The sequence below is a fragment of the Sporosarcina siberiensis genome, assembly GCF_042681925.1.
In the GTDB taxonomy this organism is placed as follows: Bacteria; Bacillota; Bacilli; order Bacillales_A; family Planococcaceae; genus Sporosarcina; species Sporosarcina siberiensis.
The window spans coordinates 1-50,106 of sequence record NZ_JBHUGI010000003.1 but is presented as its reverse complement, the minus strand read 5'-3'; the positions used below and the strand labels follow the sequence as shown (position 1 = coordinate 50,106).

Below are 50,106 nucleotides of genomic sequence, written 5' to 3'. Positions count from 1 at the left end.
GTTGATAGGTCCGGGGTGTAAGCGCGGCGACGTGTGTAGCTGACGGATACTAATTGATCGAGGACTTAACCAATAAAGAAGAATGTACTTTATTCTTCGCTAATAAAGAGGTATGATTGACCTCGATTCGTCGGAAGGATCTAACGATTCTTCCAAAAAAATGTCCGTTTTATCCAGTTTTGAACGAACAAGCAACGTTCATAAAAATAATGCTTGTAATTTTAGAATCACTTGATATAATGAGTAATGTGCTTGAAAAAGAACATTCAAGTCTGGTGGCAATAGCGAAGAGGTCACACCCGTTCCCATCTCGAACACGGTAGTTAAGCTCTTCAGCGCCGATGGTAGTTGGGGGTTCCCCCCTGCAAGAGTAGGACGTTGCCAGGCACTAAAGAAGTTATTACCTTTAATGGTAGTAGCTTTTTTTTTATACATATATATATACTGCTTTAAATACAATTTTAATGACCATAGATGTAAAGAGGAAGTGAAATGAACATTGAGCTATGCGAATCGACCACTTGTTCAGCAGCTTGTTAAGTTTCTGGAAAATAATCCAGCATCACTCCATGTACCAGGACATAAGAATGGAGCTCTATCCGGATTGCCATTGGATTTACGTCTAGCGCTTCGTTATGATTTGACAGAGCTTGAAGGTCTTGACGATCTTCATGAACCCGAAGGGGTTTTAAAGGATGCAATGGAAAGGTTGACCGGGTTTTATGGGTCTAATCGGAGTTTCTTCCTTGTTAATGGTTCAACTGTTGGTAATTTGGCGATGATCTATGCTACGTGTAGCAAGGATGATGTAGTCATTGTGCAGCGAAATGCACATAAGTCGATTTTCCATGCAATTGAATTGACTGGTGCAACAGCTATACTAATCTCACCTCCTTGGGATAGTGAGTCAAGAACAATTGGAACTGTAAGTGCTTCTCAAATTCGTAAGGCAGTTAAAGAGTATCCTGAGACGAAAGCGGTTATTCTTACATATCCTACGTATTATGGTGTAACTGGAAAAGAGTTAGAAGAGGTAATAGTATACTGTCATGGACAGGATATACCCGTGCTTGTAGACGAAGCTCATGGCGCTCATTTTGTTGTAGGGGAACCGTTCCCACAATCGGCACTTGAACTTGGAGCTGACGTTGTCGTGCATTCCGCACACAAAACGCTTCCTGCAATGACAATGGCTTCTTTTCTTCACGTGAAATCCAAATTGGTTAGTTCAGAGCGAGTAGCGCATTATTTAGGTATGTTGCAATCGAGTAGTCCATCCTATCTGTTAATGGCTTCTTTAGATGATGCACGTGCATATGCTGAGTCATTTAATGAAGAAGATAAACTAAACTTTATTAAACAAAGGAAAACATTTATTTTAAATCTAAAAAGTATTCCATATTTAAATGTAATTGAAGTGGATGATCCACTCAAATTACTTATACGTGCAAAGGAGTATTCAGGTTTTGACCTGCAAAAGCTTTTTAATGAAGAAGGGCTTTATTCAGAGCTGGCAGATATGGAACAGGTTCTGTTTATTTTACCGCTTCTTAAAGTCGATATTGAATTTCCTTTTGAGGGAATTTGTACTAAAGTTCGAAGGGCATTTTCTAAGCTTGATAAGTCAATGAAAGTAGATGTATTACAGCAATCAGTTACCATTGATAAAGAGATATCAAAGTTGGATGGTTCATTTAATAAACATAGAAACAATGAATTTACATGGATCGATTTTGAGGATGCAATTGGTGAAATGTTGGCCTATTCAATTATTCCATATCCACCAGGAATCCCACTTATACTTGGTGGGGAAAGGGTAACAAAAAGCCAATTGAATACTCTTGTTGCACTTCATAAAAATGGTGCAAAGTTTCAAGGTGCTATCCGTTGGAATGAAAAACAAATTTTAGTAGTAAATAGAGAGGCGGGGGAATAACATGACAGATAAGGGGTTATTCATTACCTTTGAAGGTCCAGAAGGTGCTGGAAAGACAACTGTAATAAAAGAGTTGTATGACCGACTTAAAAGCGATGGAAGGAAAGTCATCTTAACTCGCGAACCGGGTGGAGTCCCAATAGCGGAAAAAATTCGACATATTATACTTGATAATACACATCAGGAAATGGATGCAAAGACGGAAGCTTTACTTTATGCTGCTGCACGCCGACAACATCTAGTAGAAATAGTGATTCCAGCATTGAATGAAGATACAATCGTTTTATGTGACCGGTTTATTGATAGTTCCTTAGCGTATCAAGGATATGCTAGAGGGCTTGGTATTGAAGAAGTCCTTTCGATCAATCAATTTGCAATTGGTGATACAATGCCTGATTTGACACTGTTTTTTGATATAAAGCCAGAAGATGGTCTTGCAAGAATATCTAATAATAGTGGACGTGAACAAAACAGACTGGACAACGAAAGCATAAACTTCCACAAAAAAGTGTATGAAGGTTATCAATTACTGATTGAACGCTTTCCAAATCGTATTCATACAACGGATGCGAGTCAATCTAAAGATATTGTAAAGGAAAATGTATGGGAAATCATGTCTAAATTCATTTAATATCCAGATACGTGGTATAATAAAGAAAAGTAACCTAAAGGGAGAGATAATCGTGAAATTGATTGTAGCTGTTGTACAAGACCAAGATAGTAACCGGTTGTCCGCTGCGTTAACAAAAAATGATTTTAGAGCAACAAAGTTGGCGAGTACAGGTGGTTTTCTTAGATCCGGGAACACGACCTTTCTAGTAGGTACTGATGAAAGTCTTGTACCAAAAGCGCTTGAATTGATACGTGAAAATTGTCGTTCAAGAGATCAGATGGTTGCCCCTGTATCTCCAATGGGTGGAAATGCGGATTCATATATTCCATACCCAGTTGAAGTTGAAGTCGGAGGAGCAACGGTATTCGTTCTTCCAATTGAACATTTTCATCATTTTTAATGATTGGAATGAAGTCTAATGAAAGTCAATAGTGACTACCGAACTGGTCTTGATAAAATTAGGAATGAGCATCTACAAAATTCACGTAGTGGAGACCAGTTTGGGAAAATGGTTGAAAAACAGGCTCAAAAGCTCCATGGTGAGCAAGTTCCCCGACTATTAGGCGATATATCTACTGCCTCAGATCGCATTGCAAGATCTAGAAACCTTCGTGATATGGCTAAATTTAAAATGCTCGTTCGCCGCTTTATGAAAGAAGCCGTTGAATCAGGTATGGGGTTAAAACAATCACATACATGGAATCAGTTTGGTGAAGGACGACGACTGAAGATTGTAGAAACAGTCGATGTTTTGTTAATTGAATTGGCTGAGGATTTATTGAATGAAGAAAAGACCTCAATCGATTTATTAGATAAAATCGGAGAAATTAAAGGGCTTCTTATTAACTTATATATGTAAACCCGTGTTTTCTGTCACTTAGAAACACGGGCTTTTTTGAAATAGGAGGGACAGTATAATGGCACCGGAAGAGCAAGATATACTTATTAAAAATCAGAAGGTTGTTATTACACGACTCTCATCTAGTTTTAAAAATAACCGGATAGGACATGCATACTTGTTTGACGGTAAAAATGGAACAGGAAAAGAAGCTACGGCGCTGTTTTTTGCAAAGCTTCTCCTTTGTAAAAGTCCTGTCGAATATGTTCCATGTGAAACATGTAGTTCTTGTCGAAGGGTGTCTACTGGGAATCACCCCAATATAACTTTGATACATCCCGATGGCCAAAACATAAAGAAAGAACAAATATCCGAACTTATTTTCAGTATGACTAGAAAAGGGTACGAATCCGGGAGGAAGATTTATATAATTAAATCTGCGGATCGGATGAATAACGCAGCTGCAAATACTTTGCTTAAGTTTCTGGAGGAACCGGAGGGCGATGTAACAGCAATTCTACTTACGGATTCTTATCAATCACTTCTTCCAACAATTCAGTCGCGTTGTCAACGCATATCATTCCTTCCTCCATCCCGTGATGTAATGATAAATGAACTTATAGAAACAGGACTTACAATGTCAATGGCAGCAACAGTTACAATGATAACGTCCAATAATAATGAAGCTTTATTGCTTGCCAACGATGAACAATTTGCACAGGTACGAAAAACAGTGTTAAAATTAGTAGAAGCATCAGAAACAAATGTCCATGAAGCACTTTTGTTTATTCAAACAAACTGGTTGCAAGTTATTAAAGAAAAGGAAGACGTTGATCTTGGACTTGATTTGCTTTTATACGTTTACCGAGACATTGTAACGTTGAAAGCTGGATTGGATTCGACATTAACTTTCCCAGACCAAAAAGATTCTTTCAAAGGTCTTGCAATGAGGATGACGTATGGCCGACTCTCTGCGATAATGGAAGCGGTGCTACAATCTAAACGGCATCTGAACAGTAATATGAATCGCACGCTTCTAATGGAACAATTGGTGCTCAACATGCAGGAGGGGTTACTTGTTGTATAAAGTAGTAGGAGTCCGCTTTAAAAAGGCGGGTAAAATATATTATTTCGATCCACGTGATTATGAACTTGAAGAAGGCAATTATGTAATTGTTGAAACAGCTAGAGGAGTCGAGTATGGAAAAGTTGTTATTCGTGCCAGAGATGTTGATGAAAACGATATAGTGTTACCTTTGAAAAAAGTAGTTCGTCCTGCCACACCGGCTGATTTAGAAAGAGTCGAAGAGAACAACAGCGAAGCCATGCGGGCTTTTGAAACAGGCGTTGAGAAAATCGAAGAACATAAACTCGAAATGAAACTCGTTGATGTAGAGTATACATTCGATAGGAATAAGATTGTCTTTTATTTCACGGCCGAGGGAAGAGTAGATTTCCGAAACCTTGTTAAGGATCTTGCTTCGATTTTTAGAACGCGTATTGAATTACGTCAAATAGGAGTTCGAGATGAAGCAAAAATGCTTGGTGGTATTGGCCCTTGCGGTAGAATGCTTTGTTGCTCTACATTTTTGGGTGATTTCGAACCCGTTTCGATTAAGATGGCAAAAGATCAGAATCTATCTCTAAATCCATCTAAAATATCTGGCCTATGTGGCCGTTTAATGTGTTGTTTAAAGTATGAAAACGACGATTATGAGCAAGCAAAAGCACTTATGCCAGATGTTGGTACTAAGATTGATACACCTGAGGGAGTTGGAAGAGTTGTTGGTTTAAACCTTCTAGAACGACTGCTTCAAGTTAGTTTGGTTGACCAAGATCTTGTCCTTGAATATACCTTAGAGGAAATAATGAATCCAGAAAATAATATGGCTCATTTGATAAAATGATGGGGTGAGAAAGTTGAAAGAAAGGAATTTTTTAGACAGAGTGATGAAGTTTGAACAAGAGCTTGAAGCCATGCATAAGCAATTCCGTGAATTGATAGGATTCGTCGCAGGAATGACGGAGGAAAACTATTCGCTTCAACTCGAAAATCATCATCTGCGTAAAAGGCTAGAAGAAATCGATTTAGAATTGCAACAACCGGCGAAGAAACAACAACTTGAAAGAAAGGGACAGACAATTGATGTTGGTGAGGGTGTCGACAATTTGGCGCGCCTCTATAATGAAGGGTTTCATGTTTGTAATGTTCATTATGGTAGTGCTCGTAAAGGTGAAGACTGTCTATTTTGTCTGTCTTTCTTAAATAAACAAAATGTGTAATTAAAGCCGACCCTATTGTGATGTAGGCATCGGCTTTTTTTCTTTTGATAGGAGTGATTGTATGAAAGAATTATTGATTGATGATGAACGATTGGATTATTTGTTGGCTGAAAACTTAAGAATTATTCAAAGTCCCTCTGTGTTCTCCTTTTCTCTAGATGCGGTACTATTAGCTAAGTTCGCCTATTTACCACTTCGAGCAGGGAAAGTTGTAGATCTTTGTGCAGGTAATGGAGCAATTCCACTTTTTTTAAGTGCTAGAACAAAAGCAGAGATTACTGCAGTTGAATTACAGGAACGATTAGCCGACATGGCGGATAGAAGCATCCGTTACAATAACTTAGAACATCAAATTCGAATACTAAATGACGATGTTATTGGCATTGCTGCAAAAATCGGTTATGAATCCTATGATACAGTGACTTGTAATCCCCCCTATTTTTTAGCTCATGAAGCAAGTGAAAAAAATTTAAAAGAACATGTAGCCATTGCGAGACATGAAATTCATCTAACACTTGAACAAGCAATTCAATCCGCAAGTGAGTTGTTGAAACAAGGTGGGAAAGCAGCATTTGTACATCGCCCTGGCCGACTATTGGATATTGTTACCGCAATGAGAGCAAATCGAATCGAGCCAAAACGAATTCAGTTTGTTTATCCAAAAGAAGGGAAGGATGCAAACACACTACTTATAGAAGGTACGAAAGACGGTAAGCCTGACTTGAAGATATTGCCACCACTATACGTATACGGTCCTAACGGTGAATATACGGAAGAAGTGAGGCTGTTACTTTATGGACACAATAACTAATCATCTGTTTTATGTACTTGAATGCAATGATGGATCTTACTATGCAGGGTATACAAATAATTTAGAACGAAGAGTTCGTGTACATAATGAAGGTAAGGGTGCAAAATATACTCGTGCTAAACTCCCCGTGCACTGCATCTATCACGAAAAACATGAGACACAACGTCAAGCCATGCAAGCCGAATATAGGTTTAAACAATTAAAACGAAGTGAGAAGGAAATTTATATCGCGAAGGGGCCTGGTAAGGATGAAGTCGCAAAAGAGTGCTGAAGTTAATGGCGGAAAGTTGTTTCTTGTTGGGACACCAATCGGGAATCTAGAAGATATGACGTATCGAGCCATTCGGATAATGAAAGAAGTAGATGTGATAGCGGCTGAAGACACCAGAAATACAATTAAACTATGCAATCATTTTGAAATAAAAACTCCGCTAACTAGTTATCATGAACATAATATACTGATAGGTGGAGACAAAATACTAGCACTACTTAATGAAGGGAAAAGCGTCGCACTTGTTAGTGATGCTGGAATGCCTTGTATATCAGATCCGGGCGCAGATATTGTTTCAAAAGCGATTATTGCCGGGTATGATGTTGTCCCAGTTCCGGGTGCAAATGCTGCGATCAGTGCACTTGTTGCCTCAGGGCTTATACCACAACCATTTCTTTTTTATGGATTTTTATCTCGCAATAAAAAAGAAAGAAGTACTCAGTTGGACATGTTGAAAATGAGGGAAGAAACAATTATCTTTTATGAAGCACCACATAGATTAAAGGAAACGATACGAGCGCTGAATGAAATACTTGGAAGTTCCAGACGTGTTGTTCTCGCTAGGGAGCTAACGAAACGTTTTGAAGAGTTTTTACGTGGAACGCTTGAAGAAGCCTTAGTTTGGGTAGAATCTAACGAACTAAGAGGAGAGTTTTGCATTGTTCTTGAAGGGGACGATGGATTGGAAATAGAAGAGAAAGTAGCTTGGTGGCAAGATCTTTCCCTTAGAGATCATGTAATTGAATTGATGGATAGAAAAGGAATACGATCAAAAGAGGCAATTCGTGAGGTTTCACTTGAACGCGGTTTGAGTCGTCGTGATGTTTATAAAGAGTATCATGTCGAATCGGATTAAAAAATGAAACAAAAAAATCCAGAACGTATTTCAGCTCCGGATTACTCTTTAGTTTTTTAATCTTTCTTGAATTTCTTGAATTAATTGTTCAGCACCTTCTGGACTCAAAATTAACTTACCGTCGATTAAACGTAAATTATCATCTGAGACATCTCCAGTAATTGAACATGTCATATTGGGCATATATTTTTTCAAAATAATTTTATCTTCATCTACGTAAATTTCTAATGCATCTTTTTGAGCAATTCCAAGTGTACGGCGTAATTCGATCGGAATAACAACGCGTCCAAGTTCGTCTACTTTTCTTACAATACCAGTTGATTTCATGATACCGATCTCCTTTCAATTATAGTTTTCAAAAGAATGTGACATGTTGCATTCGTCTCATTTATCATACCAAGTCTTCCAATTAACGTCAATAAAATAATCTTGAAATTATGATGATAATAATGATTTTAGTAGAGTTAATTTGTATGTGTTCGATTAAAATTGCGAATACTTCTAGTGTCAACTGAGGTATTTCATTGTATCGTTCTTGTATTTTCGATAGAATAGAAACTATATATACTTATATTGGAGGAGTTTTTGTGGCTGAACCGAAGAAAACATATTATATTACGACACCAATTTATTACCCAAGTGGAAAATTCCATATTGGGACTGCTTATACTACAGTAGCTTCCGACGCAATGGCCCGTTACAAACGGCTACGTGGATATGATGTACGTTTTCTTACTGGAATGGATGAACACGGACAGAAGATACAAGAAAAAGCAGATGAAGCAGGTTTACCACCACAGGAATACGTAGATGGAATTGCAGATGTAGCGAAAAAAGTGTGGAAGCTTATGGATATTTCCTATGATGATTTTATTCGAACAACGGAAGAGCGTCACAAGGTCGGTGTTGAGAAAATTTTTCAGAAATTTCTCGATAATGGTGATATTTATAAAGGCGAATATGAAGGTTGGCATTGTACACCTTGTGAGTCTTATTTTAGCGAACTTCAGCTTGATGATGGGAATTGTCCGGACTGTGGTCGCCCCGTTCAAAGAATTAAAGAAGAGTCGTATTTCTTTAATATGAAAAAATATGCGGATCGATTGTTGAAATATTATGAGGACAATCCTACGTTCATTGAACCTGAGTCACGTAAAAATGAAATGATTAATAACTTTATTAAACCAGGTCTTGAAGACTTATCTGTTTCTCGGATGTCGTTTGACTGGGGAATTAAAGTGCCGGGAAATGCAAAACACGTAATATATGTTTGGGTTGACGCATTGACAAACTATATAAATGCACTCGGATATGAGTCTTCGGATGATTCATTATTCAATAAGTATTGGCCTGCAGATGTTCATGTTGTCGGAAAAGATATTGTTCGTTTCCATACGATATATTGGCCAATATTCCTAATGGCGCTTGACTTGCCTTTGCCGAAAAAAGTGTTTGCACATGGTTTTATTATGATGAAAGATGGTAAAATGTCGAAATCTAAAGGCAATGTTGTTTATCCTGAAATGCTTGTCGAACGTTTTGGACTTGATGCGACACGTTACTTTTTACTACGCGAGTTACCATTCGGTCAGGACGGAGTTTTCTCTCCGGAAACATTTGTTGAGAGAACAAATTACGATCTTGCAAATGACTTAGGAAATTTATTGAACAGAACCATATCGATGATCAATAAATACTTTGATGGTAATATTCCATCTGAAGGACTTGTCCCAACCGAATATGATGAAAGTTTGCGGAACTTTATTACTGAAACTGTGGAAAAGTATGAGTCTTCTATGGAGGAGATGCAGTTTAGCACAGTTCTAGGTGAACTTTGGGCATTGATATCGAGAACAAACAAATATATTGATGAAACATCACCTTGGGTACTCGCAAGAGAAGAAGCAGATAAAGGAAAGCTTGCTTCAGTTATGGTACATCTTGCAAATTCATTACGTCATATTGCAGTATTATTACAGCCGTTCATGACAAAATCTCCAATCCAAATCGTTTCACAATTAGGACTTGATGAAAGCTTACTTGGTTGGGATACACTTTGCGATTTCAATGCAATTCCAGAAGGTACAAAAGTAATTGAAAAGGGAGTACCCATCTTCCCGCGACTAGACCCTGAAGTTGAAATCGTTTATATACGAGACCAAATGGCGATATCAGCACCGGATGAGGTAGAACCAGTTGAAGTTCCTGAACCAACAATGGATGAAATTGCAATAGAGGACTTCATGAAGGTAGATCTACGTGTTGCAACAGTTCTTGCATGTGAGAAAATACCAAAGGCAGATAAACTACTAAAACTGCAATTGGATTTGGGTTATGAAAAGCGTCAAGTAGTATCAGGAATTGCAGAATATTATGAGCCTGAAGCCCTTATTGGCCAGAAAGTAATCGTTGTTGCAAACTTAAAACCTGTTAAATTACGCGGAGAGCTATCACAAGGAATGATTCTAGCCGGAAAATCAGACGGCATTTTAAAAATCACCTCCGTAGACCAAGCCCTAAAAAACGGATCACAAGTGAAATAAAAAAGCGGAAGGAGCCGTTCAGATGCGACAGGCATAAGGCAGTTTACGATGAGGCGTACTCCAGCCTCCTCGTAAATAGACTTATGACCCCGAGCGTCTGGCTCCTGGAGACTAGACAAATAGAAAAGCGGAAGGAGCCGTTCAGATGCGACAGGCATAAGGCAGTTTACGATGAGGCGTACTCCAGCCTCCTCGTAAATAGACTTATGACCCGAGCGTCTGGCTCCGTTACAAGAGGTTAAAGCAGCGTCCCTCATGGAAACGTTGCTTTTTCTGTTTAAAGTAATAAGTGAATAAGGAACAATGGAATAAGGGATACTGATTTGAATATTCCAACAAGACTTTGAAATGTAATCAAACCGTAATACAACTGTAAGGAAAGTAACAAAGAATTAAAATACAATGAAGTAGCTGTGAGGAGTGGGAGTTTGTATATTGATACTCATGTTCATTTAAACGCGGACCAATATGAAGCGGATCTTGATGAAGTAATTGCACGTGCTTTGAAAGCAGGTGTAACTAAAATGATCGTCGTTGGTTTTGACCGAAAAACAATAAATAAAGCAATGGAACTTATAGAAGAATATCCATTCATATATGCAGTAATTGGGTGGCACCCAGTAGACGCAATCGATTGTACAGAAGAGGATTTAACATGGATTGAATCTCTTACTGTTCATCCTAAAGTGGTAGGCATTGGTGAGACAGGGCTTGATTATCATTGGGAAAAGTCGCCAAAAGCTGTTCAGCAAGAATTGTTTAGAAAACAAATTAAATTAGCTCAAAAAGTGAATTTGCCGATAATCATTCATAATCGCGATGCAACAGCTGATGTTGTTCGCATTTTGAAGGAAGAAAATGCCGAGAAAACGGGTGGAATAATGCACTGTTTTGGCGGTAGTGTAGAAACGGCAAAAGAATGCATTAACATGAATTTTTTTATTTCTCTTGGAGGTCCTGTAACATTTAAAAATGCGAAGACACCGAAGGAAGTCGCGACAAAAATTCCACTAAAACACTTATTAATTGAAACAGATGCCCCATACTTAGCACCACATCCTTATCGTGGAAAAAGAAATGAGCCTGCTCTTGTAACGTTGGTAGCAGAAGAGATTGCGAGACTTAAAGAACTAACTGTTGAGGAGGTTGCGAGGGTAACAACCGAGAATGCTTTAAATATTTATAAAATCGAATGTTTAAAAGACTGATATAGTAGCTATACTTTGTGTGGAGAGTTTGCTTCCTTAATTTGTTAAATTTCAAGTTCACAAGAGTTGACACTCTGAAAAGTAACCTATATAATCACACGAGTGATGAAGGAGGAATTTTTTTCATGTCAAATAGACCCATGAAAAGTCTGTTCTTTAGTTCATTGAGGAGTAAAGAAGTTGCGGTTACAGTCTTAGCGTTTATATTGTTTTTTACTGTAATTACACTCGTTTTCTATGAAGGAACAAAAAAGTCAATCACATTAGATGTGAATGGCGAAGAACTAGAAATCAAGACGCACGCACATACAGTAGCAGATCTATTATCCGAACAGGATATAGATATCGCAAAAGAAGATTTAATAAAACCCTCAGTGAATACATCAATCGTGGATGGTATATCGATTCGATGGGAACAATCTAGGCAAGTTTCAATACTCGTTGATAAGGATAACAAATCCATATGGACGACGAAAAGTACGGTTAATGAAGTGCTTGAAGAAGCCGGTATTGTGGTAGGCGAACACGACGAAGTAATACCGTCACTTAACGAGGAACTAGCAGACACGGATTCAATTACCGTTCTTAAAGCGTATGAAGTAACGCTGAATGACGGTGGGAAAGAAAAGAAATATTGGACGACTTCGACTACGGTCGCTGACTTTTTAAAGAAAAAAGATATTCAATTGAGCGATTTAGACCGGTTGGAAGCATATGAACAAGAACTTGTTATGCCGAATTCTACAGTCAAGATTGTACGAGTCGAAAAGGTCACCGATGTAGTGGAAGAACCTGCGAACTATGCAGTTGAAACTAGAAGCGATTCATCTTTACTCAAGGGGCGAGAGAAAGTTGTCCAAGATGGAGAGAATGGTAAAGTTTCACGTAAGTTCGAGGTGCTCAAAGAGAACGGAAAAGAAGTCTCACGTAAAATGGTCGAAGAGACAACAATTAAGCAACCAAAGAAGAAAATTGTAGCAATTGGAACAAAGGTTTTGGTTGCGAGTGCTTCTACAACCAAATCAAAGGGTGCAGTTGGTGTATCACGTAATAACTCTGCAGCGCCTTCTGGTGGAAAAGAGTTTTATGTAACAGCAACAGCTTATACAGCACATTGTAATGGTTGTTCAGGAATTACAGCAACGGGAATCAATTTACGTTCAAATCCTAATTTAAAAGTGATTGCAGTCGATCCGAGTGTAATTCCATTAGGGTCTAAAGTGTGGGTTGAAGGCTATGGTTATGCAGTAGCAGGAGATACAGGCGGTGCCATAAAAGGTATGAAAATTGATCTTCATGTTCCTACAAAAGCGGTTGCCTATAAGTTCGGTAGACGACAAGTGAAAATAAAAGTCATCAATTAATATGCATCCACAGGACTTATAACGGTCCTGTGGATTTTTATGTTTAATTAGAGGCTCTTCTGTACAAGGCTTTATGTAGAGAGTAGAATTACTTTAACTGCATTCAACAGAGGCGGATGATTCGAGTTTTCAATTACTTTACATAATAGGTTGAGTGGGAACTTGAACGTAATTAAATCTGGCCGTAATTAATATAATTGAATGGAAAGAGGATTTATAATGAATGTACAAGAAGTAATCGTCGTAGAAGGAAAGTCAGATACAATAGCTATAAAACGTGCGACAAATGCAGATACAATTGAAACAAATGGTTCAGCAATTGATGAAAAGACACTTATTCGCATACAACACGCTCAGGAAACGCGTGGCGTCATCGTATTCACTGATCCGGACTATCCGGGCAGAAGAATCCGTGCGATTATTGAACAGCGTGTAGCGGGCGTAAAGCATGCTTTTTTAGAAAAAAAGAAAACGATCGCAAAAAACGGTAAAAAAGTGGGTATTGAACACGCAAAAGACGAAGATATTCGAGAGGCAATTCGTTCGGTCTATACAATTGATCATCTACCGACTATTGATATACCACTTGCATATTTAATCGAGGCTAAGCTTATTGGACACCCAGAGGCTAGAAAAAGACGTGGGCTATTGAGTGAAATGTTGCGTATTGGTCAAGTTAATGGAAAAGGTTTAAAAAAACGTCTTGAGATGTTTCGCATTGACAAAGATCGTTTAGGCGAAGCACTAAAAGTGCTTGACGAGGAGGAAATTTAAAATGAATAAAGATATTGCAACACCAGTCAGGACGAATGAGATTCTTAAAAAGCATGGATTTGCTTTTAAAAAGAGCCTTGGACAAAACTTCCTAATTGACCCAAATGTATTGAGAAATATTGTCTCCCATGCCGGTTTGACTAAGCAGACCGGTGTTATTGAAATAGGTCCCGGAATTGGTGCACTTACAGAACATCTTGCAAGAGGAGCTGGAAAGGTTGTAGCGTTTGAAATTGATAATCGTTTACTCCCAGTTCTAGAAGATACACTTTCCCCGTATGATAATATAACAGTCATCCATCAAGACATTCTCAAGGTCGACCTGTTACAAGTAATGGAGGAACATTTCGCAGATTACGATGATGTGGTTGTAGTTGCCAATCTTCCTTACTATGTAACAACGCCAATCATCATGAAATTTTTGCTCGATAAAGTACCGATATCAGGCATGATTATTATGATGCAAAAAGAAGTGGCAGATCGCATTACAGCAAAACCGGGAACGAAAGCATATGGCTCTTTGTCAATTGCAATCCAATATTATATGGATGCCGATGTTGCAATGATTGTTCCAAAAACCGTTTTCATTCCACAACCAAATGTAGAATCAGCAGTTTTGCGCTTGATAAGAAAAGAAGAACTACCAGCTGAAGTGATTGATGAAAGCTTTCTTTTTGAAGTTTCAAGAGGATCATTTGTTCAACGACGCAAAACAATATTTAATAATTTACAGTCCTCTTTGCAGAATGGAAAGTTAAGAAAAGAAGAAATTTTGAAAGCTTTAGAAAGAGCTAGTATTGATCCAACCAGGCGCGGAGAGACTTTATCGATTAAAGAGTTCGCACTGTTGTCAAACGAATTATATGGAGAGTTTTTTGTAGCGAAAAAGAATGACAATTACTAGTCATATTTATAAAAGAGTTCACATTTTTTGTGAAAAGGTATTGACAAATGCAAAGTGTTATTGTTAAAATGTCGGTTTTTATTGACAAAATTTTTTGAATGTGTTATGCTTATTCTCAGTGAGGTGTAAGCGACATGCCAAAAACATTAGCGGATATAAAAAAGTCATTGGATTCTCATCTCGGGAAACGTTTGCATTTGAAAGTGAACGGTGGCCGGCGTCGAACAATCGAAAGAGCCGGAGTTCTAAGTGAAACGTATCGTGCTGTTTTTGTTGTTGAACTTGATCAAGAAGAGAACGCGTTCGAAAGAGTATCTTACAGCTATGCAGACATTTTGACTGATGCAGTTGAAATAACAATTCTTGATGGTGCAGATCATACTGCGTTTATAATCAAGTAATACTAGTTCTTATAAATTAATGATTTTGACTCAAGCACTTTTCTTTGGCAACCAGAAATGGAATGCCTAAAGGATAAGTGTTTTTTCTTTGTATTGACTCATACTATCTAAGTCAGTCAAAGAGGAGGAAAACCGAATGGCGAAAAAACGTATAATGTCCGAAAGCTTAAAAGAAGAGATTGCGAAAGAGCTTGGATTTTATGATGTTGTTCAACGTGAAGGTTGGGGAGGTATAAAAGCACGTGATGCCGGTAATATGGTGAAGCATGCATTAGAAATGGCTGAACGTGGTCACGCTAAAGGTAAATAGTCTTTTTAAAAAGACCCTAGTCCACTAACTGACTGACAAAAGAACAAAGATTGTCTCAAATCATTTATTAGTGATTTTGAGACAGTCCTTGTCTTAGTTATTAAACTAATAACGTCTATTATAGAAAATATAAAGGTGTTCATGAAAATCAACGTGCAAAATACAACACCTATGGTAAAATAGGGAACTAAGACGTTCTATAAATGGAGGGAGCCGGATGCTTTACGAGAAAGCGCCTGCAAAGATTAATTTAACACTCGATGTTCTACATAAACGTTTGGATGGCTTCCACGAAGTAGAGATGGTCATGACGACGGTAGATTTAGCTGATCGAGTATGGATTCGTGCAATAGAAGGCGGACAAATAAAAATTAAGTCTTCTGTACAATTTGTTCCAACGGATCGGAAAAATTTGGCTTACCAGGCGGCTGATTTGATTCGAACAACGTATGGTATTAAACAGGGAGTAGAAATAACTCTTGAAAAAAGAATTCCTGTAGCTGCTGGTCTTGCTGGAGGTAGTTCGGATGCGGCTGCAACATTACGAGGTTTGAATAAACTTTGGAAATTAGGGCTCGGAGCAGACCGGCTTGCTGAACTTGGTGCTCAAATTGGTTCGGATGTACCTTTTTGTGTATATGGTGGAACTGCGCTTGCCACCGGTCGTGGTGAAGTGATACAGAAAATATCGGCACCACCAAATTGTTGGGTTATCCTTGCGAAACCTGTACTGTCTGTTTCAACGGGTTCAATATTTAAGAACTTAGATTTAACTTCTGTACAACATCCTAATACAAAAGATATGTTAGAGGCTTTAAAAACAGGGGATTACAAAGGAATGTGCCGTTCGGTTGGTAATGTACTTGAACCGGTTACAATGGATCTCTACCCTGAGGTTACTGTACTTAAAGAACAAATGATCAAGTTTGGGGCGGATACGGTCCAAATGAGTGGCAGCGGGCCTACAGTTTTCGGACTCGTTGAACACGAGTCTAGAGTACCCAGAATTTATAATGGATTGAAGGGGTTCTGTCGAGAAGTCTATGCTGTTCGAATGCTTGGTGAACGTCATTTGTTTGATTAAACACGTATAATCATGTTAAAATACTGATAAAACATTCGTGTTTAGGAGTTGATCGTATGAAGTGGAAAAGAAGTGAACGATTAGTAGACATGACTCGATATCTACTAGAGTCTCCGCATGAACTTATCCCTCTCACTAAATTCTCTGAACGTTATGAATCTGCAAAGTCCTCTATTAGTGAAGACTTGACGATTATAAAAGCAACGTTTGAAGAAACAGGTGCTGGTAAACTTGTTACTGTTACGGGTGCAGCAGGAGGCGTTAAGTTTATACCGAAAATGGGTGACTTAGAAGTTCGTGAAGTAATTTCACTTCTTATGGATGAACTCGGTCATTCAGATAGACTTCTGCCGGGTGGATACTTGTTCATGGCAGATCTTCTGGGCAATCCCTATATTATGGATTGTGTAGGGAAAGTTTTTGCATCTAGATTTTCAGATACAGAGATTGATGTCATCATGACTGTTGCAACAAAAGGAATCCCAATTGCACATGCAATTGCTCGTCATTTAAATGTACCTGTTGTAATTGTTCGCCGGGATAGCAAGGTAACAGAAGGTTCTACAGTTAGTATAAATTATGTTTCCGGTTCAACTAGACGTATCCAAACTATGATGTTGTCAAAAAGAAGTATGAAAAGTGGACAGAAGGTACTTATTACAGACGACTTCATGAAGGCTGGTGGTACAATGGTGGGGATGAAGCATCTTCTTGAAGAGTTTGGGTGTGAACTAGCTGGAACAGCAGTACTTGTTGAAGCAGAGCATCATGAAGAAGTGATTCTTGACAACTATTCATCACTCGTAAAGCTTCTATCGGTAAATGAAAAAAATCGTACAATTGTTTTAAGCGAAGGAAATTACTTTTTGGAAGGTGGAAAATAATATGAATTTCATAGAAACAGAAAACGCGGCAAAAGCGGTTGGTCCTTATTCACAAGCGGTAAGCGTGAATGGTTTTGTGTATACATCGGGTCAAATCCCCCTAACGGCAGAAGGCTTGCTCGTGGATGGTACAATTGAAGATCAGACGAATGTGGTATTTGCAAATCTTAAAGGAGTTCTAGAAGCTGCTGGTTCTTCCCTGGACCAGGTTGTTAAAGCAACGGTGTTCATTACGGATATGAACGACTTTGCAAAGATAAACGACGTATATGCTAAGCACTTCGGCGAGCACAAACCTGCACGTTCATGTGTTGAGGTTAGTAAACTTCCAAAGGGTGTTAACGTAGAAATCGAAGTAATTGCCTTATCAAATAAATAATAAAGATATGCTTGAGGGCCCACAATCTTAACTGATGTGGGTCCTTTTTCATTTTTTTAAATATTGTGCCTACTAAAGAAGGGAAATCATTACTTTTGCTGAATATAGTGTTTATGCATTGTAAGTAGAAGGAGTGATAGCCGGATGGAAGTTACAGACGTAAGACCAAGGAGGGTGGAAACCGAAGGAAGGATGAGAACAATGGCGTTTATCACTTGTGGAGCTTCTATCGGTAAATGAAAAGAATCGTACAAATGTTTTAATTGAAGGAAATTACATTTTGGAAGGTGGAAAATAGTATGAATCTCATAGAAATTAAAAATGCGGAAAAATCAGTTGGTCCTTATTCAAAAGCGGTATGTGCGAATGGTTTTGTGTATACATCGGGTCAAATCCCCCTAACAGCAGAAGGCTTGCTCGTGGATGGTACAATTGAAGATCAGACGGATGTAGTGTTTGCAAATCTTAAAGAAGTTCTAGAAGCCGCTGGTTCTTCCCTAGACCGGGTTGTTAAAGCAACGGTGTTCATTACGGATATGAATGACTTTGCAAAAATAAATGAGATATATACTAAGCACTTCGGTGAGCACAAACCTGCACGTTCATGTGTAGAGGTTAGCAAGCTTGCAATGGGTGTTAACGTAGAAATCGAAGTAATTGCCTTGTCAAATAAATAATAAAGGTATGCTGAGGGTCCACAATCTTAACTGATGTGGGTCCTTTTCCATTCTTTTAAATATTGTGCCTACTAAAGAAGGAAAATCATTACTTTTGTGGAATATAGTATTTATGCATTGTAAGCAGAAGGAGTGATAGTCGGATGGAAGTTACAGACGTAAGGCTTAGGAGGGTGGAAACCGAAGGAAGGATGAGAGCGATTGCATCGATTACATTCAATGATGAGTTTGTCGTTCATGATATACGTGTAATCGATGGAGATGAAGGATTTTTCGTCGCAATGCCAAGCAAGCGAACTCCTGATGGTGAATTTCGTGATATTGCCCATCCAATTAAATCCAGTGCTCGGATGAAGATTCAAAAAGCGGTACTCGATGCGTATCATCTATCATTAGAAGAAAGTATTGTACTTGAAGGTGCAGTAGTATAATAGGTCAATCAAGGTTTCATCTGCACGTGTAAAAAAACTGCCTTAGTTTCAGGGCAGTTTTTATTTTGTAGAAAAATCGACGTACTTTATAGAATGCCTTCAAGGAGTGAAAGCATTCGCAAGAAATATATAAAATAATAGAATATAATGAAGTTGTCAAGGGGTACCTGGTTGAAAAAAAGGTGAATTTCAGCTATAGTCAATATGAAAACTATAGTAGGGATTGAACTCCGTCCCTCATTGATGGGGGGCTAGTTTATGACGAATACATATGCCATCGTCCTTGCTGCAGGACAAGGTACTAGAATGCAGTCAGATTTATATAAAGTACTTCATCCGGTGTGCGGGAAATCGATGGTTGCACATGTAATAGATAACATTCGGATTCTTGGAGCTGATCGTATCGTGACAGTTGTAGGTCATGGTGCGGAAATGGTTGAGGAAACGCTTGGAGATAAAAGTGATTATGTTCTTCAAGATAAGCAACTAGGGACGGCACACGCTGTTCAGCAGGCTGAACGTCTTATCGGTGACCTGTCAGGTACAACGCTCGTAGTTTGTGGCGATACACCACTCATTCGGCCAGAAACAATGCAAGCACTTATTGAGCATCATAATAAGTTGGGTGCAAAAGCAACAATACTTACAGCAATTGCCGATGATCCTACCGGGTACGGTCGTATTATTCGCGGGGAAGATGGTCAAGTTCTTCGTAATGTGGAACAAAAAGATGCAACACTTGAAGAGCAAAAAGTAATTGAAATCAACACGGGTACGTATTGCTTTGATAACAGAGCACTATTTGCATCACTTCAAAAAGTGAAAAATGATAACTCACAAGGTGAATACTATTTACCCGACGTAGTAGGGATTTTACGGTCCGAAGAAGCGCTTGTTTCTGCATATGTCACGGAAGACTTTAGTGAAACACTAGGCATCAACGATCGAGTTGTTCTGTCCAAAGCAGAAACCGTTATGCGACACCGTATTGCAGAAAAGCATATGCGGAATGGAGTTACAATTACAAACCCCGAAAACACGTATATAAGTGCTGATGCCGTTATTGGTCAAGATACAACACTTCTACCCGGCACGATGGTTGAAGGAAAAACGATAATTGGTAAAAAGTGCATGATAGGTCCGAATAGTCAAATTGTAGACAGTTTGATTGGTGAGGGTTCAACAGTACACTCATCGGTTATCCTATCCAGTGAGATTGGGAACAACACTGCTGTTGGACCGTTTGCACATGTTCGTCCTGATTCCATTCTTGGAAACGACGTGAAGGTTGGCAACTTTGTTGAGGTTAAGAAGTCGAATATCGGTGATGGTAGTAAAGCGTCACACCTAAGCTATATAGGTGACGCAAATGTTGGCTCTGGTGTTAACATAGGATGTGGCACGATTGTAGTCAATTACGATGGTAAGCAAAAGCATTTAACAACAATTGAAGACAATGCATTTATAGGATGCAACTCCAATTTAATAGCACCAGTTTCTATTGGAAAAGGTGCGTTTATTGCGGCAGGATCAACCATATCAAAAAATGTGCCTGAAAACGCACTTGCGATAGCTCGAGCACGTCAGGAAAATAAAGAAGATTACGCAACAATACTAAAACTCAAATAAACAGGGGGACCATGATGACTAATCATTATCCGAATGATAAACTTAAGATATTCTCTTTGAATTCCAACGAACCGCTTGCGATGGAAGTGGCAGAACAGATCGGGCGTCCGCTCGGTAAATCATCTGTCAAACGTTTCAGTGATGGAGAGGTCCAAATCAATATCGAAGAAAGTATCCGTGGTTGTGATGTGTTTGTAATTCAATCTACATCAAACCCTGTAAATGAAAACCTGATGGAACTGCTTATAATGCTTGATGCATTGAAGCGTGCATCAGCACGAACTATAAATGTTGTTATGCCGTATTACGGGTATGCACGTCAGGATCGTAAAGCTCGTTCTCGTGAGCCGATTACTGCAAAACTTGTGGCAGATTTACTTACTACAGCGGGAGCACATCGTGTAATCGCCATTGATTTACACGCTCCACAAATACAAGGCTTTTTCAATATACCGATTGATCATCTTGTAGCTGAACCTCTTTTAACCGACTATTTCCTTCAAAAAGGTTTTAGTGGTGACGAGTTGGTAATTGTATCCCCTGACCATGGTGGCGTAACACGTGCACGAAAAATGGCAGATCGAATGAAAGCTCCAATTGCTATTATTGATAAGCGTCGTCCACGTCCAAATGTTGCAGAAGTAATGAGTATTGTTGGGAAGGTCGATGGTAAGATTGCAATTCTTATCGATGATATTATTGATACAGCTGGGACAATAACAGTTGCTGCAAATGCTCTTATAGAAAGTGGAGCAAAAGAAGTGTATGCTTGCTGTACACATCCAGTTCTGTCTGGTCCTGCGATTGAACGCATTGATAATTCTAAAATCAAAGAGCTTGTCATTACAAATACAATCATATTATCTCCGGATAAACATTCGGACAAAATTAAGCAAGTTTCTATTGCTAATTTATTGGGCAATGCAATAGTCCGCGTCTTTGAAGAAAAGTCGGTAAGTACACTCTTCGATTGACAAATAGGTCATTTATGGCGTATCCTATAGAGTATTCAAAATTAGTATAATAAACTGACCACGAAAGGTGATAAAATAAAATGAGTACTACAATTCAAGCAAAAATTAGAGAAAAAGCTCAACAATCTAAATTAACAGATATGAGAAGTGAGGGTTTCGTACCTGCAGTAGTTTATGGTTACAAAACTGAGGCACTTACAATTACTGTAGACAGCCGCGACTTGTTGAAAACACTTCGTGTAACTGGTCGTAATGGTGTTATGAAATTAGTAGTTGATGACAAAGAGATTAATGTTGTCTTAAATGATTATCAAGCTGATCCTTTAAAAGGCGATATTCTACATGCAGACTTCCTTGCAATTAACATGACTGAAGAACTTGAAGTAGATGTTCATATAAACCTTGTTGGAGAATCAGTCGGCGTTAAAGCAGGCGGCGTTGTTCAACAGCCAAACTGGGAATTGAAAATCAAAGTCAAACCTTCAGATATTCCTGAAGGAATTGATGTTGATATTACAGAATTGGAAATTGGTGAAACAATTACAGTTGCTGATATTCGTGAAAAGTCTAAATATGAGATCTTAAACGAAGATGAATTTATTCTTGTATTACTCTCTGCTCCACGTACAGAAGAGGAAATGGAAGAACTAGATGCTGAAACTGCTGATGCAAGTGTAGACCCAGAAGTTATCGGTGAAGTAAAAGAAGAAGAAAAATAATAGTATACATGGCGTACGGGTCTACCGTACGCCTTTTTTCTCTTTTCTCTTTATCTGATAAATGTTCAGACTAACGCAAAAAGGAAGATAAGAATGACGAAAATGATAATTGGTCTAGGTAATCCGGGTAAACAATATGAGAATACCCGCCATAATGTAGGATTTCGTGTTGTTGATGAACTTTGTGAGCGTTTTAATGCGCCAGCGATGCAATCTAAATTTAATGGAATGTACACGATTCTCCATCGACCGGAGGGGAAAGTAATACTTGTTAAACCTCTTACATACATGAACCTGTCTGGCGAGTGTGTACGGCCGTTAATGGAGTATTATGAGATTGATACGGATGATATTGTCGTTATTTATGATGATTTAGATCTTTCTCCCGGCAGTATTCGGTTGCGTCAAAAAGGAAGTGCAGGAGGCCATAACGGCATGAAGTCATTACTTGCACATCTTGGCACGGATAAGTTTAATAGAATTAGAATAGGTGTCGGAAGGCCAGTAAGCGGCATAAAAGTGTCAGACTATGTTCTATCACCATTTAACAAGGAAGAGGCTCCAGTAATAACAGAAGTTATTAAAAAAAGCGCTTCTGCTTGTGAGGCTTGGCTTGAAAAGCCTTTTATTGATGTTATGAACAATTTTAATGGCATTTAGGAATAACGAGTGATCATCTAGCCTATACTTTGATAAAAAGGGGCAGATCATTAGATGGCTATTCGTTATAAATGTCGGCATTGCGATACAGAAATCGGTTCACTACCCTTCGAATCTGCCAAGGAGACATTGCAAATGCTCCAGAGGATGGATGAGACGGAAGAAGAACGGTTTTTAACGTATGAAAAGGGTGGGGCAGTGACAGTGCGTTGCATTTGTGAGCATTGTGAACAATCACTTGAAAAGTTTCCAAACTATTATACGCTTCGTAAATGGCTTCAATAAGACACACGCTTTGGTGCTGATTAGCATTCAAAGCTTTTTCTGTTTCTGTTTATAAATGTACTTACTATCATAATTACTAAACGAAAGAAGGATGTAATACTTTGGAATCGCTCGTTGATTTACTTTTACAAGAAGATGAGATTAGTGAACTTGTTGGAGACTTAAAGAATGGTAAGGATCAACAACTCATTGCGGGTTTATCAGGTGGTGCAAAGCCGGTTTTCTTCAAGGCTCTCCAAAAGTCATTGCAACAGCCATTTCTAATTGTTTCGCCAAACTTACTTCAGGCCCAACGTACATATGAAGACCTTGTAAAAATGCTCGGTGAATCGAATGTCCATCTCTATCCGGCAGAAGAGCTTATCGCGGCAGATTTTTCATTTTCTAGTTATGAACTTAGGGCGCAGCGTATCGAAACAATAGATCACATGGCACGTGTTGGAAAAGGTGTTTATATTACCCCGATTGCTGGTATGAAAAAGCTGTTGCCAAGTAAAGAAAACTGGTTGGAAAATCGTTTATCAGCAAAAGTGGGAGATACAATAAACATCGGAGAGTGGTTGGAGAAACTAGTTGGAATGAGTTACACGCGACAACCAATGGTCACAGCACCCGGTGAATTTGCTTTACGCGGTGGAATTTTAGATCTTTATCCACTGTATCTGGAAGATCCAATACGAATCGAGTTATTTGACACAGAAATTGATTCTATTCGAACATTTTCTGCTGATGACCAACGCTCAATTGAAAAGCTGGATTCAATTTCAATCCTACCTGCGTCTGAATTTGTGTTGACCTTCGACAATATGTTGACGATTGCCGAAAGACTTGAAAGTGAACTCGGTAAAAGTTTGAAAAAGGTCAAGAACGAAGAAACGAAAGAACGTTTGACTATAAATATTTCTAATGATATCAATCTAATGAAAAGCGGTTCCGTGCCAGAAAATGTATTAAAATATGTATCCTTTTTGGAGGAAAAATCATCCTCGCTTGAATCTTACTTTCCATCTGACGGCATTGTAGTATTCGATGAAATTGGTCGAATCGCTGAAGTTATTAACGCATTGGAAAAGGAAGAGGAAGAGTGGTTTGTCTCGCTGCTTGAAGAGGGTAAAATCGTTCACAATGCAAAAGCTTCTTTTTCTTTCGATGAACTCAATAAAATGCTCACACATCGTAAAATTTACTTGTCTTTATTTATACGTACAATACCTGGAATTGTCGTTAAAAAAGCCATAACATTTTCGTGCAAACCTATGCAACAATTTCAAGGTCAAATGAGTTTGTTGAAAAACGAGATGGACCGATGGCTTAAGAACGACTGCAGCGTCATGGTTATCGCTAATGGAAAAGAACGTATGAATGATGTACAAGTAATTCTCCAAGACTATGATATGGAATCTACGATTTCAGATAGGGCATCTGGTGTTGGAGGTCTTTTTATTGTTGATGGTGACTTATCTGCAGGATTTGAACTTCCTTTTCAAAAACTTGTAGTGATTACAGATGCTGAATTATTCAAAGGGAAAGTAAAGAGAAAGTCCCGTCCTCAAAAGATGTCTAATGCGGAGAGAATTAAAAGTTATTCTGAAATAAAACCTGGAGACTATATCGTTCACGCACATCATGGAATTGGACGATTTGTTGGAGTGGAAACACTTGAGGTGAATGGAAACCATAAGGATTATCTCCATATACGTTATAGCGCAGAAGATAAGTTATTCGTACCAGCAGATCAAATCGATCTGATTCAAAAATATGTGGCTTCCGGAGAAAAGGAACCCAAGTTACATAAACTTGGAGGAGTTGCTTGGAAGCGAACAAAGAGTAAGGTTACCGCTGCGGTTAAAGATATTGCAGAAGACCTAATCAAGTTATATGCCGAAAGAGAACTGGAAAAAGGGCATGCCTTTGCGGAAGATGATGATATGCAAATGGCTTTCGAAAATGCTTTTCCATACGATGAAACTGAAGATCAACTTCGATCCATTATAGAAATTAAGCAGGATATGGAAAAGATACGTCCTATGGATAGATTACTTTGTGGAGATGTAGGTTATGGGAAAACGGAAGTTGCTTTGCGAGCGGCGTTTAAAGCTGTAGCAGACGGAAAACAGGTTGCAATTCTTGTGCCTACAACAATTTTAGCTCAGCAACATTTTGAAACAATGAAAGAGAGATTTGCGGGTTTCCCAGTTGAGATTGCATTGCTCAATCGTTTTAGAACGAAAAAACAACAAACAGAGTCTTTAAAAGGTCTTAAGGCGGGAACTATAGATGTCATTGTTGGGACGCACCGGCTACTTTCGAAAGATGTTGCTTACTACGATCTCGGCCTTCTGGTGGTAGATGAAGAGCAACGATTTGGTGTGACGCACAAAGAACGATTAAAGCAATTGAAAACAAATGTTGATGTTTTAACACTGACAGCTACGCCAATTCCACGAACTTTGCATATGTCCATGCTTGGTGTTCGTGATTTGTCAATCATTGAAACACCACCTGCTAATCGATTTCCAGTCCAAACATATGTAATGGAACATAACTTCTCACTTGTTCGTGAAGCGATTGAACGGGAAATGGGACGTGGAGGTCAAACATTCTATTTATATAATCGTGTAGAAGATATGACGCGTCGTGTCGATGAAATAAAACAGTTAGTTCCTGAAGCACGCGTGGGGTTTGCGCATGGTCAAATGAGAGAATCCGAGCTCGAATCAATTATTTTGAGCTTTCTTGAAGGTGAATATGATGTTCTAGTAACAACAACCATTATTGAAACAGGTATAGACATTCCAAACGTCAACACTTTAATCGTTCATGATGCAGACCGTATGGGGTTATCGCAACTCTACCAGCTCCGTGGACGTGTTGGACGTTCAAATCGTGTTGCGTATGCATACTTCCTTTATCAACGTGACAAGGTGCTTACAGAGGTTGCAGAAAGCCGACTCCAAGCCATAAAAGAATTTACGGAACTTGGATCTGGATTTAAAATTGCAATGCGTGACTTATCCATTCGTGGTGCGGGTAATCTTCTCGGTTCCCAACAACATGGATTTATAGATTCAGTAGGTTTCGATCTGTACTCACAAATGTTGCAAGAAGCTGTCGAGGAAAGTCAATCTGGTGTTGTTAAATCAGAAATTCCAGATATAGAGATCTCGCTTTCAATAGATGCCTATTTACCAGATGAATACATTCGAGATGGGTTCCAAAAAATTCAAATGTATAAACGAGTGAAAGCGATCGATAGTGAAGAGGACTATTTCGAATTGGTCGATGAGATGACGGATCGATTTGGGGATATGCCTCTTGAAGCAGACCTACTTCTTCGAGTGGCTCGTATGAAAGTTTGGGGACGTTTCGCAGGAGTAGAATCTATTAAAAAGCAAAAAACTAAAATTGAAATTCGCTTATCACCTGAAGGAACTGCACAGTCAGATGGTGCAAAGCTTGTTACTGAATCGATGGCATTTGGTCGAGCTGTTGGCTTTTCAATGGAAAACAATCGACTTGTTTTAACTGTCGATGAACGACACACTGGGAACAAAACAGGTTTTGATATTTTAGAAGGAATGATGAAATTACTTCCTACATCTGTTAAGGAAACAACTTCTTTTGATTCCGTCTAAAGGAGTTGTTGCATATTTTGCCCACTAATGAAGCATACTAAGTCCGCAAAGAAGTACGATTTTTAATTTTGTGGAAAGTGAGGCATCATATGAATGAAAGCAACAGGAATTGTCCGCAGAATCGATGATTTAGGAAGGGTAGTCATCCCGAAAGAAATTAGGAGGACGCTTCGTATTCGAGAAGGGGATCCGCTAGAAATCTTTACTGACCGCGATGGAGAGGTTATTTTGAAAAAGTACTCTCCGATATCTGAACTTGGTCAATTTGCCAGAGAATACGCGGAGACACTATACGAAACATTAGGCACACCAGCACTTATTAGTGATAGAGATGAAATGATTGCAGTATCAGGACTTTCGAAAAAGGATTATTTAAACCGTCAGTTGTCTCCCAATCTGGAAGAAATTATTTCAGGTCGGAAAATCGTCACAGAAAAACTTGAAAAGACGGTTGAGTGGGTTCCTGGGCAAGTGGAACAAGTCAAATCGTACTGCATCGCTCCGATAGTCACGGGTGGCGACGCAATAGGTGCCGTCTATTTACTTTCGAAAGTCCATTTTGTGGGGGAAACAGAACAAAAAGCGGCAGAAACGGCAGCACATTTTTTAGCAAAACAAATGGAACAATAAAATAAGCCTCTCTGGACCGCTATGTTCTCGGTTCAAAGAGGCTTGTTTTTATATCTTAAATTCAGCTTATTTTACGAGTACCTACTATACCTTGATAACAATTGAGTAAGTCGTCCAATTCCTTGCTACATGCAACCACTACGGGATGTGTGAATCCAAACTGGTTTGCTTTAAAATACATATCTTTCTGTTTTGATTCTATGTTCTTTAATAATGAATTTAGACAATTAATAGTGCTCACCTCTTTCTTCCACTAAACTATTTAACAAACTTTATACAAGAGATCAATATAATTATTATATTACTACAGCATCTATACCATAAAATGTCGAAACTTGTAGGCAATTCAATAATAAATAGAAGTGTCACTAATCTGTAACAAGTACATGGTATAAAATATATAAGCCTTGTGAGAACTAGATACCTTTTTTAGAAAAAAGTAAACATTTAATTTCATGTTATAATGGTTCTATCGAATATTCAGGATGGGGAACTTATTTATGGCGGATTATTGGAATATGAAAACATTTATGAAGGGGGCGTCCATCCTAACAATTGCCGCGATTATTGTAAAAGTTCTGGGTGCCATCTACAGGGTTCCATTTCAAAATCTTGTTGGTGATGAAGGATTTTATATTTATCAACAAGTGTATCCGTTCATCGGTATTTTTATAGTATGGACGTCGTATGGTTTTTCGGTAGCCGTTTCCAAATTGCTTGCTGAAAGTACTAGCCATGGCAAGGAAAGATCTTTAATGTATGTGGCATTTATATATCTAGTGTTATTATCAACCGTATTTTTTGTTCTTTTAACTACTTTCGCGCCCTTTTTTGCTCGTTCAATGGGGGACCCGTATTTGGAATCATTGCTCCGAGCAGGAGCTTATATCGTTTTATTTATGCCTGCACTGGCTGTTCTCAAAGGTTCTTTTCAGTCCAAAGGGCAGATGATTCCGGTAGCTGTATCTGGTATTGGCGAGCAATCTTTTCGCGTAGTCGTAATACTTGTTGGAACTTGGATTGCTATGAGGTCTGGTGCTTCTTTATACAAAGCCGGAGAGATTGCAATGTGGGGAGCGGTTGTTGGCGAGGCTGCAGGAGTTGTGATTCTAATCTTGTATTTTAGGAAAGCCTTTGGAGGACCATTAGAGAAAATAAATATAGGACGAGTTGTTAAGGAGTTAACGCTTGTAAGTTTGAGCGTAAGTGCAAGTTCTCTTATTCTCCTCATGTTTCAACTTGTTGATTCGTTTACGGTTTTCCAAATCATGTTGTCTAACGGTTTTATGGAAAGCACTGCAATGAAAACGAAGGGGGTTTACGACCGCGGTCAGCCGTTAGTGCAGATGGGGATATTGATTGCTTCGACACTCGCTCTTGCAATTGTTCCTTTAATCGCACATCATACCGCAAAAAGAAATGGGCGCAGTGAAGTACCTTTTATCCGGCTTACGTTTCGAACAGCGTTTCTATTTGGTTGGGCTGCGGCATTGGGTCTCGCTCTAGTCTTACCATATGTAAATCAAATGTTATTTGAGACACGTGATGGGTCTCTCGTGCTTATTATATTTGTGTTTCAAGTTTTTTGGCTCTCTTTAATTCTTCCGTTAACGGCGATGCTTCAGGGTGCGGGCAAAGTAATAATACCTGCCGTTTTACTATTGGTCGGCCTAGTTATAAAGGTTTTCCTGAACATAATCCTTGTCCCTGAATTCAATGTCGCAGGGGCAGCGATTGCTGGAAACGTTGGTTTTGCAGTGATTACAGTCGGTCTTCTTATATACTTTAAAAAGATATGGCCTATCAAGCTTGCGGAATTGCGTTTTTATCGAACGATTATCTTAGCGACTGGCCTAATGTATAGTGTTGTTATACCGTGGATGCTCGTTGCGGATCGGTTCCTGTTTAACGATTTACATCCTAGAATCGGAGCGACGATTATTGCTTTAACAGCTGTAGCGCTAGGAGCAAGTCTCTTTTTATTCGTTATTTTAAAATCACGAATCATGGCAGAAAAAGAATGGTTTCTCTTACCATTTGGCAAACGACTTGCCAGATTGCAGCTCATACTTATAAAGTCCAAAAAGAAAAGGTGAATGCTATGTTTCCACTAACAGTTATCGGTCTTGGTGCAGGTGAACTTGAACAATTATCCCTTGGTGTCTATCGCAATTTAAAGAACGCAGACTTTATTGTTGCTCGGACGGACCAACACCCGGTAATTGCTGAACTAAGAGCAGAAGGTGTTTTAATTTCAAGTTTTGATGAAGTTTATGAGGAAAATGATTCATTTCAAAAGGTTTACGAAGAAATTGTTGAGAAATTGGTAGTATTAAGTGCGGAAAAGCAAGTTACATATGTCGTCCCGGGGCATCCGCTCGTTGCTGAACAAACCGTCCAATTGCTTATCGAGAAGGAACGAATGGGTTTGATTGAGTTAGAAATTATCGGTGGAAATAGTTTCTTGGATCCGATGTTTGCTGCGTTACGAATTGATCCTATCGAAGGATTTCAATTGCTCGATGGCACAGATATGAAACGGGATGATGTCAATATGACGCAACACGTTTTAGTGGGTCAGGTATATGATTCATTTATAGCATCTGAAGTTAAACTTTCTCTTATGGAGAAGTATGCATATGACCATCCAATTACGATTGTCACAGCAGCCGGATCCTCATTTGAAAAAGTACATACTGTTCCTTTATTTGAAATAGATCGCGTTGCAGAAATTGATAATTTAACAACTGTTTATGTGCCTCCTGTCAAAGAATTAGAAGGTCGTTTAAAAGATTGGTCTACATTTAGGGCGATAATCGCCGCGCTGCGTGCACCAGATGGTTGTCCGTGGGACCGTGAACAGACTCACAGTTCACTAAAGAAGTATATGATTGAGGAAGCACATGAGCTGATTGAAGCGATTGTATCAGAAGATGAAGATGCAATCATTGAGGAACTTGGCGATGTTTTATTGCAAGTATTCCTTCATTCACAAATTGGGGAAGACGATGGCTATTTCTCCATGGAGGATGTGCTTCAAACCCTTGGTGCAAAGATGATTCGACGTCATCCACATGTTTTTGGTGATGTGACTGTAGCAAATTCAGATGAGGTTCTTCAAAACTGGCAAACGATAAAAAGCGAAGACAAGGTACAAAGTGATTCGCTCTTGGATGGACAAAGTCGACCTATGTCTTCACTTTTGACTTCGCTTAACTATCAGAAAGAAGCGGCAAAGGTTGGCTTCGACTGGCCTACGATTGAGGGCGCTTTTGATAAGTTTGCAGAGGAATGGAAAGAATTCCAACATGAAGTCGATAGTGGATCTGTAGAACGTCAGCTTGATGAACTTGGAGATGTTTTGTTTACTGTAGTCAATATCGCTCGATTTTTAAAACTTTCTCCAGAAGAGGCAATGATGCATGCGAATCAGAAGTTCAAAAAACGATTTTCATTTGTTGAAGAGAGTGTTATGAAGCAACGTGGTGATTTTTCAGATTATACACTTGATGAATTAGAAGCTTTTTGGCAAGAAGCTAAAGGAAGGGAAGATGAATATGAGAATTGATAAGTTTTTAAAGATTTCTCGATTAATTAGACGGAGAATGTTAGCGAAACAAGTCGCGGATCAGGGTCGAATTACGATTAATGATAAAGTGGCTAAAGCATCATCTGTTGTAAAAGAAGGCGATGAATTAGCGATTCGTTTCGGTCAAAAAATTGTTACGGTAAGAATTGATCAAATAAAGAATACAACAAAAAAAGAGGAAGCGGCTTCTCTTTATACAATACTTAAGGAAGAGATGCTTGAAAAAGTTGAACCGGAATTTATGGATGATGAAGATTGAAAAAACATGACAGAGTTTCCTCTGTCATGTTTTTTTATACCCGCGCATAAGATGGTTTGAACGTACAAGCAAAGGGGGAAATCTATATGCAATTCCAGACGGACAATCCGACGTATGCAATCCCATCAGGGGATCATGTCGTCACAATGCGTAACAGAAAAAGAATGGACCTAACTTCAGTAAAATCGATCGATCGCTTTGATCAAGAAGAATTTCTTATTAGAACTTCACAAGGTTTATTGCAAATACGCGGAGAGGAACTACGCATCGTTCATCTCGATGTCGATAAAGGTCTTCTAACATTGGAAGGTACTGTTAGTACAATCCAGTATGATGAAGAAGAGCCAGGGTCACGCAACTTCCTCCATAAGCTCTTTGGATGAGTTTATCCGTTCAGTTTCTTAGTCTTCTTTCAATGATTGGGACGGGCATTGTCTCAGCCGCTTTTATTGATATGATTAAAATCGCAACTTCCCATGCAGGCAGGAAGTCAGTGATTAAAAGGTACGCAGTTCTTCTTGAGGTCATTGGCTGGGTTATTGTCGGATGTTGGACTTTCTATATTTTGTTCTTAGTTAGAGATGGAGCTTGGCGTATTTATGATCCATTTGCACAGTTGAGTGGACTTCTACTTTATGTCAGTTTTTTTCATAAACCATTGCGTTTTCTAGGCAGAATCATTTTAGTAATTGTCATAAGACCGTTGTGGTTTATTGTGCGTTTTATTGGATTGGTAATAAAAAGAGTCTTTCGCCTTCTTTTAAGTGGGCTTGCACTTCTTTTCAGACCTTTTGTTAAGTTATACCATAAGCATTTCAGAAAACTCTTTATTAAGAGGAAGAAATGAGGTATAATGTATAAACTAACGAAGTGGGTTGTGATATGGAAGGAAGTGTGAGGCATGGAACCAAAACAGCAAAGGAAACCGTTGGCAAACGTTGCATCGATCCAAACTGAATATGTCCGCTCTCTTCATAAGAAAGAAGAGAGAATTCGTGCACGAAAAGTTCGTTTATACCGTCGTTTAGCGGCATATGCGATTGCTGCAATAATTATTCTCGGAACTCTTACGTCTACTTTTATTAATCAAAAGCAAGCTTTATCCGTAAAAGAGCAAAAAGTAGTAGAACTTTTAGCAGAGCTTGAAGTAGTAACGGATGAGCAAGAAATGTTGAATAGACAAATCGTGAAGTTGAGCGATGATGATTACATTGCAAAGCTCGCCCGAAAGAATTATTTCTTATCGGACAAAAATGAAATCATCTTTTCAACACCCGATAAAAAGAAAAAATAGAAAAGAAATAGGACGAAAAAGAGTAGTCTTATTGACACTCTTTTTTTGATGGCTATAATAGAAGTAAGAATCTTGTTATTACAGGACTCATGAATACAGTTAGAAGGCTTCCAGCGCGGGGCCTGCTTAAATTTTAAGGAGGAGCATTTTTTTTATGTCAATTGAAGTAGGTAGCAAGCTACAAGGTAAAGTAACAGGGATCACAAATTTCGGAGCATTCGTTGAGCTGCCGAACGGTTCGACAGGCTTAGTCCACATCAGTGAAGTTGCGGACAATTATGTCAAAGACATTAATGAGCATTTTAAAGTAGGCGACATGGTTGAAGTAAAAGTGATGAATGTTGGAACAGACGGAAAAATTGGATTGTCAATCAGGAAAGCAAAACCTGAATCCGAACGTCCTGAACGTCCACAACGCCCACAACGTCCTCGTCAAGGTTCTGGTGGACGTCCTATGATTGAACGCCCAGAGAACTTCGAACAGAAGATGGCACGATTCATGAAAGATAGCGAAGAACGTCTCACGACTTTAAAGAGGGCTACAGAATCTAAACGTGGCGGCCGTGGCTCTAAAAGAGGGTAACTTGCTAGCTGTTTCAATTATAGAAAAATTACAATATAGAAAAGCGACGGACAAAGGAGAGTATCCTAGTCTGTCGCTTTTCCCTATTAGAAGATTTATGTAATTTGAAAGAACTTTTTGTTTGGTTAAGATCAGGGTGCTTTACCTTTTTTTGTTTAAGTAAAAATTCTTTATGGTAAGGAAAAAAAGATATTTCAATATTAGTGCCTATTGAAATATCTTTTGTATTAAGTCTTTTGGTATATGTCAAAACACTTTACGGTAAGGAACCAGAAATATCAATACAGGTGCCTATTGATATTTCTTTTGCCTTTTGGTATATGTCAAAACAATGCACGGTAAGGAACAATAAAAATCAATACAGGTGCCTATTGATATTTCTGGTTCCTTTGATATATATCAAAACACTTTGTGTTTTGAATATATCTAAATAGCGGCGGAGGGATTCGAACCCCCGACTTTACGGGTATGAACCGGACGCTCTAGCCAGCTGAGCTACGCCGCTGTGGTTGGTGTTAATTTGATAACAATCTACATATTACATGTGATCATAATATGTGTCAACTAGATCTTTTAAAAGAAAAAATGTTCGGAAAGAGTCGAAAGATTTTGTTTCCTTGTCGCCATGAACAGACATTTTCTTGTACCCCGTCTATGTATACTCAGATGTACGTCGACATAAGGGGGTACGCGAAATGAAGTTATCAAGTAATATGGAAGGTCCATTTGTCCAGTCGGTCCGTATGTATATTGAGACAATTGGAAGAAAGAAAATGCAAATTATGGTTACGCTGTTTTTCCTGTTTGGTTCGTTCTTTTTATCGCAAGCTGTATTGTTCGATGCGGCTGTGCCGTTTTTTCTACCGGTTTGGGCATTAGCTCGTGCTCGTTTTAGAAAACAGCTAATATGGGTATTTATTGGGGGAATGACGGGCAGCGTCTTTTTGGGGGTTGGACAAGCCGTTATTCATCTCTTGCAACTATTATTATTTAATGCCGTAATTCGATATCCGTTCGCAAGAAAATCAGTACCTCTTACTGTTGTAGGTTCCATTTTTATTGTCCAAGTGTGTTGGCAATTGGTTGCTTATGCGGGTAAAGTTCCAATGGATGTTCAATTGTTTATTGGCTTTGAGGTTGTTTTGGCCTTTTTCATGACTTTCTTTTTATTTATTGCTTTTCCACAAGCGGACCGAATTTTCTTTGGTCAATGGACGCCGGAGCGACTTAGGGCAGCTTGCATTATTGGAGCACTTGCGGTGACTGGAATGAAAGCCATTGTCATTGGAAATGTATCCATTGCGGGTGTTCTTATTCACTTGACGATTCTGTTGGCGGCAATGGCGGGCGGACTGCCATTTTCAACGACGGTCGCAATGATTATCGCGGCAATTATTGGAATTGCTGAATTGTCATTTACAGGAATGATGGCTGTTTATGGGATGACTGGTTTTTTTGCGGGTGCATTTCGACGGTTCGGAAAAGTTGGGATTGCTACAGGTGCATTATCCGTTTCGGTTTTCTTTTTTATGTATGACTTAACCTTACCATTAGACATCACTCACTTTGTAACAATCGCAACAGCAACAGTTCTTTTTCTACTAATTCCAACGAAGAAAATTGAACCGCTTAAGGATGTTTTTTTTCCTAGCAACACAGAAGTTGCGGAGAAGCGTCAACAATGGGTGGCCGAGCGTTTTGATGAACAACTATCCGATTTTCAACTTTTTGCTGAGTTTATGTCGACTTTGGTAGGGGGGCGCTTTTCCGAGGAGAAGGGTTTAACAGTAAGCGAATCACCAATAACGCCTACGATTTGTCAGTCGTGTTTTCGGTATTCAAGATGCTGGGAAAGTTCCGATAACGATATGGAGCGACTTATTAATGAGTGGGAAGTTACCTATTCATTGACCAAAAAGGCTGCACGTCATCGAGTTGAAGAGAAAATTAAGTATAAATGCATTCGTTTCCCTGGCCTCGTAACTGAGCTGGAAGAACAATCGGCCACGCGGTTGTTGAGTGGACAACTTCAACATGGTAGAAAAATGCTTGCGTTACAGTTAAGGGATATGAGTACACATCTTGATAAAATCATGAATGAAATTAAAGAAGATTTAACTGTTTATCAGCCGGCTGAGGAAGAACTCGCAAAACGATTTCTAGAAAAAGGAATTGAGTACTTTCAAATTGATATATTATCAGGGGCAAGGGGTGCGCGCCGGATTGTGTGTTGCATACCTGAGAAGAGATCTGATTTTGAAACCGATACAACTATTGCCGAACGATTCATTTTACCTGTGCTTGAAGAGATGTATGAAGAACCGTTTCGAGTGGTTCGTTCAGTAATTAAAAAGGAACCGTTTCCACATATTCGACTAACGCTTGGCTCTGCTGTGAGATTTTCATTGGATTATGGCATTGTTGCCACCTCTGGAGAAAAAGCATTCCATGCTGGAGATGCATATGAAGTGTTCCCGATTCATGATGGTTTGACTGCGGTTTTATTATCAGACGGAATGGGTCAAGATATCAATGCATATCGTGAAAGTAGAAAAGTAATACGTTTAATGAGAGAATGTCTAGATCGTAAGATGAATCCAGAGACGGCTATGCATACGCTCCATTATATGATGTCTTTAAATGGACTTGATGATATGTATGCGACACTTGATCTTGCACTGGTTGATTTACAAGACGGGCGGCTTTGGTCATGGAAGGCTGGATCAATGAGTACGTATATTAAGCGCGGAAATGACTTTTTAAGACTGGATAGCCAATCGGTTCCTGTAGGCTTTCTACCATCCTTCTCTGTAGAAGCAAAAAATGAGGATCTTAAATCAGGTGATATTTTAGTCATGATGACGGATGGTATGTTTCAGGGAGATGTTTCCCTCGAAGAGCAAGAAAAAACTTTGTACGGAACATTGGCGAAATATGGTCATTTGGACTGCGAAAAGATTGCGGATCGGATTATGAGTGAAATGGAGCGACGTTATCTCGCGGTAGATGATGACCGTACTGTACTTGTTATGAAAATCAATCACGTACTCCCCGAGTGGTCAAGTATTTCACCATATGCACAGCTAAACAAAAAAGAGAAAATGACGAGATGAAGGTTGGTGTACCAATGAATACATTCGACGAGACTGTTTTTCGTTTCATCAAAAAAGAATCACTCATCCTCGAAGGCAGTCGAGTACTTATAGCGTGTTCTGGTGGTGTGGATTCCGTAGTACTGTTGCATTTCATAGCTATGAATCGTGAAAGATGGGGTGTTGATGTTGCGGCAATCCATGTGGATCATATGTTAAGGGGCGAAGAGTCTGAAGAGGATGGTGCTTTTGTTCGTCAACTTTGCGATACTTATGGAATACCGTTTTTTGGAAGGCGTATAGCAGTTCCCGAAATCCTTTCAAAATCAGGGGGGAATATGCAAGCTGTTTGCCGTGAAGAAAGATACTCATTTTTTTCTGAAATTATGCTTGCAAACAAATATAATGTACTTGTCACTGCGCATCACGGAGAAGATCAGCTTGAAACAGTCCTGATGCAAGTGACAAAAGGAAACATTCCTAAAGGGATGCCTATGAAGCGAGAAATCAATGGAGGAATTCTCACCCGACCATTTCTCCCTGTCGTGAAAGCATCCCTTTATTCGTATGCGATAGAAAAGAAGTTGGAGTTTCGTGAAGACCCAAGCAATCAAAGTACTGCTTATTTGCGAAATCGTTTCAGACAACAAGTTCTGCCGTTTATTGTGGCTGAAAATCCTGCCGTCATAGAAAATACACTTACTATAACTAGAAAAATGGCAGAGGATGATGCACTGTTAGAGGCATTAGCAAAAGAGCAGTTCGATAAGATTGTTGAATTTACAGAAGAGGGACTGCCTTCTATTGACGGCAATGCATTTATAGGCATGCCAAATTCTTTACAAAGGCGAGTAATTACACTACTATTGAATTATCTTTATGATAATAAAAATGTGCTTGTAGAATACAAATATGGACTGATTGAACAGCTGCAGGATCAACTCACATCACAAGTGGGTAATATTTCAATTGACTTACCACTTGGTTACAAATTCATAAGAGAATATGGTCATTTGTCTTTTGTTAAAGGAAACCCAGTACCGCAACCGGATGTTTTTAAAACAGTTCCGAAAGGGGTACAGATTCCTTGGGGAAATAGCGAGTGGCTATACTGGACAGAAGTTGATGAAGTCGATTCTTGTTTGCTTACTAATGTAGTTGACGTAATGTATTTTAATTTACCTAAGAGCGCCCTTCCCTTACATGTAAGGTATCGTAAGGAAGGTGATCGTATGTTGTTACCGGGGATGTCTCATCCAAAACGTTTGTCAAGGTTATTCATTGATGAAAAGGTTGGAACGTCTGAGCGTCTGGGTCTACCGGTTCTTGTGACAGCACAAGATGAAGTGTGTGCTGTACCAGGGCTGCGTTATGGTACCGCCTTTAAGCGGGACCTCACTGCTGCGGACAAATACATATTCGTATTGGGGAAGAAATGATCTATTTATGTATGTGAATAAAAAGGAGGAACTCTGATGCTCTCTAAGGACATTGAAGAAGTATTAATCTCGGAAGAGGAAATACAAGTTAAAGTGAATGAACTTGGTAGTTTACTTACGGAAGAATATAAAGATAAATTCCCGCTTGCAATTGGTGTCCTAAAAGGAGCACTGCCTTTTATGAGTGACCTAATAAAACGCGTTGACGCCTATATTGAACTTGATTTTATGGATGTTTCAAGTTACGGCAATGCAACAGTTTCATCAGGTGAAGTAAAAATTGTTAAAGATTTGAACACAAGTGTAGAAGGTCGTGATGTTCTAATTATTGAGGACATTATTGATAGTGGGAAAACATTAAGTTACTTAGTTGATCTAATGAAATACCGAAAAGCAAACTCCATCAAAATTGTAACCCTTCTTGATAAGCCGACAGGCCGGAAAGTGGATTTGAAGGCAGATTACATCGGTTTTGTCGTACCGGATGCATTTGTCGTTGGGTATGGACTAGATTACGCAGAGAAGTACAGAAACTTACCTTATATCGGTGTGCTTAAAAAGGAAATCTACTCTTTTTAATAACTTTCCGGTAACCCTTTAGCTGGGTTGGTAGAAAGCTTTTTCCGACAAAGCATTTTTATTGTAGGTTGAAACTTATCTATGATAAGATTTAAACTAGTTTTCTGTTTAATGATATGAGGAGGCTCTTGGATGAATCGAATACTTCGATACTTTTTATTATATGGGCTAATATTTCTAGCAATTGTAGGAATTTTTGGTTCACTAAACAATACGGATTCAAAGACGAAGCCAATTACTTATGCTGAGTTCAAAACTGCATTAGAAGAAGGAAATGTTACCAATGCAACGTTGCAGCCAGACCAGCTCGTTTATGAAGTAAGAGGTGAAATGAAAGGCTATGAGGAAGGCGAAACGTATGTAACAAATATTCCTCAAAATAACGAAACACTTTTAAACTATATCGAAACTAAAACGCAAATGAAATATGAAAAGGCTCCTAAACCAAGCGCTCTTGTATCGTTTTTCACAGGGCTCGTACCTTTTATAATCATCTTCATTTTGTTTTTCTTCTTACTAAACCAGTCACAAGGTGGCGGCGGCGGTAAAGTTATGAACTTCGGTAAAAGTAAAGCGAAGCTTCACACTGATGATAGAAAGAAAGTTAGTTTTGATGATGTTGCGGGAGCGGATGAAGAAAAGGCCGAACTCGTTGAGGTTGTTGACTTTCTGAAAGATTCACGTAAATATGTCGAAGTTGGAGCACGTATTCCACAAGGTATTCTTCTAGTCGGACCTCCAGGTACAGGTAAAACATTGCTTGCACGTGCCGTTGCAGGTGAAGCTGGTGTGCCATTCTTCTCGATTTCGGGATCTGATTTTGTTGAAATGTTTGTTGGAGTTGGGGCATCTCGTGTGCGTGATTTGTTCGAAAATGCGAAAAAGAATGCACCTTGTATTATCTTCATTGATGAAATCGATGCAGTTGGTCGTCAACGTGGGGCAGGTCTTGGTGGCGGTCACGATGAACGTGAACAAACGCTTAACCAACTTCTCGTTGAGATGGATGGTTTTGGTGAAAACGAAGGCGTAATCATTATTGCCGCTACAAACCGAGCAGACATTCTTGACCCAGCACTTCTTCGCCCTGGTCGTTTTGACCGACAAATTACAGTTGGTCGACCAGATGTAAAAGGTAGGGAAGCAGTACTTAGAGTACATGCTCGTAATAAACCGTTTGATGATTCTGTAAATCTTAAAGCACTTGCTCAGCGTACTCCCGGATTTTCGGGTGCTGAACTTGAGAACTTACTGAACGAATCAGCACTTGTAGCTGCACGACGAAATAAATTAAAAATAGATATGGCTGATATTGATGAAGCAACGGACCGTGTAATTGCGGGCCCTGCGAAGACAAGTCGAGTAATTTCTGTGAAAGAAAGAAATATTGTCGCATTCCATGAAGCAGGTCACGTTGTTATTGGTTTGGTGCTTGATGAAGCAGACATCGTTCATAAAGTAACAATAGTTCCTCGTGGTCAAGCAGGCGGTTATGCGGTTATGCTTCCAAAAGAAGATCGATACTTTATGACTAAGCCAGAACTTCTTGATAAGATTTCCGGACTCCTTGGAGGACGTGTTGCTGAAGAGATTGCTCTTGGTGAAGTTTCTACCGGTGCACATAATGACTTCCAACGTGCAACTGGTATTGCTCGTTCGATGGTAACAGAATACGGAATGAGTGATAAGCTTGGTCCGTTACAGTTTGGTCAATCTCAAGGGCAAGTGTTCCTTGGCAGAGATTTCAATTCAGAGCAAAACTATTCTGAGACGATTGCTTATGAAATTGATTCAGAAATGCAACGTATTATTAAAGAGCAGTACGCTCGAACGCATAAAATTCTTACGGAAAATAGAGATCTTCTAAACTTAATCGCGACGACGCTTCTAGAGGTTGAAACGCTTGATGCTGAACAAATCAATCATTTGAAAGATCACGGCATATTGCCGGAACGTTCATATGATAATAACAGCGAAGATACAAACACTATATCTGTAAATCTTGATAAAAAGGAAGACAGAGCAGAAGGAAATGAGTTTAAGTATCCTGATGTTACGGGTGCACCTTCAGACCCTTCAATTGGCGATTTGCCGAAGAAGTCTGGTCCGACACCACGACCAAATCCGATTCAAGAAGAACGTAAGGATAGACCGTAAGGATTAATAAAAAAAGAACCGTCTGTTTCTTTGAAGCAGACGGTTCTTTTTATTTGCGGTTTTGTGGTATGATATGTTGGAAAATGTCAAAGTTAGCGAGGTAGTTATAAATGATATTAGTGATGGATACTGGAAATACAAACATCGTTTTAGGTGTATATGAAGATGGTCAATTAAAACATCATTGGCGCATGGAAACGTATCGGCATAAAACGGAAGATGAGTATGCTATGCAAGTAAAATCATTCTTTGCGCACGTAGGTTTAACGTTCGATGATGTGAACGGCATCATTATATCATCCGTTGTACCACCCGTTATGTTTCCTTTGGAGCAAATGTGTAGGAAATACTTTAATCGAAAACCCCTTATTGTAGGGCCTGGAATAAAGACGGGTTTGAACATTCGATATGAAAATCCTCGAGAAGTAGGTGCGGATCGTATTGTAAACGCGGTTGCTGCAATCCACGAATACAACAGTCCGTTAATCATCGTTGATTTTGGTACAGCTACAACATATTGTTTTATAACGGGTAAGGGTGAGTATATGGGTGGAGCAATCGCACCTGGAATTGGAATATCGATGGAGGCTTTATTTGACCGAGCATCCAAACTACCACGGATTGAACTCGCTCGTCCTGAAGGTGTTATTGGAAAAAATACTGTAGCTGCAATGCAGGCGGGGATTATTTTCGGCTATGTTGGACAAGTTGAAGGAATCGTTGCCCGTATGAAAGCACAAAGTGATGTGGAACCTACGGTAATAGCTACAGGCGGACTTGCAGATCTTATAGCTAGCGAAACAACAGTAATAGACGTTGTCGACAATTTTCTTACATTAAAAGGTCTAAATTTAATTTACGAGAGAAATATATAAGGTACAACCCTTTAAAAGGAGAAGAAATAATGACTGATTACTTAATAAAAGCTCTTGCGTTTAACGGTACGATTCGAGCATATGGAATTCGTTCAACGGAGACCGTATCAGAAGCACAAAGAAGGCACGGTACTTGGCCAACAGCAACAGCGGCTATCGGAAGAGCAATGACGGCAACTGTGATGATGGGCGCTATGATGAAGGGTGAAGACAAAATAACCGTAAAAGTAGAGGGCGATGGTCCACTGGGTTCGATGATTATCGACGCAAATGCGAACGGTGAAGTACGTGGATACGTTACAAATCCGCAAGTTCATTTTGACTTAAATGATATGGGCAAACTTGACGTGAAACGTGCTGTTGGAACGAGCGGAACACTTACGGTTGTAAAAGATTTAGGTTTGCGTGATTTCTTCTCGGGGCAGGTGTCTCTTGTTTCCGGTGAAATTGCTGAAGATTTTACAGAGTACTTTGTTGTATCGGAACAAGTACCTTCTGCTGTAGGACTTGGTGTTCTTGTCAATCCTGATAATTCGGTTGCGGCAGCGGGTGGTTTTGTTATTCAGGTAATGCCGGGTGCAACGGAGGAAACAATTAGTTTGTTGGAATCTCGTATCTCTAAAATGGAGCCAATCTCTAGAATGATTGCTGACGGATTAACACCAGAAGAAATTTTAGATGAAATTTTGGGTGCGGGAAATGTTGAAGTTCTAAATCACATGGATATATCGTTTAGTTGTAATTGCTCTAAAGAACGCTTTGGTAATGCAATTATTGGTTTGGGAGAAACAGAAATTCAAGAAATGATTGAGGAGGACGGCAAAGCTGAAGCCAATTGCCATTTCTGTCTCGAAACATATGTGTATCCAAAAAACGAACTTGAAGGTTTCATAGATGAAATACGAACGCAGTCCTAATAGGGACAAGGTGCAGCAACGAAAGTTGAAAACAAAACCGCTTCTTATTTTGATTGCACTTCTTTTACTTGCCAATGTTTTCTGGTTTATTGGTTGGCTCATTCCAGACAAATCTCTATCGGTGGATGAAGAGGTTGCTTCGGTATCGGGTGATTCAATTACTCGGGAAGAATGGATGACCGCTATGGAGAAGGATGTCGGTCGTGAAACGCTTCTCGGTCTCGTCAATGATAAAGTAATGGAAGCTGCAGCCAAGAAATTTAAAATTGACGTATCCAACGAAGAAATAAATCTTGAACTTGCGCTAATTCGTTCCGTTGATGGCCAATCCTACACTGGGCTGGAAGAGGAGCTTGCACTACAAAAGATTCGTTCCAATTTAATACTTGAGAAAGTTTTAACAAAGGATATCGTCATTAAAGATGAATTGATTAAAGAGAATTACGAAGAAAATACTTCGCTCTATAATATACAAACGGCATATCGTACGGCGATCATTGTTCTTCCGTCAAAAGATAAAGCGCAGCAAGCCTTGGATGAATTGTCCAAGGGCTCAAGTTTTGAAGTGCTTGCAAAAGAGAGTTCGGTAGATCTTGTTTCAGCTAGTTTAGGTGGAGACATCGGCTATGTGAATAATTCGAACGAAAACATCGATAAGGAAATTATTTCTGCAACGGAGAAAATGCAGCAAGATTCGTTAAGTGAGGTCGTTTCTTTGAGTGATGGTACATTTGCTATCATAAAAGTTAGTGAAATTATTAACGGAGAATCGTTTGAATTTAAAGAAGTAAAAGAGTATATTAGGCGCCAATTAGCGCTTGAACAACTCACAGAGTCCGTTAGCCCAGAAGCGTTTTGGAAAGAGTTCGATGCAAAGTGGTTTTACGGAGAATAAATCAAGGCCGTTCAGATTCGACTTAGGTCGGTAATGAGCGGTTTTTTTCTATGTAATAAAGGATAAATACGCATAAATTAGGGTAGAAGTTTAATGTTGACAAGAAGCACAGAAAGATAGTACGATTAATACAATAAAGCATATCAAAATAGTAGGGATTGGGAGAGGATAGTATGAATCTAGTAGGAAACTCAATTGCAGATCTTGTTGGTCGTACACCAATGGTTAAATTGAACCGAATGACGGGTGCAGAAGATGCGGAAGTTTATTTGAAATTAGAGTATTTTAACCCGGGTTCTAGTGTTAAAGATCGGATTGCACTTGCAATGATTGAAGCGGCCGAGAAGTCTGGTGACCTAGTTCAAGGAAGTACAATTATCGAACCGACAAGTGGGAATACCGGAATTGGACTTGCAATGATTGCGGCAGCGAAAGGATATAAATCCGTGTTGGTAATGCCGGACACAATGAGTATCGAAAGACGTACTTTATTACGTGCATATGGCGCAGATCTAGTTCTAACACCAGGTGCTGATGGTATGAAAGGGGCAATAGCGAAAGCTGGTGAGCTTGCTAAAGAAAATGGTTGGTTCATGCCTCAACAATTTAATAATGCTGCCAATCCTGAAATACATCGCCTAACTACCGGGCCCGAAATTGCAGATGCGATGGACCGTGTAGATGCATTCATTTCTGGTGTCGGTACAGGTGGTACGATTACAGGTGTTGGTAGCGTCTTAAAAGAACGTTTTCCAGACGTGAAGATTATTGCGGTTGAACCGACGGACTCTGCCGTACTTTCGGGTGAGAAGCCGGGCCCACATAAAATTCAAGGTATTGGGGCTGGATTCATTCCAGAAGTTCTAGATACAAAAATTTACGATGAAATTATACAAGTATCAAATGATGAGTCGTATGATACGGCAAGACGTGCTGCTCGCGAAGAAGGAATTTTGGGCGGTGTTTCGTCGGGAGCTGCAATATTTGCTGCTTTACAAGTAGCTAAGAAGCTTGGAAAAGGAAAGAAAGTTGTAGCGATTCTTCCTTCAAACGGTGAACGTTATTTGAGCACACCGCTTTATAATATTGAAGAAGAGTAATCTGCGGAAGAAGGGACGAACATGTCCCTTCTTTTTTTCTTGTCTATAATAGCACAAAACAATAAATTCGATGTAAGATGTAGTTATCAAGAGATACATGGGGGATGCGGATATGGAAGAAAAAGAACAGATGTATAGCACTGGAAACTTTACGAGAGAAGACTTCTTTTATGCCTATAAGGAATTGGCTCAACAAGATGACAACTATATCCTATTGGAAAGTGGCCGAGCAGGTAAGTTGTGTATCGCGGGAATCAATCCACTTGCAGTACTTCGGTCAACCAATGAAAATGAACTGCAAATAACTTGGCGAGATGGAACAGAGGAAATTCGACAAGGTGAGTCACTCGACCTGTTAACGGAATTCGTTCGTGCATATGAAATTGCTTCTATCCCCGAACTTCCCGAATTTCAAGGAGGAGTTGCTGGTTTTATCAGTTATGACTATGTGAGAAGATATGAAGACCTCCCTTCAGAGACGATAGATGATTTACATACACCAGATTTATTCTTTTATTTATTTGATCAATGGGCTGTGCTTGATTTGGAAACAGATACAGCGTATTTTGTGACATTACCTGAAAGTGCGCAAAACCCAGAATTCATGAAAACTGAATGGATGAATGCGGCTGTATCGGGTCTTGAAAAACGTTTATTCACTTCAAGTCAGGCAACGACTCTCTCGGATAACGATAACGACCTAGAAGTTTCTGTTACGGGTCCGGAATTTGAAAAGATGGTACGTGATGTGCAAAGTTACATTAACGAGGATGAGGTTGTGCAAGTAAATCTATCTGTGCGACAATCAAAACCACTTACAGCACATCCACTCGATATGTATGAAGCACTTCGCTCATTCAATCCGTCACCGTATATGGCTTCAATTGGTTCGAAGAATTTCAATGTTGTTTCAGGGTCTCCAGAATTGCTTCTGAAAAAGCGTGGAAGCGAATTGAGTACTCGTCCGATTGGAGGGACAAGGCCTAGAGGTATGGATGATTTTGCAGATGCGGCTTTTAAGGCGGACCTACTGTCGAATGAAAAGGAAAAGAGCGAACATATCATGTTGGTCGATCTAGAACGTGAAGACTTAGGTCGTATTTGTGAACCAGATACAGTGGAAACAAATGAATTTATGGTTGTTGAGAAATACTCACATGTGATGCATCTCGTTTCAAATGTCCGGGGAACAGCCGCAAATGGGATCTCCAATGCCGAAATTGTTCGAGGAGTTTTTCCGGGCGGGACCATTACGGGTGCGCCAAAACTTCGAACGATGGAAATTATTGAAGAACTCGAACCTGAACGTAGGGGCTTGTATACGGGAGCGATTGGTTGGTTTGGTTTTAATGGTGACTTTGAACTCAATGTTGTAATTCGAACTGCATTTATCCAAGATGGCCGGGTTTATATTCAAGCGGGTGCAGGACTTGTTGCAGATTCAGATCCGGCAGCAGAGTATATAGAATCGCTTAATAAAGCAACAGCCCTTTGGCAAGCTAAGGAAATGGCAGAAGAAAAAGTGAGGAGATAATATGTGGTGTTGGATGAACAACGAGTTTATCCCGGCAGAAGAATTGAGGATTTCTCCGTTCGATCATGGTTTTTTATATGGAGCTGGATTTTTCGAGACCTTTCGTACATATGACGGTACTATTTTATTGTTTAAGGAACATATGGATCGGTTGAACGAAGCACTTGCGGAGTATCGTATTGAAATGCCGTATACTGAGGATGAAATACTGTTTGCTGTACGTAAATTGGATGAATTATCGGGTGGAGAAGACGGTTACTTCAGATTGAATGTGTCGGCAGGTGTCCATGATATCGGTCTTGCACCTTCTTCTTATCATAAGCCAAATGTAATTTTATTTAGAAAGGTTTTGCCACCATCGATACGTGGCGAGGAAAAAGACGCTGTTTGGCTTGAAACTTCGCGCAATAAACCAGAGAGTGTCATTCGCCATAAATCGCATAATTATTTAAATAATGTTCGTGGGCGGCTTGAACTTACATCACTAAAAAAGCTTGAAGGTTTTTTTGTGACGGACACTGGAGATGTTGCCGAAGGAATTACTTCCAACATCTTCTGGGTAAAAGATAAAGTTCTATTTACGCCTCATATAGATACAGGTATTCTTCCGGGCACTACTCGTGCCTTTGTGATGAGTCTTGCGCAGTCGATGGGAATGGGTTTAAAAGAAGGCTTTTTTAAAAAAGTGGAAGCTGAGAATGCGGATGAGCTTTTCGTGACAAACGCGGTCCAAGAACTTGTACCAATCAAGCATTTAGAAGATAAAAAGTTCCCTGGTGCTTCAGGGGTTTATTATAAAAAACTACATAATTTATATGTAGAAGCAATAATAGCTATGAAAGAAGGTAACTCTAAATGAAATTGACGTTTGCAAAGGACGTTTATCAGTTTGGAAAGACGTCAATGGATTTTAGAAAAGAAACAGTCGTTATGGGTATTTTGAATGTGACACCGGATTCGTTTTCAGATGGCGGTAAATATGCGAGAATTGAGACGGCACTTCAACATGCGAGAGAAATGATTCATGATGGTGCTAAGATTATCGATGTCGGTGGTGAATCTACGAGGCCTGGATATGCACCGGTTTCGGTAGATGAGGAGATTGAGCGAATTGTTCCGGTTATTGAGGCGTTAGCGAAAGACTTAGGATGTGTCGTTTCAATTGACACGCATAAGTCTGGTGTGGCGGAAGCGGCAATTAAAGCCGGAGCTCATATCATTAATGACGTATGGGGTGCAAAAAGGGATCCAGAAATTGCACATATAGCTGCAAAATACAACGTGCCAATAATTTTAATGCATAATAGAGAAAAGGCTGTTTATAAAGGGTCTTTCATGAATGAAGTTCTAAAAGATTTAACAGAGAGCATAGACATTGCAAAAAAAGCTGGAGTACCAAACAATCATATTTGGCTAGATCCAGGAGTTGGTTTTGCAAAAAACACAAAGCAAAACATTCAAGTGATGCAGGATCTTGATGAAATTTCAGAATTAGGGTATCCAGTTCTTCTCGGAACATCTCGGAAATCAGTAATAGGTAATGTTCTGGGGCTCCCGGTAAATGAGCGGCTTGAAGGAACAGGTGCAACAGTTTGTTATGGTATTGAACATGGTAGTCATATAATGAGAGTTCATGATGTGAAAGAAATTGTTAGGGTATCGAAAATGATGGATGTTTTGACTGGAAAGTCTACATATGAAGAATAGGAGTGTGCAAGTTGGATTATATACATTTGAATGATATGGAGTTTTATGGTTACCACGGAGTTTTACCTGAAGAAAAGAAATTAGGTCAAAGGTTTCGAGTAACTGTGTCACTTGCGGTAAGTTTAGAAGATGCAGGTCTTACGGATGATCTTGAAAAAACAGTCAACTATGCAGAGGTATATGATCTTTGTAAAATGGTCATTGAAGGAGAGCCTGTTAAACTAATCGAAACTGCTGCAGAAATTATTGCGAGCGGAATTCTAGAGAGTTATCCGGAAAAGGTATCGGGCATACGTGTAGTGCTTGTGAAACCAGATCCTCCGATACCGGGTCATTATGCATCGGTTTCTGTTGATATTACGAGGGGGCGCTTCGAGTGAATCTTGCCTTCATCTCGATCGGTTCGAATATTGAAGATAGGCTCTATTATCTGGTAGAAGCGGTACGAGCTCTTCATACACATGAAAAGATTAACGTCTTATCGGTTTCTTCGGTCTATGAAACGGCACCCGTCGGCTATACAGAACAGGCGGAATTTCTTAATAGTGTTATTCATATTGAAACTTCATTAGACGCACAAAGCTTGCTAGCTATTTGTCAGCATATTGAAGTGGAATTGGGAAGAGTTCGGGATATAAGATGGGGTCCACGTATTGTTGACCTAGACATTCTGCTCTACAATAACGAAACTATTGTAACGGAGAACTTGATTGTGCCACATCCGCGTATGTGTGAGCGGGCATTCGTTCTAATTCCGTTGCTGGAGATTGATTCGACAATTGTTCATCCTTCAACTGGAGAATTATTGTCAAAAGAGGAAGCTGTTTCTGATGTAGGCGTAGTACTTTGGAAAAAAAGTGACGGAGTCATGCAGTTTCTTGGTTCTAATTAATGGAGTTTGATTGTACGTGTCTGGCTTTACGTTGTGGTTTTATAGTTTGCAATTAACAAGTAAAGTGTGTCTGGTTACTATAAATTGTGTACAATAGGAAGATGTATAAAGAAAAATGGGTTTTTAATTTAAGAAGGAGTGTATGTAATGTCTAATCTTGAGGAATTAAACGATCAATTACTAGTACGACGTCAAAAAATGTTAGATATCAGGGAGAGTGGAATAGATCCATTCGGTTCGAGGTTTGAACGCACGCATCTTTCCGGTGATATTCATAAGAAGTATGAAGAATTCACAAAAGAAGAGCTCGAAGAAACTGAGCATAAAGTGACTATTGCTGGACGAATCATGACCAAGCGCGGAAAAGGAAAAGCCGGATTTGCTCATATTCAAGATTTTGAAGGCCAAATCCAAATTTACATAAGAAAAGATGCGATTGGCGAGGAATCTTATCAGTTGTTTACGAGCGCGGATCTAGGTGATATCGTCGGAATTTCTGGAACGGTATTTAAAACAAACGTTGGCGAATTATCCGTTAAGGTAGATGGCTTCACTTTCCTTACAAAAGCACTTCGTCCGCTCCCGGAAAAGTTTCATGGTCTAAAAGATATCGAACAACGCTATCGTCAACGTTATTTAGACTTGATAACAACAGACGGAAGCAAAGAAACATTCATTTTGAGAAGTAAGATTATACAATCAATGCGTCGATATCTTGATGACCAAGGATTTCTTGAAGTCGAAACGCCAATGCTTCACTCAATTGCGGGTGGTGCTTCTGCGCGTCCATTCACTACGCATCATAATGCATTAGACATGGAACTGTATTTACGAATTGCAATCGAACTTCATTTGAAGCGTTTAATTGTTGGAGGTCTTGAGAAAGTTTATGAGATCGGCCGCGTATTCCGTAATGAGGGAACATCGACGCGTCATAATCCTGAATTTACGATGATTGAGTTGTATGAGGCGTATGCAGATTATAACGATATTATGAGGCTAACTGAAAATCTAGTTGCCCATATTGCACAGGATGTACTCGGAACGATGCAAGTTACTTATGGTGAAGATGTGATTGATTTAGCACCGGGGTGGAAACGTCTGCATATGGTTGATGCAGTAAAAGAGTATACTGGAGTCGATTTCTGGAAAGAGATGACGAAGGAAGAAGCGCATGCACTTGCAAAAGAACATCATATAGAAGTAACTCCAATGATGGAAGTCGGACATGTGCTGAATGAGTTCTTTGAACAGAAGGTAGAAGAAGAGCTTGTACAACCTACATTCATCTTTGGACATCCAGTAGAAATTTCACCATTAGCGAAAAAGAATCCGGAAGACGGTCGTTTCACAGATCGCTTTGAACTATTCATTGTACGTCGTGAACATGCGAATGCATTTACTGAACTTAATGATCCAATTGATCAGCGCGAACGTTTTGAAGCGCAACTTGTTGAAAAAGAACAAGGAAATGATGAAGCACATGATATGGATAATGACTTTATTGAAGCACTAGAGTATGGATTACCACCTACTGGAGGCCTTGGAATTGGAATTGATCGTCTTGTTATGCTTTTAACTAACGCGCAATCAATTCGAGACATCCTGTTGTTTCCACAAATGCGACCGAAAGACTAATGGAAGTAACCGCTGTACGAAGAGTTGCAAATGGCTACGTATAGCGGTTCTCTTTTTTTATATACAGTGATGGGAACTTATTTAAAAATAAGTGTTGCTTTATGTATTATAAGTTGTTATAGTTAAAAACGTTGCGAACGACACCGGAACAAACAATAAATAACAACTTAAATAAAAAGTTGAAACTTGCTGTTGACAAGGTGTGCGCGATTTGTTATGATATAAGAGTTGCAGTCGAGAGAACAGCAACGCTAATACATAAGAAAATGAAGTCTGATTCTTATAAATGAACCTTGAAAACTGAACAGCAAAACGTCTATAGAATTTTTAAACTCGATACACTTCGGTGTAGGGAGTATAAACGTTTCTAAGTAAGCTGATTTCCGTCAGAAGAACAGAAACAACCAGAAGGATTGAAATTCAATCCTTCGACATGACATCATTGAAGAATGTTCGC

The 50,106-nt window shown here is 39.3% G+C and carries 52 protein-coding genes, 1 tRNA gene and 1 rRNA gene; 51 read left to right on the top strand and 3 right to left on the bottom strand.

Going from position 1 to position 50,106, the window contains the following annotated elements:
• Nucleotides 1-271: 271 nt before the first annotated feature.
• The 11 genes from rrf (at nt 272) to rsmI (ending at nt 7,608) form a co-directional block, all read left to right on the top strand.
• A 5S ribosomal RNA gene (gene rrf, locus ACFSFY_RS01440) occupies nt 272-387 on the top strand.
• A 112-nt stretch (nt 388-499) separates the two neighbouring features.
• Nucleotides 500-1,936 (top strand): aminotransferase class I/II-fold pyridoxal phosphate-dependent enzyme, encoded by a 1,437-nt coding sequence (locus tag ACFSFY_RS01435; protein WP_381535398.1) that lies wholly within the window; start codon nt 500-502, stop codon nt 1,934-1,936.
• A gap of 1 nt (nt 1,937) precedes the next feature.
• Entirely contained in the window at nt 1,938-2,567 is a 630-nt protein-coding gene (gene tmk / locus ACFSFY_RS01430) for a dTMP kinase (RefSeq protein ID WP_381535397.1), read from the top strand.
• Nucleotides 2,568-2,619: 52 nt separating this feature from the next.
• Nucleotides 2,620-2,949, top strand: a complete 330-nt coding sequence (locus ACFSFY_RS01425) for a cyclic-di-AMP receptor (RefSeq protein WP_381535396.1) — start codon at nt 2,620-2,622, stop codon at nt 2,947-2,949.
• An 18-nt stretch (nt 2,950-2,967) separates the two neighbouring features.
• Nucleotides 2,968-3,408 carry a YaaR family protein gene (locus ACFSFY_RS01420; protein ID WP_381535395.1) on the top strand — a complete coding sequence of 147 codons (441 nt, stop codon included), beginning with the start codon at nt 2,968-2,970 and terminating at the stop codon, nt 3,406-3,408.
• 58 nt (nt 3,409-3,466) lie between these two features.
• Entirely contained in the window at nt 3,467-4,474 is a 1,008-nt protein-coding gene (holB, locus tag ACFSFY_RS01415; protein WP_381535394.1) for a DNA polymerase III subunit delta', read from the top strand.
• Nucleotides 4,467-5,294 carry a PSP1 domain-containing protein gene (locus ACFSFY_RS01410; RefSeq protein WP_381535393.1) on the top strand — a complete coding sequence of 276 codons (828 nt, stop codon included), beginning with the start codon at nt 4,467-4,469 and terminating at the stop codon, nt 5,292-5,294. The genes holB and ACFSFY_RS01410 overlap by 8 nt, the downstream gene beginning before the upstream one ends.
• 13 nt (nt 5,295-5,307) lie before the next feature.
• Nucleotides 5,308-5,670: a DNA replication initiation control protein YabA gene (gene yabA, locus ACFSFY_RS01405; protein ID WP_381535392.1), complete on the top strand. Its 363-nt coding sequence runs from the start codon at nt 5,308-5,310 to the stop codon at nt 5,668-5,670.
• A 61-nt stretch (nt 5,671-5,731) separates the two neighbouring features.
• Complete coding sequence (locus tag ACFSFY_RS01400; protein WP_381535391.1) at nt 5,732-6,481, top strand: tRNA1(Val) (adenine(37)-N6)-methyltransferase; 750 nt, start codon at nt 5,732-5,734, stop codon at nt 6,479-6,481.
• A complete protein-coding gene (locus tag ACFSFY_RS01395; RefSeq protein ID WP_381535390.1) occupies nt 6,465-6,752 on the top strand; it encodes a GIY-YIG nuclease family protein in 288 nt (95 codons plus the stop codon). Before ACFSFY_RS01400 ends, ACFSFY_RS01395 begins: the two co-directional genes overlap by 17 nt.
• The gene (rsmI, locus tag ACFSFY_RS01390; protein WP_381535389.1) at nt 6,730-7,608 is read left to right on the top strand and encodes a 16S rRNA (cytidine(1402)-2'-O)-methyltransferase; all 879 of its coding nucleotides are present in this window, start codon (nt 6,730-6,732) and stop codon (nt 7,606-7,608) included. Before ACFSFY_RS01395 ends, rsmI begins: the two co-directional genes overlap by 23 nt.
• A gap of 48 nt (nt 7,609-7,656) precedes the next feature.
• Here rsmI and ACFSFY_RS01385 read toward each other — a convergent pair whose 3' ends face one another.
• Nucleotides 7,657-7,935, bottom strand: a complete 279-nt coding sequence (locus ACFSFY_RS01385) for an AbrB/MazE/SpoVT family DNA-binding domain-containing protein (protein WP_381535388.1) — start codon at nt 7,933-7,935, stop codon at nt 7,657-7,659.
• Nucleotides 7,936-8,195: 260 nt separating this feature from the next.
• Between ACFSFY_RS01385 and metG the strand changes: the two genes are divergently transcribed.
• The 19 genes from metG to spoVT all read left to right on the top strand — a co-directional run bounded on the left by metG (nt 8,196) and on the right by spoVT (nt 27,099).
• Nucleotides 8,196-10,151, top strand: a complete 1,956-nt coding sequence (metG, locus tag ACFSFY_RS01380) for a methionine--tRNA ligase (protein WP_381535387.1) — start codon at nt 8,196-8,198, stop codon at nt 10,149-10,151.
• Between the two features lie 428 nt (nt 10,152-10,579).
• On the top strand, nt 10,580-11,359 hold the full coding sequence (locus tag ACFSFY_RS01375) for a TatD family hydrolase (RefSeq protein ID WP_381535386.1): 780 nt from the start codon (nt 10,580-10,582) through the stop codon (nt 11,357-11,359).
• A 125-nt stretch (nt 11,360-11,484) separates the two neighbouring features.
• Nucleotides 11,485-12,723 carry a ubiquitin-like domain-containing protein gene (locus ACFSFY_RS01370; protein WP_381535385.1) on the top strand — a complete coding sequence of 413 codons (1,239 nt, stop codon included), beginning with the start codon at nt 11,485-11,487 and terminating at the stop codon, nt 12,721-12,723.
• Nucleotides 12,724-12,942: 219 nt separating this feature from the next.
• Nucleotides 12,943-13,497, top strand: a complete 555-nt coding sequence (rnmV, locus tag ACFSFY_RS01365; protein ID WP_381535384.1) for a ribonuclease M5 — start codon at nt 12,943-12,945, stop codon at nt 13,495-13,497.
• 1 nt (nt 13,498) lies between these two features.
• Nucleotides 13,499-14,401: a 16S rRNA (adenine(1518)-N(6)/adenine(1519)-N(6))-dimethyltransferase RsmA gene (gene rsmA, locus ACFSFY_RS01360; RefSeq protein WP_381535383.1), complete on the top strand. Its 903-nt coding sequence runs from the start codon at nt 13,499-13,501 to the stop codon at nt 14,399-14,401.
• A 134-nt stretch (nt 14,402-14,535) separates the two neighbouring features.
• On the top strand, nt 14,536-14,802 hold the full coding sequence (gene veg, locus ACFSFY_RS01355) for a biofilm formation stimulator Veg (protein WP_381535382.1): 267 nt from the start codon (nt 14,536-14,538) through the stop codon (nt 14,800-14,802).
• Nucleotides 14,803-14,938: 136 nt separating this feature from the next.
• Nucleotides 14,939-15,112 carry a small, acid-soluble spore protein, alpha/beta type gene (locus tag ACFSFY_RS01350; protein WP_381535381.1) on the top strand — a complete coding sequence of 58 codons (174 nt, stop codon included), beginning with the start codon at nt 14,939-14,941 and terminating at the stop codon, nt 15,110-15,112.
• Between the two features lie 217 nt (nt 15,113-15,329).
• Nucleotides 15,330-16,196, top strand: coding sequence for a 4-(cytidine 5'-diphospho)-2-C-methyl-D-erythritol kinase (ispE, locus tag ACFSFY_RS01345; protein ID WP_381535380.1), 867 nt, complete (start codon nt 15,330-15,332; stop codon nt 16,194-16,196).
• 56 nt (nt 16,197-16,252) lie between these two features.
• Complete coding sequence (gene purR, locus ACFSFY_RS01340) at nt 16,253-17,080, top strand: pur operon repressor (protein WP_381535379.1); 828 nt, start codon at nt 16,253-16,255, stop codon at nt 17,078-17,080.
• A 1-nt stretch (nt 17,081) separates the two neighbouring features.
• Nucleotides 17,082-17,459 (top strand): RidA family protein, encoded by a 378-nt coding sequence (locus tag ACFSFY_RS01335; RefSeq protein ID WP_381535378.1) that lies wholly within the window; start codon nt 17,082-17,084, stop codon nt 17,457-17,459.
• Between the two features lie 299 nt (nt 17,460-17,758).
• Nucleotides 17,759-18,136 carry a RidA family protein gene (locus ACFSFY_RS01330; RefSeq protein ID WP_381535377.1) on the top strand — a complete coding sequence of 126 codons (378 nt, stop codon included), beginning with the start codon at nt 17,759-17,761 and terminating at the stop codon, nt 18,134-18,136.
• A 143-nt stretch (nt 18,137-18,279) separates the two neighbouring features.
• On the top strand, nt 18,280-18,567 hold the full coding sequence (gene spoVG, locus ACFSFY_RS01325; RefSeq protein ID WP_381535376.1) for a septation regulator SpoVG: 288 nt from the start codon (nt 18,280-18,282) through the stop codon (nt 18,565-18,567).
• Between the two features lie 258 nt (nt 18,568-18,825).
• Complete coding sequence (gene glmU, locus ACFSFY_RS01320; RefSeq protein WP_381535375.1) at nt 18,826-20,196, top strand: bifunctional UDP-N-acetylglucosamine diphosphorylase/glucosamine-1-phosphate N-acetyltransferase GlmU; 1,371 nt, start codon at nt 18,826-18,828, stop codon at nt 20,194-20,196.
• A gap of 14 nt (nt 20,197-20,210) precedes the next feature.
• Complete coding sequence (locus ACFSFY_RS01315; RefSeq protein WP_381535374.1) at nt 20,211-21,170, top strand: ribose-phosphate diphosphokinase; 960 nt, start codon at nt 20,211-20,213, stop codon at nt 21,168-21,170.
• 80 nt (nt 21,171-21,250) lie between these two features.
• Nucleotides 21,251-21,889, top strand: coding sequence for a 50S ribosomal protein L25/general stress protein Ctc (locus ACFSFY_RS01310; protein WP_381535373.1), 639 nt, complete (start codon nt 21,251-21,253; stop codon nt 21,887-21,889).
• A gap of 93 nt (nt 21,890-21,982) precedes the next feature.
• Nucleotides 21,983-22,549, top strand: coding sequence for an aminoacyl-tRNA hydrolase (gene pth / locus ACFSFY_RS01305; protein ID WP_381535372.1), 567 nt, complete (start codon nt 21,983-21,985; stop codon nt 22,547-22,549).
• A 54-nt stretch (nt 22,550-22,603) separates the two neighbouring features.
• Nucleotides 22,604-22,834: an anti-sigma-F factor Fin gene (locus ACFSFY_RS01300; RefSeq protein ID WP_381535371.1), complete on the top strand. Its 231-nt coding sequence runs from the start codon at nt 22,604-22,606 to the stop codon at nt 22,832-22,834.
• Between the two features lie 101 nt (nt 22,835-22,935).
• Nucleotides 22,936-26,469, top strand: coding sequence for a transcription-repair coupling factor (gene mfd, locus ACFSFY_RS01295; protein ID WP_381535370.1), 3,534 nt, complete (start codon nt 22,936-22,938; stop codon nt 26,467-26,469).
• 93 nt (nt 26,470-26,562) lie between these two features.
• Nucleotides 26,563-27,099 (top strand): stage V sporulation protein T, encoded by a 537-nt coding sequence (gene spoVT / locus ACFSFY_RS01290; protein ID WP_381535369.1) that lies wholly within the window; start codon nt 26,563-26,565, stop codon nt 27,097-27,099.
• 61 nt (nt 27,100-27,160) lie between these two features.
• Here the strand turns inward: spoVT and ACFSFY_RS01285 are convergent, their stop codons facing one another.
• Nucleotides 27,161-27,340 (bottom strand): Spo0E family sporulation regulatory protein-aspartic acid phosphatase, encoded by a 180-nt coding sequence (locus ACFSFY_RS01285; protein WP_381535368.1) that lies wholly within the window; start codon nt 27,338-27,340, stop codon nt 27,161-27,163.
• Between the two features lie 259 nt (nt 27,341-27,599).
• Between ACFSFY_RS01285 and ACFSFY_RS01280 the strand changes: the two genes are divergently transcribed.
• The 7 genes from ACFSFY_RS01280 (at nt 27,600) to ACFSFY_RS01250 (ending at nt 32,824) form a co-directional block, all read left to right on the top strand.
• A complete protein-coding gene (locus tag ACFSFY_RS01280; RefSeq protein ID WP_381535367.1) occupies nt 27,600-29,195 on the top strand; it encodes a putative polysaccharide biosynthesis protein in 1,596 nt (531 codons plus the stop codon).
• Nucleotides 29,196-29,200: 5 nt separating this feature from the next.
• Nucleotides 29,201-30,667 (top strand): bifunctional methyltransferase/pyrophosphohydrolase YabN, encoded by a 1,467-nt coding sequence (gene yabN / locus ACFSFY_RS01275; RefSeq protein ID WP_381535366.1) that lies wholly within the window; start codon nt 29,201-29,203, stop codon nt 30,665-30,667.
• A complete protein-coding gene (locus tag ACFSFY_RS01270) occupies nt 30,657-30,947 on the top strand; it encodes an RNA-binding S4 domain-containing protein (protein ID WP_381535365.1) in 291 nt (96 codons plus the stop codon). Before yabN ends, ACFSFY_RS01270 begins: the two co-directional genes overlap by 11 nt.
• An 86-nt stretch (nt 30,948-31,033) precedes the next feature.
• The gene (yabP, locus tag ACFSFY_RS01265; RefSeq protein ID WP_381535364.1) at nt 31,034-31,330 is read left to right on the top strand and encodes a sporulation protein YabP; all 297 of its coding nucleotides are present in this window, start codon (nt 31,034-31,036) and stop codon (nt 31,328-31,330) included.
• Entirely contained in the window at nt 31,327-31,794 is a 468-nt protein-coding gene (gene yabQ, locus ACFSFY_RS01260; RefSeq protein ID WP_381535363.1) for a spore cortex biosynthesis protein YabQ, read from the top strand. The genes yabP and yabQ overlap by 4 nt, the downstream gene beginning before the upstream one ends.
• Nucleotides 31,795-31,848: 54 nt before the next feature.
• Nucleotides 31,849-32,241 (top strand): FtsB family cell division protein, encoded by a 393-nt coding sequence (locus tag ACFSFY_RS01255; RefSeq protein ID WP_381535362.1) that lies wholly within the window; start codon nt 31,849-31,851, stop codon nt 32,239-32,241.
• 154 nt (nt 32,242-32,395) lie between these two features.
• Entirely contained in the window at nt 32,396-32,824 is a 429-nt protein-coding gene (locus ACFSFY_RS01250; RefSeq protein WP_381535361.1) for a S1 domain-containing RNA-binding protein, read from the top strand.
• Nucleotides 32,825-33,255: 431 nt separating this feature from the next.
• On the opposite strand, the gene ACFSFY_RS01245 is transcribed toward ACFSFY_RS01250, so the two are convergent.
• Nucleotides 33,256-33,329 (bottom strand) — tRNA-Met (locus tag ACFSFY_RS01245).
• Nucleotides 33,330-33,519: 190 nt separating this feature from the next.
• Here ACFSFY_RS01245 and ACFSFY_RS01240 point away from each other — a divergent pair.
• The 14 genes from ACFSFY_RS01240 (at nt 33,520) to lysS (ending at nt 49,649) form a co-directional block, all read left to right on the top strand.
• Entirely contained in the window at nt 33,520-35,937 is a 2,418-nt protein-coding gene (locus ACFSFY_RS01240) for a SpoIIE family protein phosphatase (RefSeq protein WP_381535360.1), read from the top strand.
• 14 nt (nt 35,938-35,951) lie between these two features.
• The gene (gene tilS, locus ACFSFY_RS01235; protein ID WP_381535359.1) at nt 35,952-37,355 is read left to right on the top strand and encodes a tRNA lysidine(34) synthetase TilS; all 1,404 of its coding nucleotides are present in this window, start codon (nt 35,952-35,954) and stop codon (nt 37,353-37,355) included.
• 36 nt (nt 37,356-37,391) lie between these two features.
• Nucleotides 37,392-37,934 (top strand): hypoxanthine phosphoribosyltransferase, encoded by a 543-nt coding sequence (gene hpt, locus ACFSFY_RS01230; protein WP_381535358.1) that lies wholly within the window; start codon nt 37,392-37,394, stop codon nt 37,932-37,934.
• A gap of 132 nt (nt 37,935-38,066) precedes the next feature.
• Nucleotides 38,067-40,091, top strand: coding sequence for an ATP-dependent zinc metalloprotease FtsH (ftsH, locus tag ACFSFY_RS01225; RefSeq protein WP_381535357.1), 2,025 nt, complete (start codon nt 38,067-38,069; stop codon nt 40,089-40,091).
• Between the two features lie 110 nt (nt 40,092-40,201).
• A complete protein-coding gene (locus ACFSFY_RS01220) occupies nt 40,202-40,966 on the top strand; it encodes a type III pantothenate kinase (protein WP_381535356.1) in 765 nt (254 codons plus the stop codon).
• 29 nt (nt 40,967-40,995) lie between these two features.
• Nucleotides 40,996-41,883 carry an Hsp33 family molecular chaperone HslO gene (hslO, locus tag ACFSFY_RS01215; protein WP_381535355.1) on the top strand — a complete coding sequence of 296 codons (888 nt, stop codon included), beginning with the start codon at nt 40,996-40,998 and terminating at the stop codon, nt 41,881-41,883.
• Complete coding sequence (locus ACFSFY_RS01210) at nt 41,861-42,778, top strand: peptidyl-prolyl cis-trans isomerase (protein ID WP_381535354.1); 918 nt, start codon at nt 41,861-41,863, stop codon at nt 42,776-42,778. The genes hslO and ACFSFY_RS01210 overlap by 23 nt, the downstream gene beginning before the upstream one ends.
• Before the next feature lie 173 nt (nt 42,779-42,951).
• Nucleotides 42,952-43,878: a cysteine synthase A gene (gene cysK / locus ACFSFY_RS01205; protein ID WP_381535353.1), complete on the top strand. Its 927-nt coding sequence runs from the start codon at nt 42,952-42,954 to the stop codon at nt 43,876-43,878.
• Nucleotides 43,879-43,990: 112 nt separating this feature from the next.
• On the top strand, nt 43,991-45,412 hold the full coding sequence (locus ACFSFY_RS01200; protein ID WP_381535352.1) for an anthranilate synthase component I family protein: 1,422 nt from the start codon (nt 43,991-43,993) through the stop codon (nt 45,410-45,412).
• Between the two features lie 13 nt (nt 45,413-45,425).
• A complete protein-coding gene (gene pabC, locus ACFSFY_RS01195; protein WP_381535351.1) occupies nt 45,426-46,271 on the top strand; it encodes an aminodeoxychorismate lyase in 846 nt (281 codons plus the stop codon).
• Complete coding sequence (gene folP, locus ACFSFY_RS01190) at nt 46,268-47,119, top strand: dihydropteroate synthase (protein ID WP_381535350.1); 852 nt, start codon at nt 46,268-46,270, stop codon at nt 47,117-47,119. Before pabC ends, folP begins: the two co-directional genes overlap by 4 nt.
• An 11-nt stretch (nt 47,120-47,130) precedes the next feature.
• The gene (gene folB / locus ACFSFY_RS01185) at nt 47,131-47,499 is read left to right on the top strand and encodes a dihydroneopterin aldolase (RefSeq protein WP_381535349.1); all 369 of its coding nucleotides are present in this window, start codon (nt 47,131-47,133) and stop codon (nt 47,497-47,499) included.
• The gene (gene folK / locus ACFSFY_RS01180; protein ID WP_381535348.1) at nt 47,496-48,011 is read left to right on the top strand and encodes a 2-amino-4-hydroxy-6-hydroxymethyldihydropteridine diphosphokinase; all 516 of its coding nucleotides are present in this window, start codon (nt 47,496-47,498) and stop codon (nt 48,009-48,011) included. The genes folB and folK overlap by 4 nt, the downstream gene beginning before the upstream one ends.
• 147 nt (nt 48,012-48,158) lie before the next feature.
• Entirely contained in the window at nt 48,159-49,649 is a 1,491-nt protein-coding gene (gene lysS / locus ACFSFY_RS01175) for a lysine--tRNA ligase (protein ID WP_381535347.1), read from the top strand.
• The last annotated feature ends 457 nt before the right edge of the window (nt 49,650-50,106 follow it).

Bases quoted from the DNA above. Each gene is read 5' to 3' on its own strand.
- yabQ (WP_381535363.1), top strand. From the start codon at position 31,327: ATGAGTTTATCCGTTCAGTTTCTTAGTCTTCTTTCAATGATTGGGACG.
- holB (WP_381535394.1), top strand. From the start codon at position 3,467: ATGGCACCGGAAGAGCAAGATATACTTATTAAAAATCAGAAGGTTGTT.
- spoVG (WP_381535376.1), top strand. From the start codon at position 18,280: ATGGAAGTTACAGACGTAAGGCTTAGGAGGGTGGAAACCGAAGGAAGG.
- ACFSFY_RS01330 (WP_381535377.1), top strand. From the start codon at position 17,759: ATGAATCTCATAGAAATTAAAAATGCGGAAAAATCAGTTGGTCCTTAT.
- hpt (WP_381535358.1), top strand. From the start codon at position 37,392: ATGCTCTCTAAGGACATTGAAGAAGTATTAATCTCGGAAGAGGAAATA.
- ACFSFY_RS01310 (WP_381535373.1), top strand. From the start codon at position 21,251: ATGAGTACTACAATTCAAGCAAAAATTAGAGAAAAAGCTCAACAATCT.
- rsmA (WP_381535383.1), top strand. From the start codon at position 13,499: ATGAATAAAGATATTGCAACACCAGTCAGGACGAATGAGATTCTTAAA.
- purR (WP_381535379.1), top strand. From the start codon at position 16,253: ATGAAGTGGAAAAGAAGTGAACGATTAGTAGACATGACTCGATATCTA.
- cysK (WP_381535353.1), top strand. From the start codon at position 42,952: ATGAATCTAGTAGGAAACTCAATTGCAGATCTTGTTGGTCGTACACCA.
- yabN (WP_381535366.1), top strand. From the start codon at position 29,201: ATGTTTCCACTAACAGTTATCGGTCTTGGTGCAGGTGAACTTGAACAA.
- rnmV (WP_381535384.1), top strand. From the start codon at position 12,943: ATGAATGTACAAGAAGTAATCGTCGTAGAAGGAAAGTCAGATACAATA.
- ACFSFY_RS01350 (WP_381535381.1), top strand. From the start codon at position 14,939: ATGGCGAAAAAACGTATAATGTCCGAAAGCTTAAAAGAAGAGATTGCG.
- ACFSFY_RS01315 (WP_381535374.1), top strand. From the start codon at position 20,211: ATGACTAATCATTATCCGAATGATAAACTTAAGATATTCTCTTTGAAT.
- veg (WP_381535382.1), top strand. From the start codon at position 14,536: ATGCCAAAAACATTAGCGGATATAAAAAAGTCATTGGATTCTCATCTC.
- hslO (WP_381535355.1), top strand. From the start codon at position 40,996: ATGACTGATTACTTAATAAAAGCTCTTGCGTTTAACGGTACGATTCGA.
- ACFSFY_RS01395 (WP_381535390.1), top strand. From the start codon at position 6,465: ATGGACACAATAACTAATCATCTGTTTTATGTACTTGAATGCAATGAT.
- ACFSFY_RS01200 (WP_381535352.1), top strand. From the start codon at position 43,991: ATGGAAGAAAAAGAACAGATGTATAGCACTGGAAACTTTACGAGAGAA.
- spoVT (WP_381535369.1), top strand. From the start codon at position 26,563: ATGAAAGCAACAGGAATTGTCCGCAGAATCGATGATTTAGGAAGGGTA.
- ACFSFY_RS01255 (WP_381535362.1), top strand. From the start codon at position 31,849: ATGGAACCAAAACAGCAAAGGAAACCGTTGGCAAACGTTGCATCGATC.
- pth (WP_381535372.1), top strand. From the start codon at position 21,983: ATGACGAAAATGATAATTGGTCTAGGTAATCCGGGTAAACAATATGAG.
- ACFSFY_RS01400 (WP_381535391.1), top strand. From the start codon at position 5,732: ATGAAAGAATTATTGATTGATGATGAACGATTGGATTATTTGTTGGCT.
- ACFSFY_RS01280 (WP_381535367.1), top strand. From the start codon at position 27,600: ATGGCGGATTATTGGAATATGAAAACATTTATGAAGGGGGCGTCCATC.
- tilS (WP_381535359.1), top strand. From the start codon at position 35,952: ATGAATACATTCGACGAGACTGTTTTTCGTTTCATCAAAAAAGAATCA.
- ACFSFY_RS01210 (WP_381535354.1), top strand. From the start codon at position 41,861: ATGAAATACGAACGCAGTCCTAATAGGGACAAGGTGCAGCAACGAAAG.
- ACFSFY_RS01370 (WP_381535385.1), top strand. From the start codon at position 11,485: ATGTCAAATAGACCCATGAAAAGTCTGTTCTTTAGTTCATTGAGGAGT.
- ACFSFY_RS01250 (WP_381535361.1), top strand. From the start codon at position 32,396: ATGTCAATTGAAGTAGGTAGCAAGCTACAAGGTAAAGTAACAGGGATC.
- lysS (WP_381535347.1), top strand. From the start codon at position 48,159: ATGTCTAATCTTGAGGAATTAAACGATCAATTACTAGTACGACGTCAA.
- tmk (WP_381535397.1), top strand. From the start codon at position 1,938: ATGACAGATAAGGGGTTATTCATTACCTTTGAAGGTCCAGAAGGTGCT.
- ACFSFY_RS01240 (WP_381535360.1), top strand. From the start codon at position 33,520: ATGAAGTTATCAAGTAATATGGAAGGTCCATTTGTCCAGTCGGTCCGT.
- ACFSFY_RS01270 (WP_381535365.1), top strand. From the start codon at position 30,657: ATGAGAATTGATAAGTTTTTAAAGATTTCTCGATTAATTAGACGGAGA.
- ACFSFY_RS01420 (WP_381535395.1), top strand. From the start codon at position 2,968: ATGAAAGTCAATAGTGACTACCGAACTGGTCTTGATAAAATTAGGAAT.
- yabP (WP_381535364.1), top strand. From the start codon at position 31,034: ATGCAATTCCAGACGGACAATCCGACGTATGCAATCCCATCAGGGGAT.
- ftsH (WP_381535357.1), top strand. From the start codon at position 38,067: ATGAATCGAATACTTCGATACTTTTTATTATATGGGCTAATATTTCTA.
- rsmI (WP_381535389.1), top strand. From the start codon at position 6,730: ATGAAGTCGCAAAAGAGTGCTGAAGTTAATGGCGGAAAGTTGTTTCTT.
- pabC (WP_381535351.1), top strand. From the start codon at position 45,426: ATGAACAACGAGTTTATCCCGGCAGAAGAATTGAGGATTTCTCCGTTC.
- folP (WP_381535350.1), top strand. From the start codon at position 46,268: ATGAAATTGACGTTTGCAAAGGACGTTTATCAGTTTGGAAAGACGTCA.
- ACFSFY_RS01385 (WP_381535388.1), bottom strand. From the start codon at position 7,935: ATGAAATCAACTGGTATTGTAAGAAAAGTAGACGAACTTGGACGCGTT.
- ACFSFY_RS01300 (WP_381535371.1), top strand. From the start codon at position 22,604: ATGGCTATTCGTTATAAATGTCGGCATTGCGATACAGAAATCGGTTCA.
- ACFSFY_RS01220 (WP_381535356.1), top strand. From the start codon at position 40,202: ATGATATTAGTGATGGATACTGGAAATACAAACATCGTTTTAGGTGTA.
- glmU (WP_381535375.1), top strand. From the start codon at position 18,826: ATGACGAATACATATGCCATCGTCCTTGCTGCAGGACAAGGTACTAGA.
- ACFSFY_RS01335 (WP_381535378.1), top strand. From the start codon at position 17,082: ATGAATTTCATAGAAACAGAAAACGCGGCAAAAGCGGTTGGTCCTTAT.
- ispE (WP_381535380.1), top strand. From the start codon at position 15,330: ATGCTTTACGAGAAAGCGCCTGCAAAGATTAATTTAACACTCGATGTT.